Here is a 57,671-nt window from a genome sequence, read left to right on the forward strand (position 1 = left end):
GGCCGGCATGCGCAAGGCGTCGCTGTATGCGCACTTTGTCAGCAAGGATGCGCTGTTTCAGAAGGTCTTCGAGATTGCCTTGGCCCATGAGCACTCGTACATCGCGCAATGCTTCAAGGAGGAAGCCGGACACACCGGCGTGCCGGGGCAGTTGCACCTTGAACGGTTGAGCGGGCGTTATGAAGGGTCGGCGCACCTGCGCTTCCTGTTGCGCACGGCGTACTTTCCGCCGACGGACATTCGCGGCGTCATCACCGCAGGATTCGAGGGTTACCTGGCGCGCATTCGCGATGACTTTCAGCGTGCAGCGCAAGGTCGGTACAGCACAGTGCAACCCGAGGCGCTTGAGGTGTTTTGCGACGCCTACCTGGGTATCGTCGACAGCCTGCATGTGGAGCTGATCTACTCGACGCCCCAGGGTTACGTCAAACGGCTTGCGGCCTTGTCGCGGGTGTTGAGTGATTCACTGTCGATGCTCTAATGGGGGGACAGTTCTTCAGCGGATACACCGCGATCAAAATGTGGGAGTGTGCTTGCTCCCGTTGGGCCGCGAAGCGGCCCCAGCTCTTTGCTCGAAAAAACCGGGACTGCTGCGCAGTCCAACGGGAGCAAGCTTCCTCGCCACAGGTACAGTGTTTGCCCTTAACTGACTGGCATTAGGGCAAGCCTCCTCCCACCTTTGATCCGGTTTACAGCCCGATAGAGGTCACTTCACCTCAGGCAAAGTCGACCCGCCATCTACCACGATGGTCTGCCCGGTGATGTAGGCCGCCAGGTCGGACGCCAGGAACAACATGGCCCCGGCAATATCTTCCGGAGCACCGAGCCGTCCCAGGGGCACGCGGGTGGCGATGTCGGCATTGACCTGGTTGTCGCCCAGGTTATCCATGGCCGGCGTGGCAATCATCCCGGGCTCCACGCCGTTGACGCGCACCTGGTAGGCGGCCAGCTCCAGCGCCGCATTGCGGATAAAACCGTTCACCCCGGCCTTTGACGCCGCGTAGTGGCTGAGCCCTGGGTAGGCTACCCGTGATCCGGTGACCGACGACGTGACCAGCACACAGCCGCCGCCCTGGCGTTGAAACATGGGCAAGGCGGCCTGGGTCAACCAGAACAGGGCCGAGAGGTTGACCGCCAACGTGCGCTCAAGAATGGCCGGGGTGATCTGTGCGAATGGCGTCAACGGAAAGTAGCCGGCGTTGTGCACCAGGATATCCAGGCGGCCCCAGCTGCGTTCGATTCCCTTCACCCATTCGAGTACCGCTGCCGCATCGGCCAGGTCAACCTCAATGGCCGCGACCTGGCACGCTCGCGCCGTCAGGTCGTCGGCCAGCGCCTGGGCTTGCGCCAGCTGAAGGTCGGCAATCATCACACGCGCGCCGCGCACAGCAAACGCCTCGACGATGGCCCGGCCGATGCCCTGCGCGCCACCAGTGACCAGCACGGTTTTGCCGCTGAAATTCAAGTCGTCAGGCATGTGCGCGCTCCATATAGGCATAGGCCAGTGTCGGCACATCGACGATGCTCGAACCGCCGTCGGCGACCACGCTGGCCCCGGTGATGATCGAGGCATCGCGGCTGGCCAAGAAGCGGCAGACCTTGGCGATTTCTTCGGCGCTGGCGGGGCGTCGTAACGGTACGTCGGCGCATACGCGGGCATAGGCTTGCGGCAGTGTGTCCCCATAAAAGCTCATCAGCGGTTGCATTTCTTCGTCGGCCATCGGCGTAGTGACCCAGCCTGGGCACACCGCGTTCACGCGCACGCCGCGTGGGCCGTAATCCCGCGCCAGGGAGCGATTAAGCCCGAGCAACGCGTGCTTGGCGGTGGTGTAGCCGCACACTTCGGGACCGGCGGCCAGGGAGGCGATGGAGCCGAGCAACACGATAGTGCCGGCGCATTCGATCAGCAGCGGCAGGCAGGCGCGGGCGCTGTAGAACGCACTGTCCAGGTTGCTGCGTAAGGCCGCCTCCCAGGTGGGGGGGCTGGTCTGGGTGGCGCTGCCCACACCATGCCCACCGGCGCAGGCCAGCAGCACATCGAGGCGGCCGTAGCGCTCACGGATCTGTGCGACGAAGCCTTCCCAGCTGTCCGGACAGGCTGCGTCGCCGACCAGGACCAGGCCGCCGGTGTCCCCGGCCACCTGCTCCAGAGGCTCGCGGCGCCGGCCGATCAGCACCAGGTTGGCGCCCTCGGCGGCGTAGAGCCGGGCGCAGGCGGCACCGATGCCCGGGCCGGCCCCGGTGATCACAACGGTACGTGGATCAGGCATCGGGATACTCCGTGCGGTTGAGCACTTGGCAGTAGGAGCTGACCGGAAAGTTCGACAGCTCATCGAAGGCCGCGCCGGCATAGCCGAAGATCTTGCCGTCGCTGCGGTGCTGTTGCAGGTCGATCAGGACCAGGCCGAGGGTGGGGATGATCTTTTCGCGCCAGACGAACAGGTACAACTGATCGGCAATCTTGTAGTAGTGACAGCGGTCGGTGTCGCACAAGCCTTGCTCCACACCCTTGAGGCATTGCCAGGCATAGAACTGATCGTTCAGGTAGATGTGTTCGTAGACTTCGCTGGGGCTGTAGCGATACAGGTTGCGCAAGCCGGTCAGTTCCTGAGTGGGCGCGTGGGGGCATTGGCCGGGCTGCCAGGGTTGGTCCAGGCTGCCATGCAGGAAGTCCACGTCCACCGAGGTCAGGGCCTTGCCGGCCAGGGCACGGCTGTAAAGGCCTTCCTCGGTTTGTTCGCGCTTGGGCATGCGGCCGATCACGGCGGTAAAGGACGACGTGATGGTGTCCAGCACCAGGCTGATTGACCAGGCCTGACCGGCCTCGCGCTTGATGAAGTCGACCAAGTACAGGCCCGGGCGTACCGAGGTGGCGCGGTATGCGGCCGACCCGCTGGAGTGACCGTCGGCGGCGTGCCAGTGCAACGCCTCGGTGTCAAAGCGATGCTCGATCTGCCAGCCGTTGGCGAAGTGCAGGTGGAAGGTCTTGCCGTTGAGGTCGGCAAGGTTGGGCAGGATAAACGCGTCGGGCGCGAAACCGTCGGCGAGGGCACCTACGGTGATCCAGTCGGATTGGGTGGTCATGGCATGGCTCCGGTTGATGGAATGGACATCCCGGATCATGCGGCGGGTGAGGAGGCTCGCCTATCAACCGAAGGGTTGAGGTGGCTTAAAGAAACAGCGCGGCGACCAGCTCGGTGCGGCTGCTCACGCCCGTCTTGCGAAACAGGTGGATCAGGTGGGTCTTGATGGTCGGCAGGCCGACGCCCAGCTCCAGTGCCAATTGCTTGTTGCTTGCACCTTGACGCAATAACCAGGCGATCTGGCGCTCTTTGGGCGTAAGCCCGGCCAGCGCATCGTCGCAGGGCTGCATATTGGCCACGGCCATCTGCAGCAACGCCTGCAACGCGTTGAGCTGAGTCAATTGGTTGGCGGTAAACACCCCTTGTTCGGCGGTGCGCAGCAAGGAGATGGCCGCCTGCGGCTGGTCGGCGCGATGGGCGACGATCTCCACCACATCGACCACGCCGTAACGCTGCAGGAAGTCCCGGTAACGGTGGCTGTCACGCGGCGGCTGGCGTGCCATGGCGAAACCCAGGGGCACCACCGTCAACCCGCTGGACAGGCAATTGCGCGGTTGCAACGGGTCGAATTGGCGGTAGTTGTCCAGATAGTCGCGGTGCATTTCACGGCTCATGCCGTGCAGCCGGAAGTCGCACGCTTGCAGTTGGCGGTCGACACAATAGAACGCCGCCTGGCTGACGGGGACGAGCTGGGTAAAAGCCTGCAGGCAATGGCTGGCAACTTCCTGAGCGGGGAGGGTGTGCATGGTCAGTCACCTGCGCCGGGGGAAACGCTGCTGGCCGAAGCCAGCAGGCGAAAGCGATCAGACTACCGCGAAATAATGCTTCACAAAACTCTCGCTCACCACCTCCCACAATACCGGCGTGCCCTTGGTCACGAACCAGCTGTCGCCGGCCTTGTAGCGGGTGGTCTGGCCGGTGCTTTCGTCGGTCAACAGCACTTCGCCGGTGACCACCGTGGCTTGCTCGGCGAACGGGTAGACCATCCGGAATTTGCCTTGGGTGGTGCCGAAGTAGGCGCTGCTGACGGGGTCGGTCGGTGCGCCGAAGGTCATTTTGCCAAAGGCGTTGACTTCACCTTCGAGGATCTCGGAGCCCAGGTCGGCAACGGTGCCCCAGGCATCGAGGTCCGACAATTGGGTATCTTTTTTCAGGGTCGTAACGGGCATGGCAGTTCTCCTGTGAATGAAACAGCGGGGCTTAACGGCGACCGTTGAAATAGCCCGAGAGTTGGTGAAGGCTTTTGCCGGCCGTGAGCAGCAGTGGGCGGATATGATCCTTGCCGAGGATCTGTGCATGCTTGACCGAGCTGATCAGGTCGTAGCGCGAAGAGCCTTCGCTCATGCCTTCGGCCAAGACCTTGCAGATGATGTGGCTGGGCGTAACCCCAAAACCCGCGTAACCCTGCACGTAGAAGGCGTTGGGGCGCCCGCTCAGCGTGCCGATCTGCGGGAACAGGTTGGCCCCGGTCGCCATCGGCCCGCCCCACGCCAGGTCGATTTTGACGTCCTTCAGGTACGGGAAAATCTTCAGCATCAGGTTGCGGTTCCAGGCTTTGAGGTCCAGCGGGATGTGCTCGACAAACGGCGTGGCGGCACCGAACAGCAGACGGTTCTCGTTGGTGACGCGGTAGTAGTCGATGACCGGCCGAATATCGCTGTAGGCACCGCGGATCGGGCTGATGCGGTGGATCATCTCGTCCGACAGCGGTTCGGTCATCAGCTGGAAGGCGTAGGTGTTGACGGTGGTTTTGTGCAGTTCAGGTTCCAGTTTGTTGAGGAAACTGTCGCAGGCCCACAGCAGCTTGGCGGCTTTGACTGACCCTCGGCCGGTGCGCACGGTGATGCGCTCGCCGTAGCTGACCTCCAGGGCGGGGCTGTGCTCGAAGATGCGCACGCCGTGACCGGCCAGCGCCTTGGCTTCGCCCAGCAGCAGGTTCAGCGAGTGCACGTGCCCGCCGCCCATGTGCAGCAACGCGCTGGTGTACGCGTCGGAGCCGATGATCTGCTTGACCTCGGACCCGGCCATAAAACGGATTTCGTCCTTGGTGTTGATCGACTGGAAGTCCTTCTCCCAGGCGCGCAGGGTTTTTTCCTGGCGGGCATTGAAGCCCATGTAGCCATAGCCGTGGCAGAAGTCGGCATCGATTGCGTATTTGGCGATACGGTCCTTGATGATGCCGGCGCCCAGCTCGCTGATTTCAAAGATCTGGCGCAGGCCCTCGTCGCCCACCTGGTTCTTGATTTTTTCCAGGTCATGGCCGATCCCCGCCATGATCTGCCCGCCGTTGCGGCCCGTACCGCCGAAGCCCAGGTAGCGCGCCTCGAGTACCACGATGTTAGTGATGCCTTTTTCCGCAAGTTCCAGTGCGGTATTGATGCCCGAGAAACCGCCGCCAATCACGACCACATCGGCTTCCACGTCCTGCTCGAGCGTGGGAAAGCTGAGGTTGTATTTCCTGGTTGCCGAATAGTAGGTAGGCGTTTCGATATTGATCATGGCGCAGCCTGGAAAAGTGAAGGGATCTCGCTGCAGAGCCGACAAACAGCTCTGTGCCTGTTGGGGTGTATTAAGTGCCTTCCGAGCGGTAGGTGTCTTGATTCTGTGTGCCGCCGGCCTTGATCGTGGCTGCCAATGTCAACGATGAATCCGGCCGGGCAGCAAAGCGGCACACGCCAATCGGCGGCCGGTGTTAGAGTGTTGTTAATCTGTTAACTAATTACGACGTCTCCCTTTATGTCCAAACCGCGCCAATCCTTGACCCTTACTTTGCTCCAGGCGCGTGAAGCCGCCATGGGGTTTTTCCGGCCTTCGCTCAATCAACACGGACTGACCGAGCAGCAGTGGCGGGTCATTCGTATCTTGAGCCAGCACGAGGAGCTTGAGATCAATCGCCTGGCCGAGCTGGCGTGCATCCTCAAGCCGAGCATGACCGGTGTGCTGGTGCGCATGGAAGCGGCGGGCATGGTTGAGCGGCGCAAGGCGCAACAGGATCAACGGCGTGTGCTGGTGCGGCTGGCCGAGAAGGGGCAAGCGTGTTTCGATTCGATGAGCCAGAGCATGGAGGCCAATTACCAGCGTTTGCAGGCGGACTTTGGCGAAGAGAAGCTGCAGACTTTGCTGGTATTGCTCAACGAGCTTAAAGGCCTCAAGCGCTAGTTAAGCGTGGGTGTAAACCGATCCAAATGTGGGAGGGGGCTTGCTCCCGATGGCGGCCTGGCAGCCGACCTGGATGTTGGATCATATCGGGTACATATCCGTTATTTGGGTGAGGGCGGTTATTGGTTCCGCCCTTACGGCGGGTCACTTTGGAAAAGCCCCAAAGTAACCAAAAGGCTCTTACCCCAACACTCGGCACCTCGCTCAGGCTCGGTGTGCCCTCACTCCGGCTTGAATCCGTGGGCCGCCGCCACGCGCCATCCATGGCGCGGGGCGGCTAACCCGGCGTCCTGCCGGGTTACCCACGGATTCAAGCCTGCGTTCGGCCAGCGTGTTTGACGGGGCGCCTGAGATCAAGATCAAAAGCTGGATCACAAGCAGATCAAAAGCCGGCGCCTGCACCGTCAGTAGATAGCGCCGGCGGTGCTGGTGGGTGCCGATGAACCCTTGAACGTCGCCGCCAGGGTTTGTAGCCCGCGCATCAGCACTGTGGTGTCCACGCCCACCGCGACAAACGCCGCTCCCAGTTCGATGTAGCGCCGAGCCAGTGTCGGGTCGGCGCTGAGAATACCGGCGGCTTTGCCGGCGCTGCGGATGCGCGCAATGGCGTCTTCGATTGCCGTCTGCACCTGCGGATGAGCCGGGTTGCCGCGATGGCCCATCGAGGCGCTCAGGTCCGCCGGCCCGATAAACACGCCGTCGACCCCCTCCGCGGCGGCAATCGCGTCGAGGTTGGCCAGGCCTTCGCGGCTTTCGATCTGTACCAGCAGGCATATCTGCTCATCGGCGTGGTCGAGGTAACCGGGAATGCTGTTCCAGCGCGATGCCCTGGCCAGTGCGCTGCCGACGCCCCGAACCCCGTTGGGCGGGTAGTGGATGGCATTCACCAGTTGCCGCGCTTGCTCTGCGTTTTCCACCATGGGCACCAGCAGTGTTTGCACGCCGATATCCAGCACTTGCTTGATCAGAGCGGTGTCGCCGACGACCGGGCGAATCACCGGATGGCTGGGGTAGGGCGCCACGGCCTGGAGCTGGCCGAGCATGCCGCGCAGGTCGTTGGGCGCATGTTCGCCGTCGATCAGCAGCCAGTCGAACCCGGCGTTGGCGGCCAGCTCGGCGCAGTAGGCATCGGACAAGCCCAGCCACAGGCCGATCTGGGTTTCACCGCTGCGCAGGCGCTGTTTGAAGGTGTTGACAGGCATATCCATCGAACGATCTCCGGTTAGACGAATCGGCAGGCGATGGAGCCCAGCATGTCGTAATCGACATGGAAGGTATCGCCTGGGTTGGCCGCGACAGGGCGGGTGAAAGAGCCGCCCAGGATGATTTGCCCGGGTTGCAGGGTCACGTCATAGGCCGCCAGTTTGTTCGCCAGCCAGGCCACGCCTTTGGCCGGGTGATTGAGCACGGCGGCCGAGACGCCGGATTCCTCGATCACGCCATTGCGGTAGAGCACGGCGGGCACCTTGCGCAGGTCGATCTCGGTGGGGCGCACGGCACGCCCGCCCATGACCACGCCGGCGTTGGCGGCGTTGTCGGAGATGGTGTCGAACACCTTGCGGGTCGCCTTGGTGTGCGGGTCGACTTGCTGGATGCGCGCGTCGATGATCTCCAGCGCCGGGATCACCCATTCGGTGGCGTCCAGTACATCAAACACCGTCACGTTCGGGCCTTTGAGCGGTTTTCCGAGGATGAACGCCAGCTCCACCTCGACGCGCGGCACGATAAAGCGTTCGAACGGGATGTCGGTGCCTTCATCGAAGAACATGTCGTCGAGCAGCGCGCCGTAATCCGGCTCGGTGATGTTGGACGAAACCTGCATGGCGCGGGAGGTCAGGCCGATTTTATGCCCGACCAGCTTGCGCCCATCCTTGATTTTCTGCGCTACCCAGGCGCGTTGAATGGCATAGGCGTCTTCGATAGTGATTTCTGGGTGATCCAGGGAAAACTGACGCACCTGCTCGCGTGAGCGTTCAGCCTGGTCGAGGCGGGCGGCGGCTTGCTGAATGAGGTGTTGATCAAGCATGGCAAGGGTACTCTTACTGAGGGTTGACGATGGCCGCCTGGGTGCGCAGCACCAGCAAGCCACCGAGTGCAATGAGCAGCGCCAGCACGTAAAGCGCCAGGCTGGCGCTCTGGGTGGTGTCGCGCATCCAGCCGATCAAGTACGGCGCAAAGAACGAGGCGATGCTGCCGAAGGAACTGATCAAAGCGATGCCGGCGGCTTGGGTGTGGTTGGACAGGAACGCCGGCGGCAACTGCCAGAACATCGGCAACGCCGCGCTGGCACCCATGCCGGCGATAATCAGGCCGCCCAGCACCAGGGCCGGGTTGGCGGGGGCGAGCCCGGCGATGGCAATACCGGCCGCCGACATCAGCAAGGGCACGCACAGGTGCCAGCGGCGTTCGCGGTGGCGGTCGGACGATCGTCCGCAGCCGAGCATGAAGAAACAACCGGCCAGGTAGGGCACCGCACTGAGCAGCCCTACCTGGCCGTCACTGCCGATGCCGGCGCCATGGATCAGTGTCGGCATCCAGAACGCCAGCGTGTTGACCGCCAGCATTACCGCGAAATACACCGCCACCAGCAGCCACACTTGTGGGTTACGGAGAATGGCCGAGAACGAGGTGATGGATTTGCGGTGTTCTTCCTGGTGCAACTGCTCGCGCAGTTGTTGCTTTTGCACGGGCGTCAGCCACTTCACCGTTTCGAAGCTGTCCGGCAGACACTTGAGCACCACCAGCCCAAGCAGAATCACGGGGGCGCCTTCAATGACAAACATCCATTGCCAGCCGCGCAAACCGCCCAGGTCATGAAAGTGTTCAAGGATGCCGCCGGAGAGCGGCCCGCCAATCACCCCGGCCATCGGCACGGCGATGGCAAACAGGGCGGTGACTTGCGCGCGCCGACCGGCCGGGTACCAACGGTTCAAAAATACCAGGATGCCTGGGAAGAAACCGGCCTCGGCCACACCGAGCAAAAAGCGCAGCACATAGAAGCCCATGGCGCTGTCGATCAGGAACATGCACGTCGACAACGCCCCCCACACCACCATCAACGTGGCAATCCAGCGCCGGGGGCCCACGCGGTCCAAGGCCATGTTGCTGGGCACGCCAAACAGCGCGTAGGCCACGAAGAACAGGCCGGCGCCGAAGCCGTAGACGGTGTCGCTGAAGTTGAGGTCGGCGCTCATCTGCATCTTGGCGAAGCCGATGTTGATGCGGTCGAGGTGGGCAAAGAGGTAGCAGATCAGCAGCAGCGGCATCAGCCGCCAGGTCACGGTGCTGTGGGTTTGGTCACGGACGTCGGTGCCGAGGGTGTCGGCGGTATTGGCTGAGCTCATGGTTTTATACTTTTTGTCTGAGAGGCCGATGGAACGAGCGGGTGGGTGTGTCAGCCCACCTGCGCCTTGAGGAAGGCGTGCACGTTGTTTTGCTTGAAGTTGAGCTGCTCGTGCAGCTCGATCATTTCAAACGACAACGCCAGCAGCCGCTGGTCCTGCAGCGCGGCGAAGTGCTGGGTGATCACCGCGAAGAGTTGTTCGGCGACCTTCTGGCGGGTTGCCAGGTCGCGACCATGGCCGACCTTCAACGTCATGTGCACGAAGGCGTAGTCGTGCTTGCCATCGGCCATGCGCCAGGTGTCGAGGCGCACGCCACGGCTGCGGATGCCACCCAGGGGAAACACGCCGCTGTCGCCCAGGGTGGCGTGGACTGTTTCGAACAGGCCAGGCAGGTCGGCTTGCTGTTCGATGTTGTCGGTGTACTCAACGATAAAGTGGGGCATGAGGGGCTCCTTGTGGCCGCACGGGGATACCGGGCGGCCATGCGCTCAAACAGGGAAAATGGCGTTGATCTGGCCGGTGCCCGAGCTGCCGAAGGGTTGCGTGATGATCTCGGCCGGCTTGTCGTAGTCCGGTCCGCCGAGCAACCCCAGGAGCATGGCGGTGTCATGCATCTTGCCTTCGCCGAAGCAATGCTCGGCGTAGTCCGGCAGCATGGCGCAGAACTCTTTCCAGCGGCCCTGGCGCCACAGTTCCACCACATGCAGGTCGACCTGCTTGTCGAATTCGCGGGTCCAGTTATGGATATTGGCTTCAGCATTGCGGTCGTCGGAGAAACGGTGCGACAGCGAACCCGAGGCCAGCACCACGACTTTGCGGTCGCTTTTCTCGATGGCCCGGCGCACAGCGGCGCCGAAGGTGAAGCTGTCTTGCAGGCGATGCCAGGCGCACCAGGCGGCCACCGACACCACGTTGAATCTTTGCTCGTCGGGTACGCCCATGTGCATGTAGCGCATCGGCACCAAGGTGCCGTATTCCAGCTCCAGGCTCGGGATATTGTGGGCCAGCGTGCGTACGTCGGCGGCGTTGGCTTCGGCCGCGATCAGCTCACCCAGTTCGGGGCAACCTGGGTACTCGTATTCCATGTTCTTGATGAAGTGCGGCAGTTCATTGCTGGTGTAGATGCCTTTGAAGTGCTCGCCGCTGTTGACGTGGTAGGCGCTGTTGACCAGCCAGTGCACGTCGAACACCACGGCGGTATCGGCCCCCAGCTCGCGGGCGCGACGGCCGATCTCTTTGTGACCGGCAATCGCCGCTTCACGGCAACCATGGTGTTTACCGGGAAGCTCCGACAAATACATCGAGGGTACGTGGCAGATTTTCGCCGCCAGGACGACTTCGCCCATGATGATTCTCCTGAAATTATTGTTGTTGTCTTAGGGGCTTCTGGTGTCGCTCAGACGCCCCAGCGTGGAATGTGATGGCTGCCCATCGAGATGCACACGTTTTTGATTTCGGCGAACACTTCGAAACTGTACTGGCCACCTTCACGACCCGTGCCTGAGCCTTTCACACCGCCGAACGGCTGGCGCAGATCGCGCACGTTCTGGCTGTTGATAAACACCATGCCCGCCTCGATGCCATAGGCCAGACGATGTGCCTTGCCGATGTCCTGGGTCCAGATATAGGACGCAAGGCCATACTCGGTGGCGTTGGCCAGTTGCAGGGCTTCGGCTTCATCCTTGAACGGAATCAGGCACACCACCGGGCCGAAGATTTCTTCCTGGGCAATACGCATGGTGTTGTTCACGTCAGCAAACACCGTTGGCTGGATAAACTGGCCTTTGCTCAAGTGCGCCGCCAGATTGGCCGGGCGCTCCAAGCCACCGGCGAGCAGGGTAGCGCCTTCTTCGAGACCAATCTTGATGTAACCTGTGACCTTGTCGTAATGGGCCTGGGTAATCATCGAGCCGACCTGAGTTTTCGGGTCTTGCGGGTCGCCGACGATCAGGCGTTTGGCGCGAGCGGCAAACTCGGCGACGAACTGTGGGTACACGCTTTCTTGGATGAAGATCCGGCTCCCGGCGGTGCAGCGTTCGCCGTTGAGCGAGAAGATGGTGAACAGCGCAGCGTCGAGGGCGCGTTCCAGGTCGGCGTCCTCGAAGATCAGCACTGGCGACTTGCCGCCCAGTTCCATGGAGTATTTTTTCAGGCCGGCGGTCTGCATGATTTTCTTGCCGGTGGCGGTGCCGCCGGTAAAGGAAATCGCGCGCACATCGGGGTGACGCACCAAGGCGTCACCGGCGGTCGCGCCGTAGCCCTGGATCACGTTCAACACGCCGTTGGGAATGCCGGCTTCGACGGCCAGCCGGCCCAGCTCGTTGGCGGTCAGCGGTGACAGCTCGGACATCTTCAGCACGGCGGTATTGCCCAGCGCCAGGCACGGTGCAGTCTTCCAGGTGGCGGTCATGAACGGCACGTTCCAGGGCGACACCAGCGCGCAGACACCCACCGGTTGGTAGAGCGTGTAGTTGAGCATCTGGTCATCGACCGGGTAGCTGTGACCGTCCATGCGCGTGCAGACTTCAGCGAAAAAATCGAAGTTGTGCGACGCCCGTGGAATCAACACGTTTTTGGTCTGGTGAATCGGCAGGCCGGTGTCGAGGGTTTCCAGCTCGGCCAGGTGCGGCACGTTCTGTTCGATCAGTTCACCGAGCTTGCGCATCAAACGTGCACGTTCCTTGGCCGGTGTGCCTGCCCACTTGGGGAAGGCTTCCTTGGCGGCCGCCACGGCTTGCGCGACTTCCTCGGCACCGCCGCTGGCCACTTCACCGATGGCTTCACCGGTGGCCGGGTTGTAGTTCACGAACACGTCTTTGCTGTCGACCTCACGGCCGTTGATCCAATGTTTGATCATGCTGCTCAAGCCTCTTTACGGGCGTTGAAGAACGCCGTTTCGCTGACAATTCGGTTAACCAGGCGGCCCACGCCTTCGACTTCCACAATCACTTCATCACCGGGCACCACGTCTGCCAGGCCTTCGGGCGTGCCGGTGGCGATCATGTCGCCGGGCTGCAAGGTCATGAAGCTGGACAGGTATTCGATCAGGTAGGGAATGTCGAAAATCATGTCCTGGGTGCTGCCTTCCTGGCGCAGTTCACCGTTGATCCAGGTGCGCAGTGTCAGGTTGCCTGGGTCCGGTACATCGGCTACATCGACGATCCACGGGCCGACAGGTGTGGTGGCGTCGCGGTTTTTCACGCGCAGGTTGGGGCGGTAGTAATTTTCCAGGTAGTCGCGAATGGCGTAGTCGTTGCACACGGTGTAACCCGCCAAGTAATCCAGCGCGTCTTCGCGCTTGACGTTGCGCGCCGGCTTGCCGATGACGGCCACCAGCTCGCACTCGTAGTGCATGTAGGCGACGTTATCCGGGCGCCAGGTCTCTTGGTTGTGGCCGGTGTACGTCCCCACGGATTTGATGAAGGCCAGTGGTTCGGTCGGCGGCGTGAAGGCCAGTTCGGCGGCGTGGTCGGCGTAGTTCAGGCCCAGGGCGAACATGTTGCCGGTGGCCGGCGGCAACCATTGCACCTGGTCTTCGGCCAGCAGGCGGCCGTCAGCCAGGCGTACGGCGTTTTCAGCTTCGACCTGTACCGAATGGACTTCACCTTCAAAGCGAATACGGGCGTGTTTCATGAGAGCTCCTCTGCCTTGATGTGATTGACCAGGCGGCCCAGGCCACTGATCTCGACCTCCACGGTATCGCCAGGCTGCACATCCACCCGGCCTTCGGGAGTGCCGGTGATCAGCACGTCGCCCGCATGCAGGGTCATGAACTCGCTGATCTCGGCGATCAGCAATGGAATGGTGCGGACGAAGTTGGCCGTGGTGTTTTGCTGGCGGATCTCGCCGTTGACGTACAGCGTGATCGCCAGGCTGTGCAGGTCATCCAGCTGTGCGGTCGGCACCAGCTCCGGCCCGATGGCGCAGAAACCATCGCGGCATTTGGCTTTGACGGCGGGGCGGTAGTAGCTGTCTTCCGGCAGGCTGAACTCGTTGACGAGGGTAAAGCCGGCCACGTAGTCGAGGGCGTCGGCTGCTCTGACGCGGCTGGCGTCCTTGCGCATCACCACCGCCAATGCCGGCCCAGGCTGCAGGCGTTCGCCCTGGCCAGGGTGCACGACATCGCCACCGTTTTGGTTACGCGTGTTGGGCGTCTTGATGAACAGCACCGGTTTGACCGGCGGCTTCTGATACGGCGGCGCTTCGAATTCGGCGAGGTGCTGCTTGAGCAACCCCTGGTAGTTCAGCGCGACACCGAAAAGGGTGCCCGTCGCGACGTCATGCAAGGCGCGGCTCATGCATTCTCCTGGCAGGGTCCATGGAGGCCCTGGATTTAGTTAATGTGTTAACCGTTATAATTAAGATGTTAACTATCGTCAAGCGTGACAGACTGTTTCTTCGGTGGTTGTGCCGACCGAATCGGTGCAGGATGAGAGCCGCTGCACGGCGGCAATCACACTAAAAACGAGTAGCGTGCGATGAGCGACCGTCAACCCATTCCGAACATCAACATTGGCCAGGTCTACGACCAGCGCTACAGCGATGCCGAAGTGCATTACGACCAGTTGGCCAACCTGGCGGATTTTTTCGGCCGTAACATGCCGGTGCATCGGCACGACCGGTTTTTCCAGGTTCACTACGTGAAAAGCGGCACCGTGCGCGTGTACCTGGACGACCAGCAGTACGTCGAATCGGGACCGATGTTCTTCCTCACGCCACCCACGGTCGCGCATTCCTTCGTGACCGAGCCGGACAGCGACGGGCACGTGCTGACGGTGCGTCAGCAATTGGTGTGGCAACTGATCGAAGCCGACGCCAGCCTGGCGCCGACGGGGGCGCAATTGCCCGCCGCGTGTGTGGCCCTGGCGCAGTTGGGGCCGCAATACGCAGGCGATATCCGCCGGTTGGACGTTCTGTTTGAGTCGCTGAGCGACGAGATGAAAGCCCAGCGGTCGGGGCGCAGTGCGGCCCTGGACAGCCTGACGCGGTTGATCATGATCAGCCTGTTGCGGCTGTGTTCCCATTCGCTGAAAGCCACGCCTGCCCGCCACGAGGACTTGAAAATCTTCCACCGTTTCAATGAGCTGATCGAAGCGCACTACCAGCAGCACTGGCCGTTGTCGCGTTACGCCCAAGGCATCGGGGTGACCGAGGCACGGCTTAATGACGTGTGCCGCCGCATCGCCGACCTGCCGTCCAAGCGCCTGATCCTCGAACGCCTGATGCAAGAGGCCAAGCGCCTGCTGCTGTTTACGGGCAGCTCGGCCAACGAAATCTGCTACCAGTTGGGGTTCAAGGACCCGGCCTATTTCAGCCGGTTTTTCCAGCGTTACGCGCAGCTCACGCCGGGGGAGTACCGCCAGCGCCAATCGGGGTTGCGTTGAGCCAGGCATGGCGGCTTCGCACCTTGGTCTTGTTGATCGTGTGCGGATCATCATGCGCATCGCAGTGGCGCGACAGAATGGCTTTTACACAGAACCGCTTGTACTTTTCACCGCGCCCACGCCGCTTGCAGCCGCTGGCCGGCGACACTAAGCTGCCGACTCGCCCATTCAAGTGGTGCCGTTTATGGCCAACCCAAGACCTTCGCTGACCCTGACCCTGCTGCAAGCCCGTGAGGCCGCAATGGCCTTCTTCCGCCCGGCCCTGAACAAGCATGAACTGACTGAACAGCAGTGGCGGGTCATTCGGATCCTGCGCGAGCTGGGTGAACTCGAAAGCCATCAACTGGCTTTGCAGGCCTGCATCCTTAAGCCGAGCATGACCGGTGTGTTGACGCGCCTGGAGCGTGACGGCCTGGTGCGGCGGCAGAAGTCCAGCCAGGATCAGCGCCGGGTGTTCGTGGGCCTCACCGAGCGCGGCCAGCAATGCTTCGTCTCCATGAGCGCAGGCATGGAAAGCAACTACCAGAAAATCGAAGAACAGTTTGGCGCCGAGAAAATGGAGCAACTTCTGGGATTGCTGAACGAGCTGAAAAATATCAAGCCTTGAATGCACGATCTTTTAGTTAATAGGTGAACGTGTTTGCCCGGCGAGGGCATTGCGCTGGCCAATCTTCACTATCCAATTTCGGCACAAATACACGACCCGCCCCAGGTCCGGAATGGAACTTGCGTGCGATCTGACCTGTAAGCCTTGGAACTGAAAAAGGTTGGGTCGATGAACAATAATAATGTGCGGATGCCTGCGGCCTCGGTGGTGCTTCCACCGGCGTTACCCCTCCAGCGTTTTCTGACCAGCGACATCGATGAACACGCGCGCAATATGGGTGGCTGGCAGGTTCGCTACGATCAGTTATCGCCGGGCGCCTTTGAAGGTGAGCTGGTGGAGTTCCGTTCGGGCTGGATGCAACTGGTGCGCGACCGCTCTAATCAGGCCATGATCAAGAGTGGTGCAGCCTGGAAAGGCGCAATCACCTTCAGCCTTCCCTTGAGTGCCGACGGCCCGGTGTATTGCTCGGGTCACCCGATCCATGCGCCCAGCCTGTTGGTGGCCCACGGTGAAAACCTTCCCGAGCTGCACACGCCACAGCACTTGGATTTGCTCAGTGTGGCCATTGAAGAACACGCACTGGCACACGTCCTGGAGCGTCAGGGCAGTGAGTTTCGAATTACCGATCTTCCCAAGTGTTACCGCTTGGGCGATTCATCTGTGCAACGTGAACTCGCAGGGTTGTTCGATGCGCTGGCGGGTTGCGACCAGGGCCGTGATGCCGTGCTGGGGCATGACTCGATCCGGCGCGGCATACGGGATGCGGTGATGCTGCACGTGCTGGAGTTGATCGCGCCGGACCAGGCGCCGCCCCTTAACCCGACGGCGCGCAAAAGGATGGTCGACCGGGCGCGCGAATATGCGTTGAGCCACCTCGACGAACCGCTGTCGATCCTCGACCTGTGCAACCACATCGGCGCCAGCCGGCGCAAACTTCAATACTGTTTCCAGGAAACCCTGGGCATCAACCCGGTGGCCTATCTGCGTGCGCTGCGCCTCAATGCGGTGCGCCGCGAACTGCGAACCCGCACCCAATCCCATGGCGTACAAGAAGTGGCGGCGCGTTGGGGGTTCTGGCATTTGAGTCGGTTCTCGAGCGATTACCGCACCATGTTTGGCGAAAGCCCATCACAGACCCTGCGTCGCACTCAACTCTGCTGAAAACGGATAACCGGCATACGCTGGCGCTTACTAGGATGGCCCACACCACTTGATGGGAGGGGCATTCGATGATTGATAACAATAATGCACGCGTCGCACGGACGACGCTGTTTACCCTGGGGCTGCTGGGTTGCTGCGCCAGCGTGCACGGCACCGAGAACGGTGCGCCGACGACCGCTGTTGGTGTGTACGATTTTGGCGCGGGCATGATGCCGCCAGCCACACCGTTCGGGACGCTGGGGCTGCGAACGGCGTTTTACTCCGCCAACGTGCAGAAGGACCGTCACGGCCGCTCAGTTGACAACCACTTCTCACTGGATGTGTTGTCCATTGGCGTCGCCTACATGCGCATGACGGATTACACCGTGCTGGGCGCCCAATACGGGTTCGGCACGGTGGTACCGTTTTTCAAGATGGACGCCTCCGTCAAGGTGCCGACGCCGGTCGGGCCGCTGAATCTGGAGGCTGATCCGTTTCGCATGGCGGACGTGCAATTGCTGCCGGTGATCCTGCAGTGGAACCTGTCGCCGAATCTGTTCATCAACACGCAGTTGCAGATCCAGGCGCCCACCGGTGACTACGACAAGAATCGGTTGATTTCGCCGGGGCTCAACCATTGGACGTTTTCGCCAATCGTCAACGCGACCTACATCACCGACGGCGGCTTTGAGGTTTCCTCAAGCGTTGAGGTCGACGTCAATACCCGCAACCCCGCGACCGACTACAAGAACGGTGTCGAGTACCGGCACGAGTTTGCCGTGGGTCAGCACGTGGGGCCGTGGACCTTGGGCCTGGGGGGTTACTACTACCGCCAGTTCACCGATGACGATGCGCCCGGGCTGCAATCGGGCAACCGTGCGCGGGTGCTGGCCATCGGGCCGGCAGTGAGTTACTTCAAGCCCGGTCTGCCTCCCGTGTGGCTGCATGCCTACAAGGAAACCGATGCCCGCAACCGTGCCGAGGGTTACACCGTGGCGCTGCGTATTTCGCAAAGTTTCTAGGGGGCTGCGCATGAACTCGTCACATTCCGATTCCTTATCTCCACGGCAAGCCACCGGGCGACGTGAAGGGCTGGTGCTGATGCTGGGCAGCAGCCTGACCATCATGGGCTCCGTCATGGTGGCGCCGATCCTGCCCAAGCTGGGGGCCGAGTTCGGCCCGCTGGAGCCCCGCGCCGACCTCCTGGTGCCCTTGGCGGTCACCGGGCCGGCCCTGGCGATTGCACTGTGCGCGCCCCTGGCCGGCTGGTTGGCCGACCGGGTCGGGCGCAAGGCCTTGCTGGTGATCGCCACGCTGTTGTATGCCGTGCTCGGGGCCATCCCGGCACTGCTGGATAACTTGCCGGCCATCGTCGGCGTACGCCTGTTGTTCGGCGCGGCGGAGGCGGCGGTGATGACCTGCTGCGCCACGCTGATTGCCGACTATTGGCACGGCGAAGAGCGGCTGCGGTACATCAATCGGCAGGTGGTGACTATCGGCCTGGTGGGCTCGTTGTTCTTCGTGGTGGGCGGGGCGTTGGGCGAGCACTCCTGGCGCCTGCCCTTCCTGTTGTACCTGCTGCCGCTGCTGTTGGTACCGGTGATGATCAAGGTGCTGTGGGAGCCTGCGGCCACCCGGCGGTTGGTCGAGACGCCTGAGCAGGGCAGGGTGGCGATGCTGCCCTTGGTGGTCGGTTACCTGCTGATCCTCAGCGGCATGGTCCTGAGTTTTGTCGTGCCGATCCAGGCGCCGATTCTGCTGGTGAGCCTTGGGGTGACGTCGAGCACGATGATCGGGCTGTCGGCGGGCCTGGCGCTGCTGGCGACCTTGGTCGGTTCGTTGGCCTGGCCGCTGCTGCGCCGCCGTGTCGGCATCGCTGGGTGCAATGCGCTGTTGCTGAGCCTGCTGGGCCTGGGGTTATGGCTGCTGATGCGAGGGCAAAGCTACAACGCGGTGCTGGTAGCGGTGCTGATTCACGGCGTGGGCGCGGGACTGCTGGTGCCCAATGCGATGGCGCCGGTGATGAATGCCCTTAACGCCAAAAACCGAGGGCGCGGCCTCGGCGGGTTCACCGCGTTTTTGTACTTCGGCCAATTTGTCAGCCCGCTGGTGGTGGCCGTGCTCAGCGTTTACTCGGGTGATCTGCGTCACGCCATCCAATGGCTGGCATTCGCCAGTTTTGCCTCGGCCCTGGCATGGGCGCTGGCAGGCCTGCAGGCACGGCGCAAAGCACTGACCCAGACACTCGGCTCAAGTCATTCGTAAGAGAGGAAATGAAGATGGACATCCAGAACCTGCTGGACAGTGAAGACGCCACCGGCCTGGCCGAGTGGATCAGGCGCGGTGAGGTGCAACCGGGCGAGCTGTTGGAGGCGGTGATTGATCGCATTGAACTGGTCGAACCGCATCTCAACGCGGTCGCCGAGCGGCTGTACGAATCCGCCCGCGAGGCCGCCCTCGCATCGCGCCCCGGTCGCGGGGTGTTTGCCGGGGTGCCGACCTTGATCAAGGACCTGTTTTCACCGGTCAACGGCGCGGCGATGACCAATGGCTCGCACGCGCTGGGAGGCTTTCGCGCAGACTTTGACGCCGAACACGTGAACCGTATCCGCCGGGCCGGTTGCGTGATTCTCGGCACCAGTACGTCACCCGAGTTCGGTACGTCGTACTCCACCGAGTCCAACCGCTTTGGCGCCACCCGCAACCCCTGGAATGTCGACCACAGTGCCGGTGGGTCCAGCGGCGGCGCGGCAGCCTTGGTGGCGGCACGCGTGGTGCCGTTTGCCCATGGCAACGATGGCGGCGGCTCCTTGCGTGTGCCAGCCTCCTGCTGTGGCGTGTTTGGTCTCAAGCCCAGCCGTGGGCTGTTGCCATCCGGGCCGATGGTCGGCGAAGGCTGGGCCGGGATGGGCACCCCCCATGCCATTACCCTGTCGGTACGCGACAGCGCCGCGCTATTGGATGCCACCGCCGGGATCGACCTGGGTGCGCCGTACGCCGCGCCGCAGCAGGTGCAGCCTTATGTCACGGCACTGCAGCGTGACCCCCGGCCTCTGCGTATCGCGCTGGTTGAGCAACTCGAGCCTTGGCCGACCTCCCGCGAAAGTCTGGAAGCGGTGCGCCAGGCCGCCCGCTTGTGCCAATCCTTGGGGCACCCCGTTGAACCGGTCAGCTTGCCCGTCGCGATGCCGGCGTTTCTCGACCAGGTCTTCACCATCATCGGTGCAAGTACTCGCCACTATCTCGACGTCCTGGGACAGATGCGCGGTTTCGCGGTACAGCCTGAGGAGCTTGAAGCCCGTACCCGCATCATTTTGCGCAGCAAAGGCGATGTCAGCGGTGCGCAGTACGCCGGGGCGGTGGAGGGGATTCATGCCTTGGGTCGGCAATTGGCGGTGTTCATGCAGGATTACGACCTGATCCTCACGCCGACCCTGGCGCGTGAGCCGGCACCGATCGGTGAGCTGGACCTGCAAGACGATCGCTTGAGCCTCGATGAGCTGATTGAGCGGTTTCACAGCTATTCGCCATTCACCGCACTGTTCAACGCCAGTGGGCAACCGGCAATGTCGGTGCCGCTTTACTGGAGCGCGGCAGGCCTGCCGATGGGGGCGCATTTTGCCGGTCGTTTTGGTGAGGAAAGCACCTTGTTTGCACTCGCCGCGCAGCTGGAGCGCGCCCAGCCCTGGCGCGGACGGATACCACCGGTCAATGCCTGTCAGCGGTCAGCTTCGATGCGCCGGTGAAACGCTAAGTTGCGTTTCTGGCTGGCCAATCAGCGGCAGTTTGGTCAGCATGTTTTTTAGTGCCAACGCGTCCCACGGCAGGTGTTCGGCAATACCGATTCCGACCACATCGATGACGTTTGCCACATCCCCGAGGAGGCGAACAACCTGCGCCGTGGTCATTTTTCCCTGAGCGATGCCGTCCCATGTGCTGGCAGGAACGTCAGGGTTGGCGAACAGTAATGAACGAAACAGCGTCGGGTCCAGCACGTCCAGGTCGAAGTGGATCGCCAGATGCTTCGCTCCTGTCGATTTAAGCCATTGCAAGACGGGCTCGCTGGAACACGCCAGTTCGCCAGGACTTGCACTCGACAGGCCCAGCCTGGCGATCATTGCGGTTTCAACGTCCATCGTTGCTTGCAGGCCTGCGTACATCACATTGGCGGGTTTGATTGGACGCTTCACGGCTTTCAGGAAATCAGGGTCTCCTTCGCCCAATAGGTTGCCTAGCACCATCGCGTGGGCGTGCTGAAAGTCGTTGGGCGTCAGAATGTCCGGGTGAGCATCCACCCAGAGAATGGCCAGGTCTGCGTCATAACGCTCGTTCAGGTAGGCAAACGGCGCCAGGTCCACCAGGCAGTCGCCGCCCAGAACAACAAGGCGATCCGGTTGATGCTTGTCGATCAGCGCACGCGCAGCGTACAACTGGCGCAGCAACGCGCTTCGGCCGATGATCCCGCCTTCCGGCGCAAGTGTTGAGCCGTCAGGGAGATTCACAGGAACCTCTTCGACCGGGCCGAGGTGTTCAGGCGCCAGCCAGGACAGAAGCTGGGCGCCGAAGTGATAGGGCGGGTTGTTGCCACCTTGCCATTGTGGAAACAGCAAACGCAGGGTCTTGCCGTTGGCGTCGGACATGCAAAATTCTCCGGTTCAGGAATAGACGGAATCAGTTGGTTGCTACCGTATTCGCTTAGCGGATGAAGATATGCAGGGCTATAGTTGACGCTTTGTTGCACAGAGCGCGCATATGGACCGGTTGACTGCGGCAAAAGTCTTTCTTGAGACCGTCGCCAGGGGAAGCATTTCGGCGGCCGCCACGCACCTGGGGATGTCCAGGGCGATGGCCACGCGTTACATCGGGTTGATGGAGGAATGGGCCGAGATACGGCTGCTGCACAGGACCACACGCAAACTCAGCCTGACCGCCGCGGGCGAACAACTGCTGCCCCTTTGCAAGGAACTGGTGGCGCTATCGACCGACGTCAAGGTGCTGGGGTCGCAAGCCGAGAGTGCGCCCAAGGGACTGCTCAGGGTCACTGCACCGTCGATTTTTGCCGAGTATTGCCTGACGGATCTGCTGATGGAGTTTCTCCAGCTGTACCCGGCTGTCGCCATCGACTTGCAGATTGCCGATGGCATGACCAATCTTGCGCAAGAGGGCATTGACCTGGCGATCAGGGTGACTGACAACCTTGATCCGGGGGTGATCGCGAAGAAGCTCGGCGAGGTGGATTCGTTCATCTGTGCCAGCCCGGCCTATCTCCAGCGCCATGGCGTACCGGGCGACGTGAGAGACCTGGCCGTCCACAACTGCCTGACCTACGCGTATTACGGACGTAGCCTTTGGCATTTCATCGTTGACGGTGAGAACGTCTCGGTGCCGGTCACTGGCAGCTTCAGCACTAACGAGGCGTCGATCATCGTGCGTGCTGCGCTGAGCGGAACAGGTGTGTCGATGCTCCCGCATTTCGCTTCCGAGCAGGCCATCAAGGAGGGGCGCCTGATTCGACTGTTTCCTGAATATCGCATCAAACCCATCGGCATCCATGCCGTTTACCTGTCACGCCAGCGTATGCCGAACGCCCTCAAGACGTTGCTGGACTTTCTCTCCACGCGTCTTGCCGGTTGAGGACAGCGGTCGTCATCGAGAGGCCAGTCAGCTCCGCTGGTCGAAGGTGATGCGTGCTTGTTCGATAGTCGCCTGATTGACCCGCGCCCACTCGGCAAGCAGCTCCAGCTGAGGTTTGAGCGAGTGGCCAAGGGCAGTCAGCTCGTAATCAACCTGGGGTGGGACGGTCGCGAAGGCTACCAGAAGCGTTCGCTCAGGAAGCCCGGATGCTGGCCGGTACCGGAATGCTCACCGGCCTGGGTGAAAGTCGTTTGTCCTATGTCTCGCGAGACGATGTTGCCGCAACGGCGGCGGGCGTATTGGCCCAGGAGGGTCATGTCGGCGCCATTTACTCAGCGACGGGCCCGAGAACCGTCACTGGCGCGGAGCGGGCTGAGGCGGCGACTGCGTTGACGGGAAAGCCGTTCGCGTTCGTCGTCCTCAGTCAGGAGCAATTACGGGCCGGTCTGAACCAGGCCAGTCTGCCGGAGGACGTCGTCAACGTGGTGATCAGTATCCAGGAAGACTTTGCGCAAGGCGTATTCGACGTCGTGACCGGTCACGTGGAGCAATTGTCCGGTCGGGCGCCCAAATCCCTCGATCAGGTTTTGACGACGCTTTCAGACAGCGCACAGAACCCGGTCCTATGAGTCGCCTCAGGAGTGATCTGTTCGGTAACCAAAACATCGACGTCGAGCATGAATGCTCGTCGTTCTGGTGTCGCGGCCTGTCATAATCTGCGCGTAATGCAGGCGCGCCTGTACCCTGGACCTTGCAGCGAATGCAGCAGTGATCCGCAGGCGCCTGTCACACTCGGCCATCCGGCCTGATTTCACCCCCTCAAGGAGTCCATGCCATTCATGGTGCTGTTCAATCGATTGGGCGCGTTTTCTATCCAGGCGCGCAGGGCACTGGGACTGGTGTGGGAAACCTCACGGCCACTGTTCTTGGGGCTGTTGCTGGCGACGATCGTCGCCGGGCTGCTGCCCGCATTGGCCGCCTGGATAGGACAGCGCATTGTTGACGGCGTGGTCGACGCCATGCAGGTTCACGCGGCCGGCAGCCAGGCACCGGTGTGGCCAGTGATGCGCTACGTGTTGGCTGAGGCCGGCGTGCTGGCGTTGTTGGCGGCCGCGCAACGGGCGTTGTCGATGCAGCAGTCGCTGTTGCGGGTGAGGTTAGGCGTCAAGGTCAACCTGATGGTCCTGGAGAAAGCCCAGACCCTTTCGCTGCTGCAATTTGAAGACGCCGAGTTCTACGACAAACTGGTGCGTGTGCGCCAGGGGGCTTCGACGCGGCCGCTGAGCCTGGTGACTAAAGGACTGGGGTTGGTGCAGAACCTCATCTCGCTGGTCAGCTTTGCCGTGCTGCTGGTGCATTTCTCTCCCTGGGCCTTGTTGATCCTGGTGGTCGGCGCATTACCCGTGTTCTTCGCCGAGACGCATTTTTCGGGCAATGCGTTCCGCCTGTTTCACCGACGGGCGCCGGAGACGCGTCAGCAGAACTACCTTGAGTCCTTGCTCTCCCACGAGGCCCATGCCAAGGAGGTCAAGCTGTTCGGCCTGGCACCGCTGTTCCTGCAGCGCTATCGCGACAACGCCCAGCGTTTGTATACGGAAGACCGGCAATTAACGGTGCGCCGTGACGCGTGGGGTTTTGCATTGGGCCTGCTGGGCACCGCAGCGTTTTACCTGGCTTACGCTTGGGTGGTGCTCGACACCGTGCGTGGCCAGACGAGCCTGGGCCAGATGACCATGTACATCGTGCTCTTCAAGCAGGGGCAAAGCGCAATCACTGCCAGCCTCAGCGCTATTGCCGGGCTGTACGATGACAGCTTGTTCCTCTCGGACCTGTATGAATACCTTGAAACCCCCGTGATCACCCCGCGCGGCCGGCTCACCCAGGGCGTGCGCCCTGGCGATGGCCTGCGCTGCGAGCACGTGGGGTTTACCTACCCAGGCGCCGCCTCTGCAGCGCTGCGCAATATCAACCTGCACTTGGCACCCGGCAAAAGCCTGGCGCTGGTGGGTGAAAACGGCTCCGGCAAGACCAGCTTGATCAAACTGCTGACCCGTCTGTATACCCCGGATGAAGGCCGCATCCTGCTGGATGGCAGCGACCTGCAGGAGTGGGATGAACACACCCTGCGCCAGCGCATCGGGGTGATTTTCCAGGACTACATCCGCTATCAGATGACCGTGGGTGAAAACCTCGGCGTCGGCGATGTCGATGCGCTGCACGACCAGGCACGCTGGCGCAGTGCGGCCACTCAAGGGGTCGCGGCCGAATTTATCGAGCGCTTGAGCCAAACCTATTCAACCCAGCTGGGACGCTGGTTCGGCGGCCAGGAACTGTCCGGTGGGCAGTGGCAGAAAGTTGCCTTGTCGCGGGCCTACATGCGTCACGACGCCGACTTGCTGATCCTCGATGAGCCGACCTCCGCGCTGGATGCCGGGGCTGAAGCGGCAGTGTTCGAGCACTTCCGTGAGCATGCCAAGGGCCGCATGACCTTGTTGATTTCCCACCGCTTTTCCAGTGTGCGCAGTGCGGATCACATTATCGTGTTGGAACGCGGGCAGATTCTGGAGGAGGGCAGTCATAGCCAACTGATGGCTGCCAGTGGACGTTATGCCGACCTGTTTGACGTGCAGGCACGAGGCTATCGCTAGAAAATCCACCGTCGTGCAGCGGTATGATTTGTCTTTATGGCCCCCCTGGTGCCCCGACTTCGTCATTCGAACGGGGTGACGAGCGCATCCGCGTGTGGCCGACAAACTGACGGCCTACTCAACTAGACTCCACGAGAGCAGCCCCTGACAGCGCCTGGTGAGACTTTATGATTGCCCATACCCCCACGCTTTTTGCCTGCGTCGCCTTAGTGGCGACGATCATGGCGTTTTGTCTGATATTGGTCGGCCAGTTCAACCAGCGTGACGGCTTGCTTACCATTGGCTTTGGTTTGTTAGCACATGCCCTGGCTTACGTTGGATATACCCTGTACGGCTACGCCCCGTTGTGGTTGACCTACGGGGCTGCGAACACACTGTTGGCGGTAGCGTTGGCCTTCTACGGGGCCAGCGTATTTCGGATCGTTGAGTTGCCCGTCTCTTGGTGGCGGATCTTTGCGCCGGCTGCATTGATGCTCGCATTAATGGCAAGCCTGATCGACACGCTGGAGCCGCGAATGCTCGCTGCCACGCTTGTTTTGATGGTGCAGTGCGCGTTGATCATCTATTGGACGCGCCGCTACATCCCTGCTCAGGGACGTGCGCGCATGCTGTTGATCATTGGGTCGAGTATCAGCCTGATCGGTCTGGGTATGCGGGTGGTCGCCATCATCGGCGGAGGGGCTGCCGAAATGCGCTATGACGTCAGTAACCTTAAGCAGACTATCTCGGTCAGTATCGGCACGTTCACCGCGATGATGATTTCCCTCGGGCTTGTGCTACTCGCCAAAGAGCGCAGTGAGTCGTTACTCCAGCGCCTGGCGTTACGCGACGTGCTGACCGGTATTCTCAATCGTAGAGCCGTGCTCGAACAGTATTCCAAAGAGCTGGAGCGCGCGCGTCGAGACGTTTCCTACCTGGCGGTGGCGATGGTCGACATCGACCATTTCAAACAGATCAATGATGTGCATGGACACCTGGCGGGTGATGAGGTGATTTGCCATTGCGTCAACCATCTCACCCAGCGAATTCGTGAGTCCGACAGTATCGGCCGTTATGGGGGTGAGGAATTTCTGGTCTTGCTTCCCGGCACCAGCCCCGAAGATGCTGTGGCGGTTCTGGACGCGTTGCGCGCTTCGGTTGCTGAGTCACCGGCTCGGTTTGGTGAGGCAAGCATCTCATTGCGCATCAGTATCGGGGTTTGCTGCGTGGTGCCAACTGAAGGTGACACCACGGCCAGCCTGCTTGCCCGTGCGGATGCAGCTCTTTATGAAGCCAAGGGCATGGGGCGCAATACCCTGTGTTTGGCACCGTTGCAGGTGCATCACAGTCAAACCAACCCCATTTATATCATTGAGAATTGAGTGGGTGCCCAAGGAGAACGTCAGTACTCGACGGTCAGCGCTGCCCAGTGGGCGGTCTCGTGCTTGCCCAGGCTGCCGAGCGTGACAGAAACGGGCTTCGACGTTTTCTCAGAATAAGCCCGCACAGACTCTACCTTCTCGGCCCATCGCTCAGCGGTAAAACCGATGCCTACGGCGATGGTGCTGCCGGTCACCACTTGCTCGTAGGCGCCTGTGAGGCGCGACATGTACCACAGGTCATCCGCCGCGCTACGTATCATCTTGCCGTGGTTGCTGTTGAAGAACGGCGCCTTGAGTTCTATAAAGTGGAAGCCGTTTTCGTCGTGGTTTCGCACCCACAAATCACACTGTTTGGTTTTCCGGTCCATGGCGGCATGGCGCTGATCGAGCGCGACTTTGTATTCCATGCCCACGTCGCGGTCATCGGGTTTATCGTCGATTGCGGCGCGCAATTTCCGGTTCTTGATGAGCCAGAAGTAGAACTCCAGTTTCAACCAACCTTCGAAGCCATTGTTCAGTGCGGCGATGGAGTCGATGAGCTCCGCCCGCTCGGCACTAAGGCTATCTACAAAGGCGGCAAACTCGACGGCAACATCCTTGATTCCTGGCATTAGCATTCCCTGGGTAGTGGCATTTAAGTGGCTAAGAGCGGGAAGAGTGCCGCAGTTCTGCCGGTCCAGGCAAGGTCATTGGGGAAGAGGGGGGGGGCGTTTAATCTGGCATTCGCTTCTACCGTGGCTTGTGTACCCTAAATGGCTTTGCGCTCAACGCAGACGGGAGTTGAGTCGTTTTATCGGGTAAGTGACTGATGCAAAAAGACTAAATTTCTTATTGTCAAATATCCGGATTTCGGCGCTGAAACAAATTCATACATTTAATTGACGCCATCAAATCGCCACCATAAGATCGCCGCCAAATAGTGGCACAAGGCTATCTAGAGGGATCTAAAAATGTGGCGTTCGGTACGTCGGACCAGGCTCACGCTGCTGTCTATTTTTTTATGCCTGGGCTTAGCCGGGACGGCCCAAGGTGCAACCCCGCAGGACACGCCAGGCGTTACCGACCTGATCCGTGACCGCCAGGATCGCCTGCTCGAAGAGCAACAGCGCCGCCTCGAAGAGCTCAAGGACCTGCCCGGCAAAGCCGCTGCCCCAGCCAAGCCGACAGCGCCCGCCGACACTCGCTGTTTCGCCATCAACACCATCGAACTCAGCGGCGCCGACGCGCTGTCCGAAGGCGAGCGCGCCAGCCTAATCAAGCCCTACATCGGCCAATGTCTTGGCGTGCCGCAGCTCAATGATTTGCTCAAGGTCATCACCGACCACTACCTGGCCAAGGGCCTGGTCACCAGTCGCGCCTACCTGCCGCAACAAAACCTCGGCAGCGGCAACCTCAAGGTGCAGGTGGTGGAGGGCCGACTGGAGGGCATGAAGGGCGCCGAGGGCAGCGGCATCACTGACCGTCAATTGGCCATGAGCTTTCCAGGTAAACCAGGCGACCTGCTCAACCTGCGCGAAATCGAGCAGATGGTCGACCAACTGAACCGCTTGCCCTCCAACCAGGCCCAGATGGAATTGGCACCGGGCAAAGCAGTCGGCGGCAGCGAAGTGCTGGTCAAGAACACCCCGCAAAAACCCTGGCGCGTCGGCCTTTCCCGTCACAACGGCGGCCAGCGCAGCACGGGCGAACAGCAGTGGGGCGCCAGCCTGGATTGGGACAACCCGCTGGGCCTGGCGGACCAATTGTCGCTACGAGGTGGCCACGATGCGATCAGCGACCACCAGAAAACCTCGCGCAACTCGATGCTCAATTACAACCTGCCGTTCGGCTGGTGGAACCTCAATTACACCTACAGCGAGAGCGACTACCGCTCACTGGCCCAGGCCAGCGGCTTTAACTTCAAGCAATCGGGCGACAGCCAAAACCACCAACTGCGCCTGGAGCGGGTCATCCACCGCGACGCCCTGAGCAAAACCTCCCTCAGCACCGGCGTGGCCTACCTGCGCACCAACAACTTCATCGAAGACAGCAAACTCGCCCTGAGCAGCAACCGCCTCAGCGAAGCCCAATTCGGCATCAACCATGGCCGGCGTATTGGCGGCTCGTTCCTCAACATCGACCTGGGCATGCAGGACGGCATAGGCGCGTTCGACGCCCAGGCCAATCACAACCCACGCCCTGGCCAGGCCGATGCGCGCTACCGCAAATACACCGCGACCCTGAGCTACCTGTACCCGTTCAAGTTGTGGGGCGAGTCGTTCAGCTTCAGCAGCCTGATGACCGGCCAACGCAGCGAAGACGTGCTGTTCAGCCCCCAACGCATGAGCCTGGGCGGTCAGTCGTCGATACGCGGCTACAAGGACCAGAGTCTGAGCGGCGACAGCGGCGGCTATTGGCGCAATGACCTGCGCTGGAGCCGTCCGGTGACCTGGGCCTGGATGCAGCCAGTCTTCAGCGAATACGGCACCAGCCTCGGCTACGACCAAGGCGTGATCAGCCGCGACCGCTACAACGCCGAACAGCACGGGCGCATGACCAGCAACTCCGTGGACCTGTTCGCGCGCGGCCAGAACGTCGCGGCCACGGTGACCTTTGCACACTCTTTGGAACGCCCGGGGCCGATCACTGAACGTGAAGCGCCGATCTATTTCCGCCTGGATTTCTTCCTTTAAATTTTTACCGCCCCTCGGGCATCGAGAAAACACATGGACGTTCGCCAGTTCGCTTTCCTCGCGCGCCAACCTTCTGCGGCCCTGAAAAGTCGTTCCAACTTCCTGGGATTGCCCAAGCGTGGCTTGGCGTTAGTGTTGGCCAACGCGATGTTCTGGCAACCGTTGCTGGCCCAGGCGGACGGGATTGTGGTCAGCGCGCCGGGGACGACGCTCGGCCAGGCGGGCAACGGTGTGCCTATCGTCAACATTGCAGCACCGAATGGCAGTGGGCTGTCGCATAACCAGTTCAGTGATTACAACGTTGGTTCGCAGGGCGTGATCCTCAACAACGCGACCGGTCGGACCCAGTCGACCCAGTTGGGCGGGATCATCCTCGGTAACCAGAACCTCAATGGTACGGCTGCCAGCGTGATCCTCAACGAGGTCAACGGCGGCAGCCCCAGCCAGTTGCGCGGTTACACCGAAGTGGCGGGGCAATCGGCCCACGTGATCGTAGCCAACCCGTACGGTGTCACCTGCAACGGCTGTGGCTTCATTAACACCCCACAGGCCACGCTGACCACCGGCAAGGCCGTCATCGAAAACGGCCAAATCACTCGCTACCAAGTCGACCAGGGCAGCGTTGCCATTGACGGCGCCGGCCTGAATGCCAGTAACGTCGACCAGTTCGAAATTATCACCCGCTCGGCCAAGATCAACGCTGAGATCCAGGCCAAGAACCTGACGATCATTGCCGGTGCCAATGACGTCGACGCCAAGACCCTCAAGGCGACTGCCCGCGCCGCCGATCCGGCGACCAAGCCGCAGCTGGCCATCGACTCCTCGGCCCTGGGCGGCATGTATGCCGGGGCGATCAAGCTGGTCAGCAGCGAAGCCGGTGTCGGGGTAAAACTTGACAGCAAGATGGTCGCCAGCAGCGGCGATATGCAATTGGATGCCAGCGGCGACCTTACCTTGGTTGATACGGCGGCGGCCGGCGCGATCAACATCAAGGCCGACAACCTGCAAGCCAAGGGGCCGGTCTACGCCGGCACCACCCTGGACGTGAAAACCCAAGGCGACCTGACCAGTCAGAACAACCTTGTCGCCAAGGACCGCATCACGCTCACCAGCGGCGGCCAGTTGACCAACAACGGCATCATCGAAAGCGGGGTCAATGCCGATAACACCCGTAACACCACGGGCGATGTCAGCATCAGTGCACAGCGCGTCAACAACACTGGCAAGAACATCATCGCCAGTCGTGACCTGGTTGTTAACGCAACGCAGACCCTGACCAACCAGGGCGGCACGCTCAGTGGACAAACCACCACCCTCAATGCCCAGACTCTGGACAATCAGAACAACGGGCGTGTGCTGAGCGTGAGTGCGCTGAAGGTTACGGCCGATGAGGTGTTCAATACCCTGGGGGTGATCACCAGCAGCAGTGACTTGACGGCCAATGTCGGGCACTTGAACAACCACAATGGCGAGCTTTCCAGCGCCGGTAACACCACGGTGAATGCCTCCTCGCTGGATAACAGCGATGGTCAGGTGACCGGTGACGTTGCACTGAATATCGGCTTGATCGGCGCCCTGAATAACCAGAATGGAGTGTTGGGTTCCGGACAGCGTGTGAGCATCACTGCCGCCAGCCTGGACAACAGCCATAACGGCAGCCTTGTCAGCGATGGCGGCTTGACCGCCCGCATTGCGAGCCTGTTCGATAACCAGAACGGTGACCTCAGCGCCAAAGGCGCGGTCGACCTGCAGACTGGCAGCCTCGATAACCGGAATGGCAGCCTGTCCGGCAAGGATCGACTGACGCTGCGCAGCGACTCGCTGGACAACCGCACCGGTACAGTACGCGCCATCAACGACCTGCAACTGAATGTCGGGCAACTCGATAACCGCCAAAAAGGGCTGCTCAACAGTCAGGCCGCGATCAACTTCACGGGCACTCAACTCGATAACCGCGGTGGCTTGCTGAGCGCAGTAGGGCCGATACGTCTGGACGCAGCCAGTACCGATAACAGCGGCGGTCGCATTGCCAGCCAAACCGACCTGATCGCCAATGTTGCGCAGTTCACCAACCAGGGCGGCGAACTGGTCGCTCAGGGCGCGTTGACCCTGAACGGCAAGGGACTGGATAACCGTGGCGGTGGTCTGGTAGGCGCCACAAAAGCGCTGAAACTCAACGTCGATGCTGTGGACAACCGTGGCGGGGAAATCTCCAGCGCCGTCGATGTCAGCCTGCAAGGCTCGCAACTGAACAACAGTGATAACGGCAAGATCCTCGCCGGCACCGATCTGGCCCTGCGCGTGGCACAGATCATCAACCAGACCAAAGGCCAACTGTTCAGCAAGGGCGCGACAACGGTTGCCGGACAGAGCCTGGACAACAGCGGTGGCAACCTTGTCACTCAGCAAGCTCTGGATATTCGCCTCGATAATGCCCTGAGCAACGTCGCCGGTCTGATCAGCAGTGAAGGCACCCTGGTAGTCAATGCAGGCAGTCTCGACAACACTGGCGGTAACTTGTCGAGTGCCGCCGCGATGGCACTGACCACCAAAGGTGTGTTGAACAATCAGAGCGGCTCGATCAGTACCGACGGCAGCCTGACCCTCAATAGCGCCATCCTCGACAACAGCCAAAAAGGTCTGATCAGCGGCAAGAATGCGACGGTTGTGACGACCGGAGTGTTCGACAATACCCAGGCCGGGCAATTGATCAGCGGCGACACCCTTGACCTGAGTGCGACTCAGGTGAGCAACGGTGTTGCCAGCCGGATTGCCAGCGACAAGGCGTTGACCGCCAGCGTCACTGGGTTTGATCAGCAGGGCGGTCAACTGTTCAGCAAAACTTCCCTGAGCCTGGACCTGAATCAGGGGCAGTTGAACAACCAGAACGGCCTGATCAACGCACCGTTGCTGATGCTGAAGAACCTCAAGGACATCAATAACCAGGGCGGTGAAATCTCCAGTGCCCAGGCATTCGCGCTGGACGCTCGCAACCTCGACAACAGCAACGGCAAGTTGATCAGCAATCAGGGCCTGACCCTGCGCCTCGAACACTTGCTGGTCAGCGTCAAGGGCCTGATTTCCGCCCAGACCCTGGACCTGCAGAGCGCCCGTCTGGACAACACGGGTGGTCTGATCAGCAGCCGCGACACCCTCGGGGTCACGGTAGGCGGTCAGGTCGTCAACCAGGGCGGCACCCTGATCGCAGACGGGAATATGCAGATCAGCGCCGACAGCCTGGACAACAGCGATGGCGGTCAGGTAGTTGCGCAGGGCGCGCTGGCGCTGACAGTCGATCATGTCATCAACCGCGCCAAAGGCCTTTTGTCGGGCAAGACTGACCTGACGTTGATCGGGCAGGATCTCGACAACAGCGGCGGCTCGCTGTTGAGCCAGAAAAACCTCAAGGCCGGACTCTCCGGCGATCTGACCAACAGTCAAGGCCTGTTGAGTGCTGAAGGCCGGTTGGACGTGACCGCAGCCAGCCTGACCAATACCCTCGGCAGCCTGTCTGCGGCAGGACCGCTGACGCTGACCACCACGGGCGGCGTGCTGAACCAAGGCGGTGTGATCGTTACCGATGCCGGCCTCGTGCTCAACAGTGCCAGCCTCGATAACAGCAAAAAAGGCAGCATCAGCAGCAAAGGTGCGGTGCGCGTGAACACCGGTGTGCTGGATAACAGCCACAACGGGTGGCTGAACAGTGGCGACACGCTGGACCTGACGGCTACCCAACTGACCAACCAGGACAGCGGCCGAATTGCCAGTTCCGGCGCCCTGACCGCAAGCGTCACTGGCCTGGATCAACAGGGTGGTCAACTGTTCAGCAACACCGCCCTGACGCTGGACGTGAACCAGGGTCAACTGAACAACCAGAACGGGTTGATCAGCGCGCCGTTGCTGATGCTCAAAAATCTCACCCACATCAATAACGATGGCGGTGAAATCTCCAGTGTCCAAGCGTTCAACGTGACGGCTCGCAGCCTGAACAACAGCAATGGCAAGTTGCTGAGTAATCAGGCCCTGACCCTGCGCGTCGATCAGGCGCTGAGCAACCTCAAAGGGCTGATAGCTGCCGCCACACTCGACGTCAAGGCCGGCGGCCTGGACAACAGCGGCGGCACGCTGACCAGTCGTGCCAATCTGGACGTGAACCTCGACGGGCTTCTGAATAACCAGAATAGGGGCCTGATCAACGCCACCAACGGCCTGACCATTAACAGCCGCGGTATCAATAACCAGAGCGGTTCGCTGTTGGGCAGCGCAATTGCCATCGATTTTGGTGCGGCCACGGCAGACCTGGACAACAGCGGCGGCCTGATCACCACCGCTGGCGTGTTGAGCATTCAGCATTTACGCGACCTGAGTAACCGCAGCGGCGAAATCTCCAGCACGCAAAGCCTCGCCCTGAGCGCGCGGGCACTCGACAACACGGGTGGGAAACTGATCAGCAACAACGTGCTGACAGTGAATGCCGACGCCGCGCAAAACCTCGGTGGCTTGCTGTCCGGCTGGCAGGGCCTGAGCCTGACCAGCACCAACCTGGATAACCGCAACAAAGGTACGCTGTCGAGTCGCGACGGCGATGTTTCCGTCGCCGTCAATGGCACGGTACTCAATAGCGGCGAAGGCGCAATCGTCAGCAGCAAAAACCTCAATCTCAACGCTGCGAACCTGGATAACAGCAACGGTGGTGTGATCTCCAGTGGCGGCGCCCAGACCCTGACCCTCAGCGGTCTGCTGACAAACGCCCAAGGCGGTTTGATCGACAGCGGCGTGGCACTGGTGATTCAGGCGATGACCCTGGGGAATGCCGGCGGCACCGTCAACGCCCAGCAGGGCCTCAGCTTCACCGGCACCGCGCTGGATAACACCGGTGGCAACCTGGTCGGTAACGCGGCAGTGACCCTTGATTTGCTCGGCGTGCTGACCAACACCAATGGCAAACTGGCCAGCGTCGGCCCGCTGCGGGTTCAGCGCTCAACGCAAATCGATAACCAGGGCGGCCAACTCGCCAGCCAAGGCTTGATGACGCTGCTCACCGGCGGCCTGGACAACCGTAATCGGGGCACCGTCGCGGCCAACGATCTGCTGACGATCACCACGCCGGGCGTGGTGCAGAACGACGCCGACGGCCTGATCTACAGCCAGAGCGGTGACCTGCAAGTCCAGGCCGGCAGCCTCAGCAATGGCAAAGGTACGCTGCAAAGTCAGGGGGCGCTGACCCTTACCACAGGCGCAGATATCAATAACCAGAGTGGCCGGATTATCGCCAAGGCCGGCGACCTGACCGTCTCCGCCGGCAATGTCGATAACCGCGGCGGCGTGCTCTCCAGCCTGCAATCGGCCTTCACTGCACAGCTTACCGGCGTGCTGAAAAACGGCTATGACCTGAACAACAACCGTCAGGGCGGCGTGACCCAGGCACAGCGCTTGAACCTGACCGCCTTGGGTGGCATCGATAACTACGGCGGGCGTGTGTCAGCGCAAAACGGTGACGCGATCATCACCACCGGCAACTTCGACAACCGTAACGGCGGCCTGTACGCCAAAGGCAAGATCAGCGTCACCGGCAACGATTTTGACAACAGTGGCGACAACGATGGCCAGATTGCCGGCCAGCAGATCGACCTCAATCTCAGTGGTGCACTGAACAACCGGCTGGGCATCATCGAAAGCGACAGCACCCTGGCAATCAAGGCCGCGAGCCTCGATAACCAGACCGGCCAACTGCGTGTCCTGGGCGGCAGCGGTAAAACCGACTTCCAGATTGGCGGGCTGTTTGACAACCGCAATGGCACCCTGGAAAGCGCCAACACCAACCTGAGCCTGGCGGCAGGTGGCTTTCTCAATGCCGGCGGCAGCTTGCTGCATGTGGGCGATGGCACGTTCGACATCTCTACCGCCAACGTCACAGGCGCCGGCGGCTCGATCGTCACTCGCGGCGGCCTGACGCTTAACGCCGATAGCTGGAGCAACAGCAATGTCATCCAGGCTGCGCGCCTGAACGTCAACGTCAATAACTTTACCCAGACCGCCAGTGGCCAGCTGTTGGCGTCCACCAGCCTCGTCGGTAGCGGCGGCAATTGGACCAACGACGGGCTGATCGCCAGTGATGGTGCGCTGAGCCTGAACCTCGGTGGCACATACGCAGGCAATGGCCGGCTCAGCAGCCTTGGGACACTCGGGCTGAGTGCCGGGCAAGTGAGCCTGAACGCCCCTTCGAGCATCGCCGGCGGCGGGGACACTACGGTGTCAGTCGGCGGCCAACTGAACAACGTCGGTCGCCTGACCTCGGCGACCAACCTGATCGTCAACGCCGGGGGCATCAACAACCAGGGCACGCTGGGCAGCGGTCAAGCGCTGACCGTGACCACTGGCGCGCTGGTCAATGACCACGGCCTGATCTTCAGTGGCGCGGACATGAGCCTGCGCCTCGACACACTGAACAACAGCTACGCCGATATCTACAGCCTGGGCAACCTGAGCATCGACCGCGACGGGCAGGGTGGTCTGGCAACCAGCGTGATCAACAGCTCGTCGAGCATCCAGAGCGATGGCAACTTGAGCTTGGCCGCCAGCACGCTTCAGAACGTGCGTGCCGTGCTGGCCACCAGTGCCGGTGGCATTTACACCGCCTCCATCACGGAGTATCCGTGCATAGAAGGCCCGAACTATGCGGGGGACTGCAGCGGCAAGCAAAACCACCTGTGGCAGATCGACCAACGCGAAAAACTCGAGGTGACCGCTGCCAGCGCCGGTTCCAGCATCACCGCTGGGAAAAACCTCACTATCGCAGGCGGTGATGTACTCAATGCCAGCAGCACCATCGGTGCTGCCGGCAACCTCAACATTACCGCCAACAACCTGACCAACAGCGGCGTTGAAACCGGTGAAACTCAAACCTGGCGGCTGTTCGTGTCCGAGCGCACCCGCAATGCCGGCATGTGGTACAACGCTGCGGCGGCGTTCAACAACCGCTATGCCATTGGCGGCGCGGGCTACAACCCCCAAGACCTGAGCGGCCTGGTTGGCGCCATGTCCTCGTTTATCGGCATGACCGAGCAAGAGCGCACAGCGTTGCGCCGGGTCACCACGATCAGCACGGGTGACCAGAGCTACGCTGCCGTGATTCAGGCGGCAGGCGCGGTGAACATAAAGGCCCAGGACGGTATCGACAACCGTGTGGCGCGGCCCGGTTTCACCTATGTAGGTGCGGGTGCGAAAACCACCACCGGCAGTGCTGGCGCCAGCGGCGCGGGGACGTTTTCGACGCGCATTACGGTCAATCAGCAGCTGCCGCCGAACCTCGCCCAGCAGCAGGTGAATCCACTGACCTTAGCGGGTTTCGCGCTGCCCACCGGGCAGAACGGTTTGTTCCGCCTGAGTGGTCAAGGCAGCAGTACTCCAGCGGCCAGCGGCCCGCAAAGCTGGACCATGGGCGGCGCCAGCGTCACCCCGACCCAGCGTCAGCCAGTGCTGCCCAGCGTCCAGCCCCCGAACATTCAACCGGGCAACGGCGCTCAGGCTTCGGCCAGCGGCGCAGATTTGACTGCGGCAGATTATCAGGCGCCAAACGTCAACGTGGGGGCCAGCGCGATTAACGTCAGCCTACCGGCTGCCAGCGCTGAGGGTTCTGCACTGCCAGGCCGGTCCACGGCATTTACCATTAATCGCGTCCAGGGCTTGCCCGCCAGCAGCGGTCAGTCCAAACCCCATAAATACCTGATCGAAACCAACCCGGTACTCACCGACCTCAAGCAGTTCATGAGCTCGGACTACCTGTTGTCCAACCTCGGTTACGACCCGGACCAAAGTGCCAAGCGCCTGGGTGACGGTTTCTACGAACAGAACTTGATTCAGCAAGCCGTAGTCGCCCGAACCGGCCAGCGCTTCATCGATGGCCAGACCTCAGACGAGGGCATGTTCAAGTACCTGATGAACAACGCCGTCGCCAGCAAACAGGAATTGAACCTGCAATTGGGCGTCTCTCTGACCTCCGAACAGGTCGCAGCCCTGACCCACGACATTGTCTGGATGGAAAACGCCGAGGTGAACGGCGAGCAAGTGCTGGTGCCGGTGTTGTACCTGGCCAACGCCAACAATCGCCTGGCCGCCAACGGCGCTCTTATCCAGGGCAGCGACGTAACCCTGATCGCGGGTAAGGACCTGAGCAACGCCGGCACGTTGAAAGCTTCCAACAACCTGTCAGCGACGGCTGGCAACGACCTGGTGAACAGCGGTCTGGTGGAAGCGGGTAATCGTCTCGACCTGCTGGCCGGCAATAACCTGATCAACAAGGCAGGCGGTGTGATCGCCGGCCGCGACGTCTCACTGACGGCCGGCCGCGACGTGATCAACGAACGCACGGTCACCACCCACGAAAGCAGCAGCAGCTACCGAACCGAACGCACTGACTTCGTCGATAACGCCGCCCGTATCGAAGCCGCCAACGGCCTGACCGTCAACGCCGGGCGAGACGTCAACAACACAGGCGGCGTGCTAAAAAGCGGCACGGACACCACGATCAGTGCCGGACGTGACGTCAACCTTGTCGCTGCTGAACAAGTCACCAGCGGCGTGCGTGGTTTGTATACCAGTCAGGCTATTACCCAATACGGCTCGACCGTCGATGCAGGGCAGGACTTGAAAGTCAGCGCTGGCCGCGATGTCACCGCGATTGCCAGTCAGCTTGCTGCCAAGCGCGATGTGAGCATGAGTGCGGTGGGTGATCTGACCCTGGCTTCGGCGGCGGACGAGCAGCATTCGTATGGTAAGACCAAGAAGGTGACGAGTCAGGAGGATCATGTCAGTCAGGTGTCTACCACGGTTAAAGCCGGCGGAGACTTACTCTTGAGTTCCGGGAAGAATCTAGCGTTGTCGGCTAGCCGGGTAACGGCGGGGGACGAGGCGTATCTGTACGCCGGCAAAGACCTGAGCCTTGCTGCTGCGCAAGACACTGATTATTCGTACTACTCAAAAACGAAAAAGGGGTCATGGGGTAAGAAAAGCTCGAAGATGAGCGAGAGCGAGAATGATGTCGCTGTCAGTTCATCCGTCGATGCTGGGAAAAAAGTCTCGCTGTCGGCTGGTCAGGATTTTATTGCCGAAGGAGCCAAGGTCAACAGCGGCGGAGCGTTGTTGGTGAGCGCGGGGAATAACGTCACACTTGATACTGCCGACAACTACACCAGCCAAGCCAATGCTTCTGCGAAGAAGGGGTTGTTCTCCGGTAAGAGCAGTAGCGCTTCGGCCAGCCAGTCAACGGTGACCAGCACTGAACTGCACGGCAACACTATCAACGTACAAGCGGACAATGACATCACTCTTAATGCAGCTGCGCTTAACGCACAGCAGAGTGTGAAGTTGAGCGCTGGCAGAGATATTGAGATCGGTACGGCATTGCAGCAGCAGGCCTCAAGCCAGTCCAGCCAATCCAGCAAGTTCGGGCTGAACATAGTGGGAGCGCCATCACTTAGTCAAAAAGCCCAGACCGGACAGCAGAGCAGTAGCCAAAGCATTGGTACAAGCATCAGCGCCGATAGCCTCGACATTCAGAGTGGGCGCGACACAGCCATACGCGGCAGCACGCTGGTGACCGATAACGGCTTGAGTATCGACGCCGGGCGTAATCTCGACATTGCCAGTACCGAAAACCAAAGCGCATCCAGCGGTAAGTCCAGCAGTAAAAAGGCCGGCGAGATTGGTTCTTGGTGGCAGGACGCAATGGGTGTCGTCAAACTTAAGGACGGTGATCAGAACCAGAGTACCCGGCAATCTGGGAGCCAGGTGGCGTCACTGGGTGGTTCAGTCAATCTAACCGCGGGCGAGCATTACAGCCAAGTCGCCAGTCAGGTCATCGCGCCCAAGGGCGACATCTCGATCACGGCCAAGGATGTGGATATCCAGGCCGGGTTTGACCTGTTGAGTGCCAACCACACGGCAAGCTCGAACCGCACGGCCATTGGCGGCAGCATTGACATTCCTTTGCTTGATGCCGCGCGTGGCGTTCAACAAGCTGTCCAATCAGCCGGCAAAACTTCCGATCCCCGTATGCAAGGTCTGGCGGCAGCCAATGCTGCCATGAGCGGCAAGCAGGCTTACGATGCGGCCCAAGGTATTCTTAAGGACGGCGTCGGATTCAAGGTCAGCGTTAGCCTTAGCAATAGCAAAAGTCATAACGAAAGCAGTCAGTCCGGTCAGAATGTGGTGTCTAGCAGCCTCGCGGCAGGTGGAGACATTAACGTCACCGCTACAGGTGCCGGAAAGGACAGCACACTCAACGTGGTAGGCAGCCGAATCGATGCAGGGCATGACGTCAACTTGAAATCAGATGGTGACGTCAACCTGCTGTCCGCGCAAAACACAGCCATTCAAAAGAGCACTAACGGCAACAGCGGTGCAAGCGTCGGGATTGGTTTTACAGTAGGGGGCACGCAGAACGGCTTCACACTGGACCTGGCGGCAAACAAGGGCATGGGCAAGTCCGATGGACATGATGTCACGCAAACCAATACCGAAATCAAGGCCGGCAACAAGGCTCGCCTGGACAGTGGCAACGACACCAACCTCAAGGGCGCTGTGGTCAGTGCTAACCAAGTACAGGCCAACGTCGGCGGCGACCTGAATCTGTCTAGCCTCCAGGACACCAGCAAGTTCAGTTCCAAACAAGTGGATGCCAGTGTTGGCGTGAGTATCTGTATTCCACCGTTCTGTTATGGCGTCAGTGGTTCGGCGTCGTTCAACCAGCAGAAGATGAATAGCGACTACGCCAGTGTCAGCGAACAGACGGGTATCAAGGCTGGCGATGCAGGCTTTCAGATCGACGTCAAAGGCAATACCGCCTTAAATGGTGCAGTTATCGCCAGCTCTGATAAGGCTGTGAAAGATGGAAAAAACACGCTTTCCACCGGTACGCTGACCTCCTCGGATATCAAGAACAAAGCCTCGTACGACGCCAACAGCATCGGCCTGAGTGGCGGTATGGGAGAGCATGTAGGGCGTGATGCGGGTGGCAATCAGCAGGCGGGCGCGCCGGGCACTCCTGTGCCGAAGAACGACAAGATCAGTGCAAACGCACCGATTGCGCTATTTGCCAGCGGTGATGCGAGCAGTGTCACTCGAAGTGGTATCAGCGGAGCGACAGTCAAGATCAATGACGACGCCAAACAGCGAGTTCTGACGGGGGAAACCGCCACTGAAGCGCTTGCCGCGATCAACACCGACGTGTCCAGTGATCGGGACGGCAGCAACAAACTCAAGCCGATTTTTAACCCTCAGGAGATCCAGGTTGGGTTTGATATCACGGCGAAATTTGTACAGAACGTCGGGGTATTCATTGAGTCAAAAACGCGCGAAGCGGATAGCCTGCGTGCAGAAGCAGACAAAGAAAAGGCACTGGCGGATAACCCGAACGCTAAAGACGCGCAAGCCCATCGAGACGAATACCTACGTCTCAATCAACAGGCGAGGGAGATCGAAAACGATTGGGGCGCAGGGGGGACCTACCGGCAAATCGCTACGGCCCTGGTTGCAGGTGCCAGCGGCAACGTGGGCGGCAGCACTGCACAGTTTGCGCAGAATATGGTGGTCAACTATGTGCAGCAGCAAGGCTCGAGCTACATCGGCAAGCTGGTAGCAGCTGGCTTGCCAGAGGGCAGTGCCGAACACTCCGCACTGCATGCCATTTTAGGTTGCGCGGGTGCCGCAGCGAGCAATCAAAGTTGTTCCGCAGGTGCGTTGGCCGGTTCCGCCAGCAGTGTATTAGCCGGTTTGCTCGGTGCACCACGTCCTGACGAAACTAATGAAGAGCGTGAAGCCAAACGAAATATTGTCACCAGCCTTGTTACCGGTATTGCAGCGATTACTGATCCAAGCAGCGCCGCCACCGCAAATAACATCGCTACCGCGAACGTTGATAACAACTGGCTTGCAGATGCACAGAAAGCACAACGGAACAAAGAGCTGAATGCAGCAACTTCCGTCGGGGAGTGGCTTTCGATCCTAGGCAAATGGGATCTCATAAGCGCGAGTCAAGGCCTGGCATCAATGACAGGTTTTGGCAAAGGCTTTACCGAGGAAGTGGCCTCGACGGGCCTTGATACGCTAAATGGCGCTGCCAACTTTCTCGCGCATCCGAAAGAAAGCATTGCCGTGATGAACGAGTTCATCCTGACTGCCGATGCCCAGAAAATATTCGGAGATAAGTTAGATCAGTTCAAACAACAGTTAGATCTGGTCTCCGACGCCCTTGAGAATGGCGGAGATGTAAAGTCCGAACAGCTTGGGAAGCAAATAGGTGGGGTCTTCGGCGTATTCGCCGGTGCCGTGGCAGGCAGCGAGGCCAGCATCGCCAGGGGAGCGTCAATTCTGTCGAAAGCCGGAATCGACGTATCGAGTAGTTCGTACAAAGCTATCGCGGCTGAAGCGACCCCTGCGGCAATTCAGGGGAGAGTTGGTAAGCTTCAAGAGATCGCCAGCACAGAAACCCCAAAGAACCCAAATTCCACAAGCCACGTCACGGACGGGGAAACCACTCACCTACCGGCTAGGCCAATAATTCCGAAGCCTGACCCGATAGTATCGGGAATCCCCGCTATTGATCAGCTCTCTGGGGTCGAGCCTACCGCAGGAGGGTTCGTCAGTTCGGCCAAATTGAACGCTGGAGGTTATGCTATTACCGATTTGACTCCATCCGAAAAAGCATTGGCGCGGCAGGTGGCAGATGGCGTTGACCAGTCTGGAGCCCTAACTGAGCAACTGGTGGAGTCCGTTTCGCAAAGGCAGGGTCTTAAGTCGTTGGACGGCGGTAAATACGGAAGTAATAATGGCTTTGATCATGTGTATATGAGTGCTGATGGCAAGTCGGTGATTATTTTGGATTCGAAACAGATAAATGGAGGGGTCTCATTTTCTCGGGATGCTGAAGAAATTGTTCAAATGTCCGATCAGTGGGTAGATAAAGTGCTAGAACGGCTCGATAAGAAATCGGCGGCTTACAAGTCTGTAGCTGAAGCACGCGAAAACGGAAGTTTGGTAAAGGGCGTCGCGGGTGTTGATCGAAAATCAGGTCAGCTAATAATTGCTAAGTTAAAGTGAGGTGAATAAATGGAGGCCTTTGAAAAATATGGAAAATACAAGGCGCAAGCCGTATCAAGAATCGAGCATGTAAAAAGCCACTTGGACGGCGGCTTTAATATCGAAAGATGTGTAGTAAATATAGAAACCGGCAAAGGTGATCCAATTGCGTGCATGGATAGGTTAGCGTCGCATGCATATGCGCAAGCTATAGAGGAATGGTTTAGCAATTCGTCATTGGAAAAGATGAAAACCTGGTTTTTTATAGCGGACAGTCTGCGTCGCCACCGGTATTCACTGAAAACCGACAAAATGAACTTCATGACGAAGACGTTTGATTTTTTAGCTGGCTTGGTTTCTGATAATGAATCCTTGATCAGTTGGTTCTGCAATAACGACGATATCTTTGATGCTAAAAGAGTTCGGGCGACCACTACGGCGGACTTTGTAGCGTATCAAATTAGGTTGGCGGTTAAAGGTGACTTTACTCAGTTGCTCGAGCGGTGTGCCAGAATGATTGCGCATCCACCTTCGGGACCCAAGAAGAGATTCATGCTGGATAATGAGTTCTTCATTGCGCTGGCCGAGGGTGATACGTCAAAAATGGAATCCGTTTTGCGCGAACTAACAACACCCGCCGCAATAAAGAGAAGGCTTAGTAGTGAAAGTGGTTATTCCGAGGGGCTGATTTCTACGGTTGGTGTTATTTACGCAAAAATTGCCTGGCGGCACGGTTATCAAGTAGCTATAGATACACCCTATATTCCAGCGGAGTGGCTACCCGTGAAACCGCTGGATTGCTATGATGTTCATTATGACTTTCTGAAATAGCAGGGTTGATGAAATATGAACAATCTTTCGAAAGATGCCCAGGTGCGAAGTCAGCTGTTTGAATCTCTTGTGGGTCGCTACAACGCAACATTGATTCCTGGTCGATACGGCGGCGACTACAACAATGATCAACTCGCGATTAGCGAGGCTGATGGGAACGTCACCTTGTTTTTGGGTTTAAAATTATTGGACAGTGAAGGTGCTTTACAGCTGGATGCTGCATCGCTTGGTCCGCATTTACAATACTCTAAACCGTGGTTCTCCGCGTTGATCGCTAGTTTGAAGTGCTCTCCAGACACTGTTCAATTTTCAGTTAAGATTGAATCTGCGCTTGCGAAAATTTTACTTGTGGCGTGCGTAATATGTATGGATCCCGTGACGCAAGATATTAAGTTGTTGCGTATTGCAATTTGATTCGCGAAGGAAGGGCATCAGAAAAGTAAGTGCCTTCCCTTCGGGGACTTAATGCTCGGCCAGATATATTTCCGGCCAACAGCCTCGAGCATTTAAATTGAAGTGTATGTTCATTAATAACAGGTGCTGCATCTGAGAAAAGGGCGCGGATTTATTTTCTTTGTCCCCTTTTTCACTCAGAAAAATGGATTTACTAAGGTTGAGAAGATTAAAATCGTCATTCTTCCTGTTATAGGGGAGTGGAAGAGTGCGAAGTCAATAAGGGGTATGGCTGATTAAGAATTTGATGACACGGTGTTTTTGCTAATGAGATCTGCGGGCTGTAGCGTTTAACTACATAAAGATAAATAGCCTGTTAAATTACTGTCTAGTCCTTAAATAGGTTTACACCTAATTCAATGGGCCCACGACCTGCCGATAGTGTTCTGCTCCCTGCAACGTCTGGCGAGTCAGCTTGATCTCCAGGCCTTGGGGTTCGTCCTTGCGATTGCCGCTCAGCTGACGCCAACCCTGGCCAGGCTCCCAGACACGCACCTGCAGGTCACTCACTTTGTCCAATACGGCCACGCCTTCGCCCGGTGCGGGAAGCGGGTAGCGGCTGCGCGCGGGTGCTGCTGCGCGGTATAGGGTTTGGTCCTGCAGCCACCAGCGTACCCGTTGCAGACCGTCTTCCGACGCGGCTGCGCTGCGGATCACGTCTAGGCGAAAGCGCTGATTGTCTGCGCTGCGTACGCTGATCGCCGGCGGTGCTTGCGCAGGTTCGGTCTCGTGCTCGGTAAGGTTCGGCACGCGCAATTCGGTGCTGGCGCGCAGGGCCAGGTCGCGTTCCAGCTGGTTCAGGGCGCGCAGTAGGGCTTCGGTGTGTTCGGTGCTCGCCTGCAGGTGCTGGTCGGCACGGCTGACGCTGTCGAGGCCGCGCCAGGCAATCAGGCTGACAATCGCCATCAGCATGATCGCCACCATCACTTCAATCAGCGTAAAACCGTGCTGCCGAGTATTCATGGCGTGGCCTCCACGCGAAATTGTCCGGCCGCGGTGCGCCGTACCGAAAGGCTGTTCTGACCGTCCGACAGTTGCAGTTGCAACGGCGTATCGAACCACTCGGCGTTGAGTACGACCCGTTGTTTGGGGATGACGCGTACCTGAACCGCCGGTGTGTCCCACGCACGAGGGCGCAGTTGCGGGTCGCTGTTGAACTGATCGAAGCCCGTAGCGTGTTCATTGCGGCGGCTGAAGTGAAACCCTTTGGTATCTGCCAGCCAGGTGATCGGGCGCCCGTCGGCCAAGGCTTCGGCCTGGGCGACCTGCAGCAGTTGCACGAGACGATTGGCGTCCTGGCGCAGCAGGTGCAACGGGTCGGGCTTGATACTCAGGCCGACCGCCGCACTGGCAATGCCGATGATGATGAGCACCACCATCAGTTCGATCAGGGTAAAGCCGTGTTGCCTGGCTGCTGTCATCGCGCAACGCTCCGTCGTCGTGGAGAACATACCGAGAGTTGTCCTGTAGACTGCCTGACAGGACAACAAGGAGGTTTCGTCTTGGCACACACTTTTCGTTTATCGCCCGCGCAATGTGTGCAGTCGGCGGCGTTGCTCGCGACGTTGGCGGGCGTGTTGGTCTGGTCATCACTGCTGCTGACCCCGGTCCAACCCAGCGCACCGCCGGCCGAGCGCGAAGGCGCCGCAGTTGCGGTCGACAGCCCGGCATTGCAGTGGTTCTCCAATCGGCTTGCAGTGCTGGATATCAAGGTTTCAGGGATGATGACCGGTGCGCATGGCGCGGTCGCGATCCTCAGTCTCAACGGCATGCCACCCCGTGGGTTTCTGGTGGGGGAGCGCTTGACCCAGGGGGTGCGCCTGGTGGCGATTGAGCGCGACACCGTGGTGATTGAGCGCGGCAGCGAACGGACTCGATTCAAGGTCAGCACGCTGCCCGACGCTCAGTCGATGCCACGATTGACCCGGCCCTGAGCCCGCTCATTCGCGTTTTTCCACGGGCTGGGCGAGCAGCGTCTCGAGCCGCGCCAACGGCGGCGCCTCGCGTTCGCGGTCCGAGACCTGCAGCGTGACGCGCATCAGCCGGGGGTCTGCACTCGGCGCGATCACTTGCCCGCAGCGCAGTTGCAGGCGCCCTTGATCACATTCGAAGGCTTTGTGCCCCGGTGCCAGCCGGCCTTCCAGGCGCAGTTCGGCCAGTCGGCTCTGCGCCGCCAGCAGTGCCAGTGATCGGTCACGCAGCAGGCCATTGCTCTGGGTCATCAGGCCAGCAACGCGCACGGCTGCCGACATGGCCACGGCAATAATCGCCAACGCCACCAGCACCTCGATCAACGTAAAACCTTGCTCCTTGCGCGACAGCTCCATGGGTGACTCTTTACCGAAAACCGGCATGCAGGATAACACTCGAAAACAGGCAGATGACTCAGCGTGCGGCTGAGTTTTTTCAATACACCATTTAGTTCATTTGTTACACTGCGCGCCGAATTGCAAACAAGCCAAGGATGGTGGATATGGATGTCGCTCGCGTCAAACTTCAGTCTGCTGGTGGCCGAGGCCAGCAGGGGTTCACCCTGATCGAGATCATGGTGGTGGTGGTGATTCTCGGCATCCTCGCGGCCATGGTCGTACCCAAGGTGCTCGACCGTCCGGATCAAGCCAGGGCCACGGCGGCCAAGCAGGACGTCTCCGGCCTGATGCAGGCACTCAAACTCTATCGCCTCGACCACGGCACTTACCCGAGCATGAACCAGGGGCTCAAAGTGCTGGTGGAGCGCCCGGCGGACGCCAAGAACAGCAACTGGCGTTCCTACCTGGAGCGTTTGCCCAATGACCCGTGGGGGCGTCCTTACCATTACCTGAACCCTGGCGCGAACGGCGAAGTCGACATCTTCTCCCTCGGTGCAGACGGGCAACCTGACGGCGACGGCGTGAACGCCGATATCGGCTCCTGGCAGCTCTAAGCGCTGCCATGAAAAACCCTTTGCTCAATAGCGCGAAACAGCGCGGCATGGCGATCATCAGCGCCTTGCTGATCGCCGCCGTGGTGGCGGTTATCGCCGCTGGCATGCTCACCCGGCAGAGCGTGTTTACCCGCTCGCTGGAAGCTGAACAGTCACGCCTGCAAGGCAGTGCGGTGCTGCTCGGCGGCCTGGAAACCAGCCGGCAACTGCTGTGGGATGCGCGTCGCAAGGAAGCACCAACGCGGCGTGACCAGGCATGGGCGCAACCGATCAAAAGCGCCCTCCCGGGTGCAGGTTTTGATGGGCGCCTGGAGGATCAGCAAGGCAAATTCAACCTGCGGAACTTGATCGCCGGCGAGCGCGTCAATGCCCGGCAATTACGCAGTTTTGAGCAGCTGTGCGCCATGCTCGGCATCGAGGCTGGCGTTGCGCAACGCATCAGTCAGCGCGTCATTGCCGCTTATCCGCGCCAGGAACATTCGCAAAGCACGCCGCAAAACCGGTTTAACAGCGGCCGCGCGACCTCGCCCGACGCCAACGCCAATCCCGTTCCTGCAACCCGGCCGATGCTGCGCAGCCTCGACGACCTGCGCGGTATCCAGGGCGTGAATGAGCGGGTGTTGGCGCGCCTGGCGCCCTATGTCAGCGTTATCCCGGTCAGTACCTGGGTCAACAGCAATACCGCCAGCGCTGAGGTACTGGCCGCGGTAGTGCCTGGGCTATCGCTGACCCAGGCGCAGGCCTTGGTCGCAGAGCGTGATCGGGGCCAGTGGTTTATCAATCGTGGCGACTTTCTCAATCGCTTGCGTGCGCCGCAGTTGAGCGTCGACGACCTTGATGTCGGCATCACCAGCGAATGGTTTCTGCTTCACGGTTACGCCCGTCGTGACAAGCGCCGGGTCAGGGTGGACGCATTGTTGTATCGCTCGGAGAGCGACATGCCCAAGGTGATCTGGTCGAGACTGGGCGTATGAGTGTGCGCATTGCCTTGCCGCCGCTGAACAGCCTGACGCCGGACACTGAGCTTGCGTTCGCACGCCTGGACCGCAACGGTCGCGTCAGCCAGACCGGCGTCAGTACGCTGGCGTTGCTGGGGCAAACGGCTCAATCGCAGAGCGTGGAGTGCTTTCTTCATCCCATGGACAGCGTCCTCACACAGTTGCAGTTGCCACCGCTGTCGGCCGCGAAGACCCAGGCGGCGGTGATGTGTGCGGCACAGGCGCTGATCCTCGGTCGCATTGAACAGATGCATATCGCGCACAGCCCTGGCGATGCCGATGGGCACGTGTTCCTCAGTTGGTTGCCGACGTCGGTCCTGGAGCGTTTCGGTGAGGTGTTGAGCCAGCACCGGTTAAAGCTGCGGGGGCTTTATCCTGCACCCTATGGCCTGCCGGTGCCACCGGCCGGGCACATCAGTGCCTGTGTGCTGGAGGGGCATTTGCTGCTGCGCCATAGCCTTGAGCAAGGCGTGGTCGAACCGCAGGTTCAGGCGAGCCTGGACGCGCTGGCGGCCAGTGGCAGCCGCTTGGCCTGGTTCGGTGACGACACCCCCGCTGCAGTGATCGAGCCACAACCTGCGCAGCAACGATGGTCTGCTGCTTTACCTACGTGGGGATTACACGGCGGCGTCGGCAAGGCACCAGGGTCGCAAGCGGGTTGGGGCAGGGCGCTGGCCTGTTGCGCGCTGGCAATCGGCGTGTGGCTGCTGGGCCTGAACCTGTACGCCGCGCGTGAGGCCAGCGAAGGCCAGCAACTCAAAATGCAAATGAGTCAGCGGGTCAAACAGGCGTTTCCCGAGTTGCCGGTGATCCTTAATCCACTGCAACAAGCCCGTCAGCAATTGAGCGCGCGGCAAAACCCGGCCAGTAACGACGCACCCCAGCGCTTTGCCGGCCTGATGCTGCAAGCCGCCGACGCGATGCCGTTCATGGTCGGCAATGTGCAGGGCCTAGTCTTTGAACAGGCAGAGCTGCACGTGAGTTTGACCGCCGATGCGCGGCGAAATACCCCAGATAACGCCTGGCAAGCCACCCTGGCCCAGGCCGGCGTCGCGGCTCAGGCCACGCCGACGGGCTGGCGCCTGCGCCCGGCCGATGCCGAATCCCGTGAACCCGACTCCGGTGCTGCAAGCGACAATGAATAAGCATTCCTTGACCCTTTGGCGTGGCCAATGGCAGCACTTCAACGCGCGCACACGGGGCGTTTGGCGAGGCCTGTCACGGCGGGAAAAACGCATGGTCGCGGGCACTGCGCTGCTGCTCGTCGGGCTGCTGAGCTGGCTGGTCCTGATCCAGCCGGCCTTGAAGAAAATCGAATATTGGCAGGCTGAAACACCAAAGCTGCGTGCGCAAACCGAGGCACTCGAACGCTTGCTGCGCGAGGTGCCGACGCCAACCGCCGGCCAGCCCCTCGAACCGGCCCTGCGCCAAAGCCTGGATGCGCGCGGGCTGGTCGGATATTACCAATTGACGCCGGTGGAGACCGGCTGGCAGTTGACGTTCGAAACCGCACCGGCTGACGCAGTCATCGGTTGGCTGGTGAGCAACCCAATGCAATTTTCTCTGGAAGTGGTCGAGGCCCGTTTGCAGCGTGCAGGCGAAGCCAAGGCCGATGATACGGCAGGCACTCTGTCGGGAACTGTCCGCATGGATCAGGCGTTTGGCGCTAAGGAAGCTTCATGAAGTGGTCAGGTTCCAATTATGTACGCAACGCCGCGCCGTTCCTGTTACTGGCACTGAGCGCGTGCAGCACGCAAACGGCTTCCAACGCGCCACCGCTGCTGGTCGACAGCGAACTCGGCCAGCCCCTGGCCAACACCCAGCGCAGCGGCGACGTACTCCTGGAACGCCAGCGCGCCCAGACGCAGATCGAGCGGCAAGCGCGGCCGCAGCGTACCCTCGTCAATCCGGTGCGCCGGGGCGGCGCAAGTATCGGCGGTACAACGCTGAGCAACCCGCTTGGCAGCCAGCCGGTGAGTCTGAATTTCGTGGATGCCGACATTCAAGCCGTCGTGCGCGGACTCTCCCGCGCCACCGGCCGGCAGTTTCTGGTCGACCCACGCGTAACCGGTTCCCTGACCCTGGTGTCTGAAGGCGAAGTACCGGCCCATCAGGCCTACGATATGTTGCTGGCGGCATTGCGCATGCAGGGCTTCAGCGTGGTCGACGTCGGCGGCGTGGCCCATGTGGTACCGGAGGCCGATGCGAAATTGCTCGGTGGGCCGGTCTACAGTGCCGACCGGCCGGCGGCGAATGGCATGCTCACGCGCACGTTTCGCCTGCATTATGAAAACGCGGTGAACCTGATCCCGGTGCTGCGCCCGATCGTCTCGCCGAACAATCCGATCAATGCCTACCCCGGCAACAACACCCTGGTCATCACCGACTACGCCGATAACCTGACGCGCGTGGCGCAGTTGATTGACAGCATCGACAGCCCCAGCGCGATCGACACCGATGTCGTGCAGGTCCAGAACGGCATCGCGGTGGACATCGCCGGTATGGTCTCGCAGCTGCTGGAACAGCCTGGCAGCGACGCCACCCAGAAGATTTCGGTGGTGGGCGACCCGCGTTCCAACTCGATCATCATCCGTGCCGGCAGCCCGGAGCGCACCGAGCTGGCGCGCAACCTGGTGTACAAACTCGACAACGCCCAGAGCAATCCGAGCAACCTGCACGTGGTGTACCTGCGTAACGCCCAGGCGGCGAAGCTGGCCCAGGCACTGCGCGGCTTGCTCACCGGTGAAAGCGACAGCGGCACCGGCGATACCGGACGTTCGGTGCTGAGCGCGATGGGTGGCAACACCAGCGGCGGGCAGAGCGGCCAAAACAGCCCAAGTAGCACCAGCCAGACGTCGAGCAGCGGCAGCAGTTCCAGCAACGGCACCGGCATGGGCTACGGACAGAGCGGCGGCAATTCGAGCAGCCAGGCCGGCGCCCAGGCCACGGACCAAAGTGTCGCCTTCAGCGCCGGCGGTGTCACGATCCAGGCGGACGCCACCACCAACACCTTGCTGATTTCCGCGCCCGAGCCGCTGTACCGCAACCTGCGGGAAGTCATCGACATGCTGGACCAGCGTCGCGCACAGGTGGTGATCGAGAGCCTGATCGTTGAGGTCGGCGAGGACGATGCCAACGAATTTGGCGTGCAATGGCAAAGCGGTGACCTGGCGGGCAAAGGGGTGATCGGCGGCACCAACCTGGGCGGCAGCGGGCTGCAGACCGGCGGCCTGACCAGCATCGACGCGCTGCCCGGTGGCCTGAGCGTGGGTTACCTCAGCGGCACGGTGAACATCCCCGGTGTCGGCAATGTCATGGACCTCAAAGTGCTGGCCCGCGCCCTCAAGAGCAAGGGCGGCAGCAACGTACTGTCAACGCCGAACCTGCTGACCCTGGACAACGAAGCCGCGAGTATTTTCGTCGGCCAGACCATTCCGTTTGTCAGCGGCAGCTACGTGACCGGAGGGGGTGGCACCAGCAACAACCCGTTCCAGACGGTGACGCGCGAGGAGGTTGGGCTCAAGCTCAATGTACGGCCACAGATCTCCGAAGGCGGCACGGTCAAGCTCGATATCTACCAAGAAGTCAGCAGCATCGACGAACGCGCCTCCAGCAGTGCGACGTCGGCGGGCGTGGTGACCAACAAGCGCGCAATTGACACCAGCATCCTGCTCGATGACGGGCAGATCATGGTGCTCGGCGGCCTGCTGCAGGACGGCTACAGCCAGAGCAACGAGGCGGTGCCCTGGCTGTCGAGCATTCCCGGGCTCGGCGCGTTGTTTCGCAATGAACGCCGGGCCACCACCAAGACCAACCTGATGGTGTTCCTACGGCCCTATATCATCCGTGACAGCGCCGGTGGACGGGCGATTACCCTGAACCGCTACGACTTCATCCGCCGGGCCCAGGGCGCACTGCAACCGGAGCGCAGTTGGGCGATGCCGGGCATGCAGGCGCCGCAATTACCCGCCGCGGCCGTGGGGGTGCCGGCGGCACCGGGAAGCGGGCAACCCCGCGCGACGATTCGCGCAGTGCCGCTCCAATGAACGCGTTACCCTACGCCTGGGCCAAGGCTCAACGCATCCTGCTGCGCAATGGCGAGGAGGGTGCGGTGCTGACGGTTTGCCCATCGACACCCGGCTGGTCGATCAGCGAGGTGCGCCGGCAGTTCGGCGCGGCGCGGCTCGAGCAGGTGCGGGACGAGGAACTCGACGGCTTGCTCGCCGCAGCCTACGCCGACACCGGCAGCGCGGCGGCGGTGGTGGGGGCGGCGGAAAACGAAGTCGATCTTGACCGCTTGATGCAGGACATCCCGGAAATCACCGACCTGCTGGACACCCAGGACGGCGCGCCGGTGATCCGCATGATCAACGCGTTGCTCACCCAGGCGGCGCGTGACGAGGCCAGTGACATTCACATCGAGCCTTACGAAAGCCATTCGGTGGTGCGCTACCGGGTCGACGGCACCCTGCGTGACGTGGTCTCGCCGCGTAAGGCGTTGCACGCGGCGCTGGTGTCGCGGATCAAGATCATGGCGCAACTGGACATCGCCGAAAAACGCCTGCCCCAGGATGGCCGCATCGCGTTGCGCGTGGCGGGTCGGCCGATCGACATTCGCGTATCCACGGTGCCCACCGGCCACGGTGAGCGGGTGGTGATGCGTTTGCTCGACAAACAGGCCGGGCGCCTGCAACTGGAAACCCTCGGCATGGACGTGCAGGTGCTGGCCAAGCTGGACAACCTGATCCGCCAGCCCCACGGCATCGTGTTGGTCACCGGCCCCACCGGCAGCGGTAAGACCACCAGCCTCTATGCCGCGCTCGCACGGTTGGACGCCAGCACCAGCAACATCCTCACCGTTGAAGACCCGGTGGAATACGACCTGCCGGGCATCAGCCAGATCCAGGTGAATGCCAAGATCGACATGACTTTCGCCCTGGCCCTGCGAGCGATCCTGCGCCAGGACCCGGACATCATCATGATCGGCGAGATCCGCGACCTCGAAACCGCACAGATCGCAGTGCAGGCGTCGCTGACCGGGCACCTGGTGCTGGCCACGCTGCACACCAATGATGCGGTATCGGCGGTCAACCGGCTGATTGACATGGGCGTCGAGCCGTTCCTGCTGGCGTCTTCTATGCTCGGCGTGTTGGCGCAAAGGCTGGTGCGGCGCCTGTGCAGCCACTGCAAGCAGGAAGATCCGGCCCACCCCGGCACGTGGCGGCCGCTTGGCTGTGCCGCCTGTAACCACACCGGCTACAGCGGCCGCACCGGCATCCATGAGTTGTTCTGTATCGACGATGAGATTCGCGCGTTGATCCACCAGGGGGCGGGTGAACAGGCCCTGCGCCTTGCGGCGCGCGAAGCGGGCATGTTCAGCCTGCGCGAAGACGGTGAGCGTTGGGTGCGCGCAGGGGCCACGGCGCCGGAAGAAATCCTGCGTGTGACACGGGACGCCTGATGAATCGCTACCGTTTCGAAGCCGCCGACGCCACCGGCAAGCTTGAGTCCGGGCACCTTGAAGCCGATAGCCAGCGCGCCGCGTTCGGGGTGTTGCGCAGCCGTGGTCTTACCGCGCTCTCGGTGCAGCTTGAAACCCCTGTGCCTGCCGGCGGAGGTGCAGTGTTCAGCGCCAGGTTCTCCGACAACGACCTCGCCTGGGCCACGCGGCAACTGGCGAGCCTGCTGGGCGCCAGCCTGCCGTTGGAGGCCGCCTTGAGCGCCACGGTCGAGCAGGCGGAAAAAAAGCATATCGCCCAGACCTTGAGCGCGGTGCGCGCCGATGTACGCGGCGGTATGCGCCTGGCTGAGGCCCTGGCGACACGGCCACGGGATTTCCCGGCGATCTATCGCGCATTGATTGCCGCCGGTGAAGAGTCCGGCGACCTTGCGCAGGTCATGGAGCGTTTGGCCGATTACATCGAAGAACGCAACAACCTGCGCAGCAAGATCCTCACCGCGTTTATCTACCCGGGCGTGGTCGGGCTGGTGTCGATTGCGATCGTGATCTTTCTGCTCAGCTATGTGGTGCCGCAGGTGGTCAGTGCGTTTTCCCAGGCTCGCCAGGACTTGCCGGGGCTGACCCTGGCGATGCTCAATGCGAGTGATTTCATTCGTGCTTGGGGAGTATGGTGTTTCGGTCTCATGGCCGCCGGCTTCTGGGGATGGCGCCTGTATTTGCGTAACCCGGTGGCGCGCCTGAACTGGCACAGCCGGGTGCTGCGCTTGCCCTTGATCGGGCGCTTTGTGCTGGGCCTGAACACGGCACGGTTTGCCTCGACCTTGGCGATTCTGGGGGCCGCCGGGGTGCCGTTGTTGCGTGCCCTGGAGGCGGCGCGGCAAACCCTGTCCAATGACCGCTTGAGCCTCAGCGTGAGAGATGCCACGGCGAAGGTGCGCGAAGGCGTGAACCTCGCGCCGGCGTTGCGCGTGGAAAATGTGTTCCCGCCGGTACTGATCCACCTGATCGCCAGTGGCGAAAAAACCGGTTCGCTGCCGCCAATGCTGGAGCGGGCGGCGCAGACCTTATCGCGCGATATCGAGCGTCGGGCCATGGGCATGACGGCGTTGCTGGAGCCACTGATGATTGTCGTGATGGGCGCGGTGGTGCTGGTGATTGTAATGGCCGTGCTGCTGCCGATCATCGAGATCAACCAGTTGGTGCAATAGCTGCAAGCGCGCACTAAAAAGCCCCCGTCACCGAGGGCTTCTTTTTACTGGGTACAACCGTTCAGTCAGAGCTTGCCGGCGCCGGCCTTGGCCTTGACGTCTGCAGCGACTTTGTCCGCCGCCAGCGGTGTGTAGTTGTAAGGCGGGGTCCAGCCGATGCTTGCGGTCCAGGGGCAGGTCAAGGCGCTGCCATTGAGGGTCGAGCCGCTGTCGCGGTATACGCTGCCACCGTAGTCGCCGGCGATTTTGTCGCAGCCGCTGATGCCGCTGATCTCGAACGCGTTTTTCTCGGAGAAGATTTTCGAGCCTTTGCCGACGCCATGCGCGTACGAGAAGGGGTAGACCTTATCGCTGGTGCTACCCACGTGGTAGTTGTTGTACAGGTGCACCTGGCCGAAGCGCACGCGCGGGGCGCGGGCCGAAATGTTCTCGAACAGGGAGTTGTGGATCGTCACCTTGAGCTTGCCGTCATCGGTGGTGCGGCTGTCGCTCGAACCGATCAGGTTGTTCTTCTCGTGGGACTTGAAGGCGGTGTACGAAATGGTCACGTAGTTGGCGCCGTTTTTCACGTCCAGGGCGCCGTCGTGGTGCTGTTTCGGGCGACCGTTAGCGGTGCCGTTCTGCGCATCGGTGCGGCGGCCGTCGGTGAAGGTGACATGGTCAACCCACACATTGTTGGCGCCTTCGATGGTCAAACCATCGTATTCGGAGTTCCAGTTACCTTCCTTGCCATCATTGGCATCCCAGATCGGCTCTGGGTCCCAAGGGTTCTCGATGGTGAGGTTGCGAATGATCACGTCGTTTTCTTTGGCGTAGAAGAAACCTTCGCGGATTTCGGCGGTGCTGCTGGTGCCGACGATGGTGGTTTTGCCGGGAATATCCAGACGGCCACGCTTCTTCATATCCGCAGTCGTCGTATAAGCCTTGCCTTCACTGACGTCGATCACGCCGGTGATCTTGATGATGCGTCCGTTGGTTCCCACCGAAGCACTCAGTGCGGTTTTCAACTCGGCAGCGTTTTTGACCGTGTAGATGTTAGCCGCGGCAGCCTTGGAGCCGCCCTTGGTGCCGCCATTCTGAGTGGCCCAGCCGGTCGTGGCCGAATCCAGCCAAATGTCCGCAGCGTGAGCCGGCAAGCTGCCAAGCACGAGTACGCCGAAAATAGCACTGGCCAGTTTGCACGCGGTGAAGGTTGATGGTGTTGTCATGAATAATCAGATCCTTGATTAACTTGAGGTTTTAAACACGCACAGGTGTGGCGTGTTTCTCGAGCGGACGTCCGTGTCATCGGTGCAGCGAATCGAACGTCCGCTGCATGAGAAATACTATCATGTGTCGTTTTGTTGTCGTACAACTGAATGCGCTTTGATGTGCATTCATTCGCAAGTCGAGCGTTTTGTTCTTGATCAACAAGCCGGGCATCCAACCACATGCCAGGCGTTACCAACCTGATCCGTGACCGCCAGGATCGCCTGCTCGAAGACCAACAGCGCCGACGCGCTGTCCGAAGGCGAGCGTGCCAGCACTCTCCGGGGGACGGTGCAAGCGAGAATGTGTCGACAAGGGTCATGTAAATTTCCAGAAAAGAAATTTCGTGTGCAAGCGATAGTGTCTGATCAGGAATAGGGTCCAGTGGTTACTTTTTCTCAGGTCAGAGAGTAGTTCTTATGGGTGTTTTCTAATCCCGGTTTTGTACGATGGGAGTTTCGGCTTGATCGCTACCACGCTGGAGCGTGGGAACGATCCCTCGGTGTCGGCAGAAGGCCGTTTTATCGGGATGGTCGTCTGATTTGGAATGGGTTGTCAGGGCACCTGGCTAGCTGACAAACAATGGATCTGCTTATTCACAGAGGTGGAATGTGCCACGGACGAAAAAACCTCACCTGTTTTTGACGGTGGGGATGCTCATCGCTGTTGTTGCGGGTTACGGTATCTGGCTGTATTCAGAGTCGCAGAAAGTACGTTGGGTGGTCGATCTCGTCGGCGGCGAAGCCATTTTGAGGGCTTCCGAATACACCCCGTCGGATGAGGATTCGCTCTACATCAAATCGCTGCATTTATCACCCGACGAGCAGATGTACGACAGCGTTCGAGCGTTAAAACTGTGCCAGGAAATCAATGAAAAATGCCTGACTATCAGTTTGACCGTCGCCAATTTTCTGCTGATCAATACCACGGATGTGCAGGCAGCACGGAACGTCGTCCAAGGTTATGCGCGTTACAACATTCTGCAGGCGCAGCCATGCCCGGCAAAGTATGAGACTTCCCAGGTCATCAAGGACACCCAGTACCTGTCTACGTTACCCCCCGGCGAGGCCAAGCGTTTTGCCGAAGATCAACTGGCAAGAATTGAAACGAGCGGAGGGCTGATCTTTTCGCTGAGAACGCCTGAATGTCGTGGTTATTTTGCAGCACACCCGTATGTGGCCAGGGGATATCTCGCGCATATGGCGCTGCTGGTCAAAGCTGCTCAAGGAACAACCTCAGCGGCCTGGCTGTATTTGTTATCCCGTCCGGGCGTGTACGCGATCATCAAGTAAAAGGGAGTTTCTAAATGGCACAAGGTGCAATGCCCCCAACCTTGTCCCCGGTTGGGTCAGTCGTTTTTTCACTCACACCGTTCGACTCACCGCTCTATGCACCCATTCCACCTCATCTTGCAATTCCAGGACTTGGCCATGAAAGCGCTCCAGTGAGGCGTGGTGGCCGACGCTGATCAGGATCGTATCCGGCAGCATGTCTTTGAGTAGCTGGTAACAACGCGCCTCATTGGCGGCATCCATCGCTGCGCTGCTCTCGTCTAGAAACAGCACCGCAGGGCGAGCCAGGAGTGCGCGTACGAAGGCACAGCGCTGTTGTTCGCCGAGGCTCAGGGTTTGCGCCCAGTCGCGTTCCTGGGCCAGTTGGGTGTCCAGGTGTTCCAGGCCGACTTGCCGCATGATCTGCTGCAACACGGCGTCCTGTTCCTCATGGGCTGGGTGGGGGTACCACAGCGTCTCGCGCAAGCTGCCCAGGGGCAGATAGGTTTTTTGCGAGAGGGTGAGGGCGCGGTCGCGGTCATAGGCAACGGAGCCTGAAGCATGGTGCCAGAGGCCGGTGACGGCGCGAATCAGCGTGGACTTGCCGTATCCCGAGGGTGCCTTGATCAGTAGGCTGTCGCCGGGCTTGAGCGTCAGGTTGAAACCTTCAAACAGTCGTCGCCCGTCAGGCAGCCAGATGGCCAGGTTGCGAATGTGCAGGCCATCGGACCGTTGCGTCAGTACGACGTCGGAGTCGACCTTGACGTTATCCAGGCGGTTCTGGAAACCATCCAGCCGATCAACTACCGACTTCCATTCGGCCAGTTCCGGGAATACGCCTACCAGATAGGCCACGGCGGCATGCACTTCGCCAAACGCCGCGCTGATCTGGGTGAGACGACCAAGGGGGAAGGCCCCGGCGAAAAACTGCGGGGCCATGATGAACATCGGGATGACCGTGGCACTGCGCAGGTAGAAGGTCGAGTAACCCATGATCAGCTTCTGTTTTTTCACCAGGACCCAGAAGTTCTGCAAAGCCGCTTCCAGGCGCTGGTTGAAGCGCTGGCTTTCCACAGCCTCGCCCCGGTACTGGGCAACCGAATCGGCGTTCTCCCGCAGGCGCATCAATGAGAAACGGAAATCGGCCTCGCGCCGCTGCTGCATGAAGT

The 57,671-nt window shown here is 60.6% G+C and carries 47 protein-coding genes (2 of these 47 running past the window's edge); 25 read left to right on the top strand and 22 right to left on the bottom strand.

The features are described 5' to 3' along the window. A protein-coding gene (locus tag QCBJ_RS19905; RefSeq protein ID WP_046036107.1) for a TetR/AcrR family transcriptional regulator crosses the window boundary here: on the top strand, nucleotides 1-481 show its 3' portion. Its footprint begins 104 nt before the window's first position; only the last 481 of its 585 coding nucleotides appear in the window; its start codon lies off the left edge, out of view; it ends in the stop codon at nucleotides 479-481. A 225-nt stretch (nucleotides 482-706) separates the two neighbouring features. On the opposite strand, the gene QCBJ_RS19910 is transcribed toward QCBJ_RS19905, so the two are convergent. The 6 genes from QCBJ_RS19910 to QCBJ_RS19935 all read right to left on the bottom strand — a co-directional run bounded on the left by QCBJ_RS19910 (nucleotide 707) and on the right by QCBJ_RS19935 (nucleotide 5,582). Beyond that, nucleotides 707-1,477 (bottom strand): SDR family oxidoreductase, encoded by a 771-nt coding sequence (locus QCBJ_RS19910; protein ID WP_102061419.1) that lies wholly within the window; start codon nucleotides 1,475-1,477, stop codon nucleotides 707-709. Beyond that, nucleotides 1,470-2,270, bottom strand: coding sequence for an SDR family NAD(P)-dependent oxidoreductase (locus QCBJ_RS19915; RefSeq protein ID WP_102061420.1), 801 nt, complete (start codon nucleotides 2,268-2,270; stop codon nucleotides 1,470-1,472). Before QCBJ_RS19915 ends, QCBJ_RS19910 begins: the two co-directional genes overlap by 8 nt. Beyond that, nucleotides 2,263-3,084 (bottom strand): molybdenum cofactor biosynthesis F family protein, encoded by an 822-nt coding sequence (locus QCBJ_RS19920; protein ID WP_102061421.1) that lies wholly within the window; start codon nucleotides 3,082-3,084, stop codon nucleotides 2,263-2,265. The genes QCBJ_RS19915 and QCBJ_RS19920 overlap by 8 nt, the downstream gene beginning before the upstream one ends. A gap of 85 nt (nucleotides 3,085-3,169) precedes the next feature. Continuing rightward, nucleotides 3,170-3,829, bottom strand: a complete 660-nt coding sequence (locus QCBJ_RS19925) for a LuxR C-terminal-related transcriptional regulator (protein WP_102061422.1) — start codon at nucleotides 3,827-3,829, stop codon at nucleotides 3,170-3,172. Between the two features lie 57 nt (nucleotides 3,830-3,886). After that, a complete protein-coding gene (locus tag QCBJ_RS19930; RefSeq protein WP_012724441.1) occupies nucleotides 3,887-4,252 on the bottom strand; it encodes a cupin domain-containing protein in 366 nt (121 codons plus the stop codon). Nucleotides 4,253-4,283: 31 nt separating this feature from the next. Beyond that, on the bottom strand, nucleotides 4,284-5,582 hold the full coding sequence (locus tag QCBJ_RS19935) for an FAD-binding oxidoreductase (RefSeq protein ID WP_102061423.1): 1,299 nt from the start codon (nucleotides 5,580-5,582) through the stop codon (nucleotides 4,284-4,286). Between the two features lie 237 nt (nucleotides 5,583-5,819). Between QCBJ_RS19935 and hpaR (QCBJ_RS19940) the strand changes: the two genes are divergently transcribed. Further along, the gene (gene hpaR / locus QCBJ_RS19940; protein WP_012724439.1) at nucleotides 5,820-6,242 is read left to right on the top strand and encodes a homoprotocatechuate degradation operon regulator HpaR; all 423 of its coding nucleotides are present in this window, start codon (nucleotides 5,820-5,822) and stop codon (nucleotides 6,240-6,242) included. Between the two features lie 404 nt (nucleotides 6,243-6,646). Here the strand turns inward: hpaR (QCBJ_RS19940) and hpaI are convergent, their stop codons facing one another. From hpaI to QCBJ_RS19980, 8 genes are read right to left on the bottom strand one after another with little or no spacing between them, the layout of a single operon-like run. Then, on the bottom strand, nucleotides 6,647-7,450 hold the full coding sequence (gene hpaI / locus QCBJ_RS19945; protein WP_102061424.1) for a 4-hydroxy-2-oxoheptanedioate aldolase: 804 nt from the start codon (nucleotides 7,448-7,450) through the stop codon (nucleotides 6,647-6,649). A gap of 14 nt (nucleotides 7,451-7,464) precedes the next feature. Further along, nucleotides 7,465-8,268: a 2-oxo-hept-4-ene-1,7-dioate hydratase gene (gene hpaH / locus QCBJ_RS19950; protein WP_064053537.1), complete on the bottom strand. Its 804-nt coding sequence runs from the start codon at nucleotides 8,266-8,268 to the stop codon at nucleotides 7,465-7,467. A gap of 13 nt (nucleotides 8,269-8,281) precedes the next feature. After that, nucleotides 8,282-9,586, bottom strand: a complete 1,305-nt coding sequence (locus QCBJ_RS19955) for an MFS transporter (RefSeq protein ID WP_102061425.1) — start codon at nucleotides 9,584-9,586, stop codon at nucleotides 8,282-8,284. Nucleotides 9,587-9,636: 50 nt separating this feature from the next. Continuing rightward, complete coding sequence (locus QCBJ_RS19960) at nucleotides 9,637-10,029, bottom strand: 5-carboxymethyl-2-hydroxymuconate Delta-isomerase (protein ID WP_012724435.1); 393 nt, start codon at nucleotides 10,027-10,029, stop codon at nucleotides 9,637-9,639. Between the two features lie 45 nt (nucleotides 10,030-10,074). Further along, the gene (gene hpaD, locus QCBJ_RS19965; protein WP_012724434.1) at nucleotides 10,075-10,932 is read right to left on the bottom strand and encodes a 3,4-dihydroxyphenylacetate 2,3-dioxygenase; all 858 of its coding nucleotides are present in this window, start codon (nucleotides 10,930-10,932) and stop codon (nucleotides 10,075-10,077) included. Between the two features lie 50 nt (nucleotides 10,933-10,982). Then, nucleotides 10,983-12,443 carry a 5-carboxymethyl-2-hydroxymuconate semialdehyde dehydrogenase gene (gene hpaE / locus QCBJ_RS19970; protein ID WP_012724433.1) on the bottom strand — a complete coding sequence of 487 codons (1,461 nt, stop codon included), beginning with the start codon at nucleotides 12,441-12,443 and terminating at the stop codon, nucleotides 10,983-10,985. 5 nt (nucleotides 12,444-12,448) lie between these two features. Then, complete coding sequence (locus QCBJ_RS19975; RefSeq protein ID WP_012724432.1) at nucleotides 12,449-13,219, bottom strand: fumarylacetoacetate hydrolase family protein; 771 nt, start codon at nucleotides 13,217-13,219, stop codon at nucleotides 12,449-12,451. Continuing rightward, complete coding sequence (locus QCBJ_RS19980) at nucleotides 13,216-13,884, bottom strand: fumarylacetoacetate hydrolase family protein (protein WP_102061426.1); 669 nt, start codon at nucleotides 13,882-13,884, stop codon at nucleotides 13,216-13,218. The genes QCBJ_RS19975 and QCBJ_RS19980 overlap by 4 nt, the downstream gene beginning before the upstream one ends. Nucleotides 13,885-14,064: 180 nt before the next feature. Here QCBJ_RS19980 and hpaA point away from each other — a divergent pair, with 180 nt between their 5' ends. The 6 genes from hpaA (at nucleotide 14,065) to QCBJ_RS20010 (ending at nucleotide 20,463) form a co-directional block, all read left to right on the top strand. Beyond that, on the top strand, nucleotides 14,065-14,970 hold the full coding sequence (gene hpaA, locus QCBJ_RS19985) for a 4-hydroxyphenylacetate catabolism regulatory protein HpaA (protein ID WP_046036096.1): 906 nt from the start codon (nucleotides 14,065-14,067) through the stop codon (nucleotides 14,968-14,970). 184 nt (nucleotides 14,971-15,154) lie between these two features. Then, nucleotides 15,155-15,577 (top strand): homoprotocatechuate degradation operon regulator HpaR, encoded by a 423-nt coding sequence (gene hpaR, locus QCBJ_RS19990; RefSeq protein ID WP_046036095.1) that lies wholly within the window; start codon nucleotides 15,155-15,157, stop codon nucleotides 15,575-15,577. 168 nt (nucleotides 15,578-15,745) lie between these two features. Continuing rightward, nucleotides 15,746-16,738, top strand: coding sequence for a helix-turn-helix domain-containing protein (locus tag QCBJ_RS19995; RefSeq protein WP_012724428.1), 993 nt, complete (start codon nucleotides 15,746-15,748; stop codon nucleotides 16,736-16,738). Between the two features lie 68 nt (nucleotides 16,739-16,806). After that, nucleotides 16,807-17,739: a transporter gene (locus tag QCBJ_RS20000; RefSeq protein WP_102061427.1), complete on the top strand. Its 933-nt coding sequence runs from the start codon at nucleotides 16,807-16,809 to the stop codon at nucleotides 17,737-17,739. 10 nt (nucleotides 17,740-17,749) lie between these two features. Then, complete coding sequence (locus QCBJ_RS20005; protein ID WP_102061428.1) at nucleotides 17,750-18,982, top strand: MFS transporter; 1,233 nt, start codon at nucleotides 17,750-17,752, stop codon at nucleotides 18,980-18,982. Between the two features lie 14 nt (nucleotides 18,983-18,996). Beyond that, nucleotides 18,997-20,463, top strand: a complete 1,467-nt coding sequence (locus QCBJ_RS20010) for an amidase (protein WP_102061450.1) — start codon at nucleotides 18,997-18,999, stop codon at nucleotides 20,461-20,463. On the opposite strand, the gene QCBJ_RS20015 is transcribed toward QCBJ_RS20010, so the two are convergent. Then, entirely contained in the window at nucleotides 20,443-21,357 is a 915-nt protein-coding gene (locus QCBJ_RS20015; protein WP_102061429.1) for an arginase family protein, read from the bottom strand. The genes QCBJ_RS20010 and QCBJ_RS20015 overlap by 21 nt on opposite strands. 112 nt (nucleotides 21,358-21,469) lie before the next feature. On the opposite strand from QCBJ_RS20015, the gene QCBJ_RS20020 reads away from it, so the two are divergent. Then, complete coding sequence (locus QCBJ_RS20020) at nucleotides 21,470-22,351, top strand: LysR family transcriptional regulator (protein WP_102061430.1); 882 nt, start codon at nucleotides 21,470-21,472, stop codon at nucleotides 22,349-22,351. Between the two features lie 27 nt (nucleotides 22,352-22,378). Here the strand turns inward: QCBJ_RS20020 and QCBJ_RS20025 are convergent, their stop codons facing one another. Next, nucleotides 22,379-22,534, bottom strand: coding sequence for a helix-turn-helix domain-containing protein (locus QCBJ_RS20025; RefSeq protein WP_102061451.1), 156 nt, complete (start codon nucleotides 22,532-22,534; stop codon nucleotides 22,379-22,381). A gap of 23 nt (nucleotides 22,535-22,557) precedes the next feature. Here QCBJ_RS20025 and QCBJ_RS20030 point away from each other — a divergent pair, with 23 nt between their 5' ends. The 3 genes from QCBJ_RS20030 (at nucleotide 22,558) to QCBJ_RS20040 (ending at nucleotide 26,360) form a co-directional block, all read left to right on the top strand. After that, nucleotides 22,558-22,980, top strand: coding sequence for a hypothetical protein (locus QCBJ_RS20030; RefSeq protein ID WP_102061431.1), 423 nt, complete (start codon nucleotides 22,558-22,560; stop codon nucleotides 22,978-22,980). A gap of 210 nt (nucleotides 22,981-23,190) precedes the next feature. Beyond that, entirely contained in the window at nucleotides 23,191-24,999 is a 1,809-nt protein-coding gene (locus QCBJ_RS20035) for an ABC transporter ATP-binding protein (protein ID WP_102061432.1), read from the top strand. A gap of 167 nt (nucleotides 25,000-25,166) precedes the next feature. Continuing rightward, nucleotides 25,167-26,360, top strand: coding sequence for a diguanylate cyclase (locus QCBJ_RS20040; protein ID WP_102061433.1), 1,194 nt, complete (start codon nucleotides 25,167-25,169; stop codon nucleotides 26,358-26,360). A 20-nt stretch (nucleotides 26,361-26,380) separates the two neighbouring features. Here the strand turns inward: QCBJ_RS20040 and QCBJ_RS20045 are convergent, their stop codons facing one another. Further along, complete coding sequence (locus QCBJ_RS20045; protein WP_046036089.1) at nucleotides 26,381-26,971, bottom strand: hypothetical protein; 591 nt, start codon at nucleotides 26,969-26,971, stop codon at nucleotides 26,381-26,383. Nucleotides 26,972-27,310: 339 nt separating this feature from the next. On the opposite strand from QCBJ_RS20045, the gene QCBJ_RS20050 reads away from it, so the two are divergent. The 4 genes from QCBJ_RS20050 to QCBJ_RS20065 are packed head-to-tail and all read left to right on the top strand — an operon-like array spanning nucleotide 27,311 to nucleotide 43,354. Beyond that, nucleotides 27,311-29,032 carry a ShlB/FhaC/HecB family hemolysin secretion/activation protein gene (locus QCBJ_RS20050; RefSeq protein WP_102061434.1) on the top strand — a complete coding sequence of 574 codons (1,722 nt, stop codon included), beginning with the start codon at nucleotides 27,311-27,313 and terminating at the stop codon, nucleotides 29,030-29,032. A 33-nt stretch (nucleotides 29,033-29,065) separates the two neighbouring features. Continuing rightward, the gene (locus tag QCBJ_RS20055) at nucleotides 29,066-42,130 is read left to right on the top strand and encodes a hemagglutinin repeat-containing protein (protein ID WP_256581542.1); all 13,065 of its coding nucleotides are present in this window, start codon (nucleotides 29,066-29,068) and stop codon (nucleotides 42,128-42,130) included. A gap of 9 nt (nucleotides 42,131-42,139) precedes the next feature. Continuing rightward, complete coding sequence (locus QCBJ_RS20060; protein ID WP_102061435.1) at nucleotides 42,140-42,940, top strand: Imm49 family immunity protein; 801 nt, start codon at nucleotides 42,140-42,142, stop codon at nucleotides 42,938-42,940. 15 nt (nucleotides 42,941-42,955) lie between these two features. Beyond that, on the top strand, nucleotides 42,956-43,354 hold the full coding sequence (locus tag QCBJ_RS20065) for a hypothetical protein (RefSeq protein ID WP_012724404.1): 399 nt from the start codon (nucleotides 42,956-42,958) through the stop codon (nucleotides 43,352-43,354). Between the two features lie 390 nt (nucleotides 43,355-43,744). Here the strand turns inward: QCBJ_RS20065 and QCBJ_RS20070 are convergent, their stop codons facing one another. Both QCBJ_RS20070 and QCBJ_RS20075 read right to left on the bottom strand, forming a co-directional pair. Continuing rightward, nucleotides 43,745-44,356 carry a prepilin-type N-terminal cleavage/methylation domain-containing protein gene (locus QCBJ_RS20070; protein ID WP_046036787.1) on the bottom strand — a complete coding sequence of 204 codons (612 nt, stop codon included), beginning with the start codon at nucleotides 44,354-44,356 and terminating at the stop codon, nucleotides 43,745-43,747. Next, nucleotides 44,353-44,814: a GspH/FimT family pseudopilin gene (locus QCBJ_RS20075; RefSeq protein ID WP_012724402.1), complete on the bottom strand. Its 462-nt coding sequence runs from the start codon at nucleotides 44,812-44,814 to the stop codon at nucleotides 44,353-44,355. Before QCBJ_RS20075 ends, QCBJ_RS20070 begins: the two co-directional genes overlap by 4 nt. An 81-nt stretch (nucleotides 44,815-44,895) precedes the next feature. Between QCBJ_RS20075 and QCBJ_RS20080 the strand changes: the two genes are divergently transcribed. Next, nucleotides 44,896-45,327 (top strand): general secretion pathway protein GspC, encoded by a 432-nt coding sequence (locus QCBJ_RS20080; protein ID WP_102061436.1) that lies wholly within the window; start codon nucleotides 44,896-44,898, stop codon nucleotides 45,325-45,327. Between the two features lie 6 nt (nucleotides 45,328-45,333). Here QCBJ_RS20080 and gspI read toward each other — a convergent pair whose 3' ends face one another. Continuing rightward, entirely contained in the window at nucleotides 45,334-45,720 is a 387-nt protein-coding gene (gspI, locus tag QCBJ_RS20085) for a type II secretion system minor pseudopilin GspI (protein ID WP_012724400.1), read from the bottom strand. 146 nt (nucleotides 45,721-45,866) lie between these two features. On the opposite strand from gspI, the gene gspG reads away from it, so the two are divergent. Genes gspG through gspF form a run of 7 tightly spaced genes read left to right on the top strand, consistent with a single transcriptional unit; the run spans nucleotide 45,867 to nucleotide 53,983 of the window. Then, complete coding sequence (gspG, locus tag QCBJ_RS20090) at nucleotides 45,867-46,316, top strand: type II secretion system major pseudopilin GspG (protein ID WP_102061437.1); 450 nt, start codon at nucleotides 45,867-45,869, stop codon at nucleotides 46,314-46,316. Between the two features lie 8 nt (nucleotides 46,317-46,324). Beyond that, the gene (gene gspK, locus QCBJ_RS20095) at nucleotides 46,325-47,290 is read left to right on the top strand and encodes a type II secretion system minor pseudopilin GspK (protein WP_102061438.1); all 966 of its coding nucleotides are present in this window, start codon (nucleotides 46,325-46,327) and stop codon (nucleotides 47,288-47,290) included. Beyond that, nucleotides 47,287-48,459 (top strand): type II secretion system protein GspL, encoded by a 1,173-nt coding sequence (gene gspL / locus QCBJ_RS20100; protein ID WP_256581543.1) that lies wholly within the window; start codon nucleotides 47,287-47,289, stop codon nucleotides 48,457-48,459. Before gspK ends, gspL begins: the two co-directional genes overlap by 4 nt. Beyond that, complete coding sequence (gene gspM / locus QCBJ_RS20105) at nucleotides 48,452-48,997, top strand: type II secretion system protein GspM (protein WP_102061439.1); 546 nt, start codon at nucleotides 48,452-48,454, stop codon at nucleotides 48,995-48,997. The genes gspL and gspM overlap by 8 nt, the downstream gene beginning before the upstream one ends. Continuing rightward, complete coding sequence (gspD, locus tag QCBJ_RS20110) at nucleotides 48,994-51,360, top strand: type II secretion system secretin GspD (protein WP_102061440.1); 2,367 nt, start codon at nucleotides 48,994-48,996, stop codon at nucleotides 51,358-51,360. Before gspM ends, gspD begins: the two co-directional genes overlap by 4 nt. Then, nucleotides 51,357-52,775 (top strand): type II secretion system ATPase GspE, encoded by a 1,419-nt coding sequence (gene gspE / locus QCBJ_RS20115; protein ID WP_012724394.1) that lies wholly within the window; start codon nucleotides 51,357-51,359, stop codon nucleotides 52,773-52,775. Before gspD ends, gspE begins: the two co-directional genes overlap by 4 nt. Further along, the gene (gspF, locus tag QCBJ_RS20120; RefSeq protein WP_102061441.1) at nucleotides 52,775-53,983 is read left to right on the top strand and encodes a type II secretion system inner membrane protein GspF; all 1,209 of its coding nucleotides are present in this window, start codon (nucleotides 52,775-52,777) and stop codon (nucleotides 53,981-53,983) included. Before gspE ends, gspF begins: the two co-directional genes overlap by 1 nt. A gap of 65 nt (nucleotides 53,984-54,048) precedes the next feature. Here the strand turns inward: gspF and QCBJ_RS20125 are convergent, their stop codons facing one another. Continuing rightward, nucleotides 54,049-55,191 (bottom strand): polysaccharide lyase family 1 protein, encoded by a 1,143-nt coding sequence (locus QCBJ_RS20125; protein WP_012724392.1) that lies wholly within the window; start codon nucleotides 55,189-55,191, stop codon nucleotides 54,049-54,051. A gap of 651 nt (nucleotides 55,192-55,842) precedes the next feature. Between QCBJ_RS20125 and QCBJ_RS20130 the strand changes: the two genes are divergently transcribed. Beyond that, nucleotides 55,843-56,523: a hypothetical protein gene (locus QCBJ_RS20130; protein ID WP_145994233.1), complete on the top strand. Its 681-nt coding sequence runs from the start codon at nucleotides 55,843-55,845 to the stop codon at nucleotides 56,521-56,523. Between the two features lie 72 nt (nucleotides 56,524-56,595). On the opposite strand, the gene QCBJ_RS20135 is transcribed toward QCBJ_RS20130, so the two are convergent. After that, nucleotides 56,596-57,671, bottom strand: the 3' portion of a protein-coding gene (locus QCBJ_RS20135) for an ABC transporter ATP-binding protein/permease (RefSeq protein ID WP_102061443.1). 628 nt of this gene lie beyond the right edge of the window; only the last 1,076 of its 1,704 coding nucleotides appear in the window; its start codon lies beyond the right edge, outside the window; the stop codon is at nucleotides 56,596-56,598.

This window comes from Pseudomonas sp. QC2, from assembly GCF_002859085.1.
Classification (GTDB): domain Bacteria; phylum Pseudomonadota; class Gammaproteobacteria; order Pseudomonadales; family Pseudomonadaceae; genus Aquipseudomonas; species Aquipseudomonas petroselini.

Coding starts and splice junctions, on each gene's coding strand:
- QCBJ_RS19910 (WP_102061419.1), bottom strand. CDS start 1,477: ATGCCTGACGACTTGAATTTCAGCGGCAAAACCGTGCTGGTCACTGGT.
- QCBJ_RS19915 (WP_102061420.1), bottom strand. CDS start 2,270: ATGCCTGATCCACGTACCGTTGTGATCACCGGGGCCGGCCCGGGCATC.
- QCBJ_RS19920 (WP_102061421.1), bottom strand. CDS start 3,084: ATGACCACCCAATCCGACTGGATCACCGTAGGTGCCCTCGCCGACGGT.
- QCBJ_RS19925 (WP_102061422.1), bottom strand. CDS start 3,829: ATGCACACCCTCCCCGCTCAGGAAGTTGCCAGCCATTGCCTGCAGGCT.
- QCBJ_RS19930 (WP_012724441.1), bottom strand. CDS start 4,252: ATGCCCGTTACGACCCTGAAAAAAGATACCCAATTGTCGGACCTCGAT.
- QCBJ_RS19935 (WP_102061423.1), bottom strand. CDS start 5,582: ATGATCAATATCGAAACGCCTACCTACTATTCGGCAACCAGGAAATAC.
- hpaR (WP_012724439.1), top strand. CDS start 5,820: ATGTCCAAACCGCGCCAATCCTTGACCCTTACTTTGCTCCAGGCGCGT.
- hpaI (WP_102061424.1), bottom strand. CDS start 7,450: ATGGATATGCCTGTCAACACCTTCAAACAGCGCCTGCGCAGCGGTGAA.
- hpaH (WP_064053537.1), bottom strand. CDS start 8,268: ATGCTTGATCAACACCTCATTCAGCAAGCCGCCGCCCGCCTCGACCAG.
- QCBJ_RS19955 (WP_102061425.1), bottom strand. CDS start 9,586: ATGAGCTCAGCCAATACCGCCGACACCCTCGGCACCGACGTCCGTGAC.
- QCBJ_RS19960 (WP_012724435.1), bottom strand. CDS start 10,029: ATGCCCCACTTTATCGTTGAGTACACCGACAACATCGAACAGCAAGCC.
- hpaD (WP_012724434.1), bottom strand. CDS start 10,932: ATGGGCGAAGTCGTCCTGGCGGCGAAAATCTGCCACGTACCCTCGATG.
- hpaE (WP_012724433.1), bottom strand. CDS start 12,443: ATGATCAAACATTGGATCAACGGCCGTGAGGTCGACAGCAAAGACGTG.
- QCBJ_RS19975 (WP_012724432.1), bottom strand. CDS start 13,219: ATGAAACACGCCCGTATTCGCTTTGAAGGTGAAGTCCATTCGGTACAG.
- QCBJ_RS19980 (WP_102061426.1), bottom strand. CDS start 13,884: ATGAGCCGCGCCTTGCATGACGTCGCGACGGGCACCCTTTTCGGTGTC.
- hpaA (WP_046036096.1), top strand. CDS start 14,065: ATGAGCGACCGTCAACCCATTCCGAACATCAACATTGGCCAGGTCTAC.
- hpaR (WP_046036095.1), top strand. CDS start 15,155: ATGGCCAACCCAAGACCTTCGCTGACCCTGACCCTGCTGCAAGCCCGT.
- QCBJ_RS19995 (WP_012724428.1), top strand. CDS start 15,746: ATGAACAATAATAATGTGCGGATGCCTGCGGCCTCGGTGGTGCTTCCA.
- QCBJ_RS20000 (WP_102061427.1), top strand. CDS start 16,807: ATGATTGATAACAATAATGCACGCGTCGCACGGACGACGCTGTTTACC.
- QCBJ_RS20005 (WP_102061428.1), top strand. CDS start 17,750: ATGAACTCGTCACATTCCGATTCCTTATCTCCACGGCAAGCCACCGGG.
- QCBJ_RS20010 (WP_102061450.1), top strand. CDS start 18,997: ATGGACATCCAGAACCTGCTGGACAGTGAAGACGCCACCGGCCTGGCC.
- QCBJ_RS20015 (WP_102061429.1), bottom strand. CDS start 21,357: ATGTCCGACGCCAACGGCAAGACCCTGCGTTTGCTGTTTCCACAATGG.
- QCBJ_RS20020 (WP_102061430.1), top strand. CDS start 21,470: ATGGACCGGTTGACTGCGGCAAAAGTCTTTCTTGAGACCGTCGCCAGG.
- QCBJ_RS20030 (WP_102061431.1), top strand. CDS start 22,558: ATGCTGGCCGGTACCGGAATGCTCACCGGCCTGGGTGAAAGTCGTTTG.
- QCBJ_RS20035 (WP_102061432.1), top strand. CDS start 23,191: ATGGTGCTGTTCAATCGATTGGGCGCGTTTTCTATCCAGGCGCGCAGG.
- QCBJ_RS20040 (WP_102061433.1), top strand. CDS start 25,167: ATGATTGCCCATACCCCCACGCTTTTTGCCTGCGTCGCCTTAGTGGCG.
- QCBJ_RS20045 (WP_046036089.1), bottom strand. CDS start 26,971: ATGCCAGGAATCAAGGATGTTGCCGTCGAGTTTGCCGCCTTTGTAGAT.
- QCBJ_RS20050 (WP_102061434.1), top strand. CDS start 27,311: ATGTGGCGTTCGGTACGTCGGACCAGGCTCACGCTGCTGTCTATTTTT.
- QCBJ_RS20055 (WP_256581542.1), top strand. CDS start 29,066: ATGGACGTTCGCCAGTTCGCTTTCCTCGCGCGCCAACCTTCTGCGGCC.
- QCBJ_RS20060 (WP_102061435.1), top strand. CDS start 42,140: ATGGAGGCCTTTGAAAAATATGGAAAATACAAGGCGCAAGCCGTATCA.
- QCBJ_RS20065 (WP_012724404.1), top strand. CDS start 42,956: ATGAACAATCTTTCGAAAGATGCCCAGGTGCGAAGTCAGCTGTTTGAA.
- QCBJ_RS20070 (WP_046036787.1), bottom strand. CDS start 44,356: ATGAATACTCGGCAGCACGGTTTTACGCTGATTGAAGTGATGGTGGCG.
- QCBJ_RS20075 (WP_012724402.1), bottom strand. CDS start 44,814: ATGACAGCAGCCAGGCAACACGGCTTTACCCTGATCGAACTGATGGTG.
- gspI (WP_012724400.1), bottom strand. CDS start 45,720: ATGGAGCTGTCGCGCAAGGAGCAAGGTTTTACGTTGATCGAGGTGCTG.
- gspG (WP_102061437.1), top strand. CDS start 45,867: ATGGATGTCGCTCGCGTCAAACTTCAGTCTGCTGGTGGCCGAGGCCAG.
- gspK (WP_102061438.1), top strand. CDS start 46,325: ATGAAAAACCCTTTGCTCAATAGCGCGAAACAGCGCGGCATGGCGATC.
- gspL (WP_256581543.1), top strand. CDS start 47,287: ATGAGTGTGCGCATTGCCTTGCCGCCGCTGAACAGCCTGACGCCGGAC.
- gspM (WP_102061439.1), top strand. CDS start 48,452: ATGAATAAGCATTCCTTGACCCTTTGGCGTGGCCAATGGCAGCACTTC.
- gspD (WP_102061440.1), top strand. CDS start 48,994: ATGAAGTGGTCAGGTTCCAATTATGTACGCAACGCCGCGCCGTTCCTG.
- gspE (WP_012724394.1), top strand. CDS start 51,357: ATGAACGCGTTACCCTACGCCTGGGCCAAGGCTCAACGCATCCTGCTG.
- gspF (WP_102061441.1), top strand. CDS start 52,775: ATGAATCGCTACCGTTTCGAAGCCGCCGACGCCACCGGCAAGCTTGAG.
- QCBJ_RS20125 (WP_012724392.1), bottom strand. CDS start 55,191: ATGACAACACCATCAACCTTCACCGCGTGCAAACTGGCCAGTGCTATT.